The organism is Nonomuraea basaltis, assembly GCF_005893125.1.
GTDB lineage: Bacteria > Actinomycetota > Actinomycetes > Streptosporangiales > Streptosporangiaceae > Nonomuraea > Nonomuraea basaltis.
In genome coordinates, this window is the sequence record NZ_VCJS01000103.1 from 1 (window position 1) to 44,674 (window position 44,674).

The 44,674-nt window shown below is 69.1% G+C and carries 47 protein-coding genes and 2 riboswitches; of the genes, 34 read left to right on the forward strand and 13 right to left on the reverse strand.

Annotation, left to right across the window (positions count from 1 at the left end; translation table 11 throughout):
• Window positions 1-249 precede the first annotated feature (249 nt).
• The gene (locus EJK15_RS37555; RefSeq protein ID WP_138715231.1) at window positions 250-1,359 is read left to right on the forward strand and encodes a C40 family peptidase; all 1,110 of its coding nucleotides are present in this window, start codon (window positions 250-252) and stop codon (window positions 1,357-1,359) included.
• 4 nt (window positions 1,360-1,363) lie between these two features.
• Here EJK15_RS37555 and EJK15_RS37560 read toward each other — a convergent pair whose 3' ends face one another.
• The gene (locus tag EJK15_RS37560; RefSeq protein WP_138715232.1) at window positions 1,364-1,864 is read right to left on the reverse strand and encodes an inorganic diphosphatase; all 501 of its coding nucleotides are present in this window, start codon (window positions 1,862-1,864) and stop codon (window positions 1,364-1,366) included.
• 84 nt (window positions 1,865-1,948) lie between these two features.
• Here EJK15_RS37560 and dacB point away from each other — a divergent pair, with 84 nt between their 5' ends.
• The 11 genes from dacB (at window position 1,949) to EJK15_RS37615 (ending at window position 11,747) form a co-directional block, all read left to right on the forward strand.
• Entirely contained in the window at window positions 1,949-3,370 is a 1,422-nt protein-coding gene (dacB, locus tag EJK15_RS37565; protein ID WP_138715233.1) for a D-alanyl-D-alanine carboxypeptidase/D-alanyl-D-alanine endopeptidase, read from the forward strand.
• Window positions 3,371-3,436: 66 nt separating this feature from the next.
• The gene (locus tag EJK15_RS37570) at window positions 3,437-4,513 is read left to right on the forward strand and encodes a zinc-dependent metalloprotease (RefSeq protein WP_171074745.1); all 1,077 of its coding nucleotides are present in this window, start codon (window positions 3,437-3,439) and stop codon (window positions 4,511-4,513) included.
• A gap of 189 nt (window positions 4,514-4,702) precedes the next feature.
• Window positions 4,703-5,704 carry a tRNA lysidine(34) synthetase TilS gene (gene tilS / locus EJK15_RS37575; RefSeq protein ID WP_138715234.1) on the forward strand — a complete coding sequence of 334 codons (1,002 nt, stop codon included), beginning with the start codon at window positions 4,703-4,705 and terminating at the stop codon, window positions 5,702-5,704.
• Window positions 5,705-5,714: 10 nt separating this feature from the next.
• Window positions 5,715-6,266 (forward strand): hypoxanthine phosphoribosyltransferase, encoded by a 552-nt coding sequence (gene hpt / locus EJK15_RS37580; protein WP_240777463.1) that lies wholly within the window; start codon window positions 5,715-5,717, stop codon window positions 6,264-6,266.
• A gap of 237 nt (window positions 6,267-6,503) precedes the next feature.
• The gene (ftsH, locus tag EJK15_RS37585) at window positions 6,504-8,498 is read left to right on the forward strand and encodes an ATP-dependent zinc metalloprotease FtsH (protein ID WP_138715235.1); all 1,995 of its coding nucleotides are present in this window, start codon (window positions 6,504-6,506) and stop codon (window positions 8,496-8,498) included.
• On the forward strand, window positions 8,495-9,073 hold the full coding sequence (folE, locus tag EJK15_RS37590; RefSeq protein ID WP_138715236.1) for a GTP cyclohydrolase I FolE: 579 nt from the start codon (window positions 8,495-8,497) through the stop codon (window positions 9,071-9,073). The genes ftsH and folE overlap by 4 nt, the downstream gene beginning before the upstream one ends.
• A gap of 66 nt (window positions 9,074-9,139) precedes the next feature.
• The gene (gene folP / locus EJK15_RS37595) at window positions 9,140-9,997 is read left to right on the forward strand and encodes a dihydropteroate synthase (protein ID WP_138715237.1); all 858 of its coding nucleotides are present in this window, start codon (window positions 9,140-9,142) and stop codon (window positions 9,995-9,997) included.
• Window positions 9,994-10,440 carry a nuclear transport factor 2 family protein gene (locus tag EJK15_RS37600; protein ID WP_138715238.1) on the forward strand — a complete coding sequence of 149 codons (447 nt, stop codon included), beginning with the start codon at window positions 9,994-9,996 and terminating at the stop codon, window positions 10,438-10,440. The genes folP and EJK15_RS37600 overlap by 4 nt, the downstream gene beginning before the upstream one ends.
• Complete coding sequence (folB, locus tag EJK15_RS37605) at window positions 10,430-10,795, forward strand: dihydroneopterin aldolase (RefSeq protein ID WP_138715239.1); 366 nt, start codon at window positions 10,430-10,432, stop codon at window positions 10,793-10,795. Before EJK15_RS37600 ends, folB begins: the two co-directional genes overlap by 11 nt.
• On the forward strand, window positions 10,792-11,295 hold the full coding sequence (folK, locus tag EJK15_RS37610) for a 2-amino-4-hydroxy-6-hydroxymethyldihydropteridine diphosphokinase (protein ID WP_138715240.1): 504 nt from the start codon (window positions 10,792-10,794) through the stop codon (window positions 11,293-11,295). Before folB ends, folK begins: the two co-directional genes overlap by 4 nt.
• The gene (locus tag EJK15_RS37615; RefSeq protein WP_138715241.1) at window positions 11,292-11,747 is read left to right on the forward strand and encodes a DUF3180 domain-containing protein; all 456 of its coding nucleotides are present in this window, start codon (window positions 11,292-11,294) and stop codon (window positions 11,745-11,747) included. The genes folK and EJK15_RS37615 overlap by 4 nt, the downstream gene beginning before the upstream one ends.
• Here EJK15_RS37615 and EJK15_RS37620 read toward each other — a convergent pair.
• The 3 genes from EJK15_RS37620 to EJK15_RS37630 are packed head-to-tail and all read right to left on the reverse strand — an operon-like array spanning window position 11,732 to window position 14,203.
• A complete protein-coding gene (locus EJK15_RS37620; RefSeq protein ID WP_138715242.1) occupies window positions 11,732-11,941 on the reverse strand; it encodes a hypothetical protein in 210 nt (69 codons plus the stop codon). The two genes, EJK15_RS37615 and EJK15_RS37620, sit on opposite strands and share 16 nt — an antisense overlap.
• On the reverse strand, window positions 11,934-13,061 hold the full coding sequence (locus tag EJK15_RS37625) for an acyltransferase family protein (protein ID WP_138715243.1): 1,128 nt from the start codon (window positions 13,059-13,061) through the stop codon (window positions 11,934-11,936). Before EJK15_RS37625 ends, EJK15_RS37620 begins: the two co-directional genes overlap by 8 nt.
• Entirely contained in the window at window positions 13,058-14,203 is a 1,146-nt protein-coding gene (locus EJK15_RS37630; RefSeq protein ID WP_138715244.1) for an NADH-quinone oxidoreductase subunit D, read from the reverse strand. The genes EJK15_RS37625 and EJK15_RS37630 overlap by 4 nt, the downstream gene beginning before the upstream one ends.
• Before the next feature lie 121 nt (window positions 14,204-14,324).
• On the opposite strand from EJK15_RS37630, the gene EJK15_RS37635 reads away from it, so the two are divergent.
• Complete coding sequence (locus tag EJK15_RS37635) at window positions 14,325-15,023, forward strand: DoxX family protein (protein WP_138715245.1); 699 nt, start codon at window positions 14,325-14,327, stop codon at window positions 15,021-15,023.
• Between the two features lie 12 nt (window positions 15,024-15,035).
• Here the strand turns inward: EJK15_RS37635 and EJK15_RS37640 are convergent, their stop codons facing one another.
• Window positions 15,036-16,319 carry an aminotransferase class V-fold PLP-dependent enzyme gene (locus EJK15_RS37640; protein ID WP_420847122.1) on the reverse strand — a complete coding sequence of 428 codons (1,284 nt, stop codon included), beginning with the start codon at window positions 16,317-16,319 and terminating at the stop codon, window positions 15,036-15,038.
• A gap of 54 nt (window positions 16,320-16,373) precedes the next feature.
• Window positions 16,374-16,489, reverse strand: a riboswitch (SAM riboswitch).
• A gap of 114 nt (window positions 16,490-16,603) precedes the next feature.
• Between EJK15_RS37640 and EJK15_RS37645 the strand changes: the two genes are divergently transcribed.
• Together EJK15_RS37645 and EJK15_RS37650 are read left to right on the forward strand one after the other, a co-directional pair.
• Window positions 16,604-17,356: a TerC family protein gene (locus tag EJK15_RS37645; protein ID WP_171074746.1), complete on the forward strand. Its 753-nt coding sequence runs from the start codon at window positions 16,604-16,606 to the stop codon at window positions 17,354-17,356.
• Between the two features lie 29 nt (window positions 17,357-17,385).
• Window positions 17,386-18,549 (forward strand): cytochrome P450, encoded by a 1,164-nt coding sequence (locus EJK15_RS37650; protein ID WP_240777464.1) that lies wholly within the window; start codon window positions 17,386-17,388, stop codon window positions 18,547-18,549.
• Between the two features lie 11 nt (window positions 18,550-18,560).
• Here EJK15_RS37650 and EJK15_RS37655 read toward each other — a convergent pair whose 3' ends face one another.
• Window positions 18,561-19,523, reverse strand: a complete 963-nt coding sequence (locus tag EJK15_RS37655) for an SAM-dependent methyltransferase (RefSeq protein ID WP_138715249.1) — start codon at window positions 19,521-19,523, stop codon at window positions 18,561-18,563.
• Window positions 19,524-19,703: 180 nt separating this feature from the next.
• Between EJK15_RS37655 and EJK15_RS37660 the strand changes: the two genes are divergently transcribed.
• The 6 genes from EJK15_RS37660 to EJK15_RS37685 all read left to right on the forward strand — a co-directional run bounded on the left by EJK15_RS37660 (window position 19,704) and on the right by EJK15_RS37685 (window position 25,950).
• Window positions 19,704-19,934: a chaplin family protein gene (locus EJK15_RS37660; RefSeq protein ID WP_138715250.1), complete on the forward strand. Its 231-nt coding sequence runs from the start codon at window positions 19,704-19,706 to the stop codon at window positions 19,932-19,934.
• A gap of 362 nt (window positions 19,935-20,296) precedes the next feature.
• Entirely contained in the window at window positions 20,297-21,187 is an 891-nt protein-coding gene (locus tag EJK15_RS37665; RefSeq protein WP_138715251.1) for a Rossmann-like and DUF2520 domain-containing protein, read from the forward strand.
• Window positions 21,188-21,200: 13 nt separating this feature from the next.
• Complete coding sequence (gene panC, locus EJK15_RS37670; protein WP_138715252.1) at window positions 21,201-22,037, forward strand: pantoate--beta-alanine ligase; 837 nt, start codon at window positions 21,201-21,203, stop codon at window positions 22,035-22,037.
• 20 nt (window positions 22,038-22,057) lie between these two features.
• The gene (locus EJK15_RS37675) at window positions 22,058-22,564 is read left to right on the forward strand and encodes a DUF6624 domain-containing protein (protein WP_138715253.1); all 507 of its coding nucleotides are present in this window, start codon (window positions 22,058-22,060) and stop codon (window positions 22,562-22,564) included.
• 74 nt (window positions 22,565-22,638) lie between these two features.
• Complete coding sequence (locus EJK15_RS37680) at window positions 22,639-25,164, forward strand: L-aspartate oxidase (RefSeq protein ID WP_138715254.1); 2,526 nt, start codon at window positions 22,639-22,641, stop codon at window positions 25,162-25,164.
• Between the two features lie 3 nt (window positions 25,165-25,167).
• Window positions 25,168-25,950 (forward strand): type III pantothenate kinase, encoded by a 783-nt coding sequence (locus EJK15_RS37685; protein WP_138715255.1) that lies wholly within the window; start codon window positions 25,168-25,170, stop codon window positions 25,948-25,950.
• A gap of 78 nt (window positions 25,951-26,028) precedes the next feature.
• Here EJK15_RS37685 and EJK15_RS37690 read toward each other — a convergent pair whose 3' ends face one another.
• On the reverse strand, window positions 26,029-26,508 hold the full coding sequence (locus EJK15_RS37690; RefSeq protein ID WP_138715256.1) for a hypothetical protein: 480 nt from the start codon (window positions 26,506-26,508) through the stop codon (window positions 26,029-26,031).
• Window positions 26,509-26,664: 156 nt separating this feature from the next.
• On the opposite strand from EJK15_RS37690, the gene lysX reads away from it, so the two are divergent.
• A complete protein-coding gene (gene lysX / locus EJK15_RS37695) occupies window positions 26,665-28,146 on the forward strand; it encodes a bifunctional lysylphosphatidylglycerol synthetase/lysine--tRNA ligase LysX (protein ID WP_138715257.1) in 1,482 nt (493 codons plus the stop codon).
• Window positions 28,147-28,198: 52 nt separating this feature from the next.
• Here the strand turns inward: lysX and EJK15_RS37700 are convergent, their stop codons facing one another.
• On the reverse strand, window positions 28,199-29,128 hold the full coding sequence (locus tag EJK15_RS37700) for an NADP-dependent oxidoreductase (protein ID WP_240777465.1): 930 nt from the start codon (window positions 29,126-29,128) through the stop codon (window positions 28,199-28,201).
• A gap of 80 nt (window positions 29,129-29,208) precedes the next feature.
• Between EJK15_RS37700 and EJK15_RS37705 the strand changes: the two genes are divergently transcribed.
• Both EJK15_RS37705 and EJK15_RS37710 read left to right on the forward strand, forming a co-directional pair.
• Complete coding sequence (locus EJK15_RS37705; RefSeq protein WP_138715258.1) at window positions 29,209-29,610, forward strand: winged helix-turn-helix transcriptional regulator; 402 nt, start codon at window positions 29,209-29,211, stop codon at window positions 29,608-29,610.
• A gap of 600 nt (window positions 29,611-30,210) precedes the next feature.
• Window positions 30,211-30,423 carry a LuxR C-terminal-related transcriptional regulator gene (locus EJK15_RS37710; RefSeq protein WP_043615366.1) on the forward strand — a complete coding sequence of 71 codons (213 nt, stop codon included), beginning with the start codon at window positions 30,211-30,213 and terminating at the stop codon, window positions 30,421-30,423.
• Here EJK15_RS37710 and EJK15_RS37715 read toward each other — a convergent pair.
• Window positions 30,420-31,373 (reverse strand): C40 family peptidase, encoded by a 954-nt coding sequence (locus EJK15_RS37715; RefSeq protein ID WP_240777466.1) that lies wholly within the window; start codon window positions 31,371-31,373, stop codon window positions 30,420-30,422. The genes EJK15_RS37710 and EJK15_RS37715 overlap by 4 nt on opposite strands.
• Before the next feature lie 92 nt (window positions 31,374-31,465).
• A riboswitch (cyclic di-AMP (ydaO/yuaA leader) is annotated at window positions 31,466-31,616 on the reverse strand.
• Window positions 31,617-31,893: 277 nt separating this feature from the next.
• Between EJK15_RS37715 and EJK15_RS37720 the strand changes: the two genes are divergently transcribed.
• The 6 genes from EJK15_RS37720 (at window position 31,894) to EJK15_RS37745 (ending at window position 40,360) form a co-directional block, all read left to right on the forward strand.
• Window positions 31,894-32,451: an amino-acid N-acetyltransferase gene (locus EJK15_RS37720; RefSeq protein WP_171074747.1), complete on the forward strand. Its 558-nt coding sequence runs from the start codon at window positions 31,894-31,896 to the stop codon at window positions 32,449-32,451.
• Between the two features lie 98 nt (window positions 32,452-32,549).
• Window positions 32,550-34,016 carry an RDD family protein gene (locus tag EJK15_RS73175; RefSeq protein WP_138715260.1) on the forward strand — a complete coding sequence of 489 codons (1,467 nt, stop codon included), beginning with the start codon at window positions 32,550-32,552 and terminating at the stop codon, window positions 34,014-34,016.
• 106 nt (window positions 34,017-34,122) lie between these two features.
• Window positions 34,123-34,629, forward strand: a complete 507-nt coding sequence (locus EJK15_RS37730; RefSeq protein WP_138715261.1) for an RDD family protein — start codon at window positions 34,123-34,125, stop codon at window positions 34,627-34,629.
• Window positions 34,630-35,142: 513 nt separating this feature from the next.
• Window positions 35,143-35,475 carry a histone-like nucleoid-structuring protein Lsr2 gene (locus EJK15_RS37735; protein WP_138715262.1) on the forward strand — a complete coding sequence of 111 codons (333 nt, stop codon included), beginning with the start codon at window positions 35,143-35,145 and terminating at the stop codon, window positions 35,473-35,475.
• Window positions 35,476-36,478: 1,003 nt separating this feature from the next.
• The gene (locus EJK15_RS37740) at window positions 36,479-38,980 is read left to right on the forward strand and encodes an ATP-dependent Clp protease ATP-binding subunit (protein WP_138715263.1); all 2,502 of its coding nucleotides are present in this window, start codon (window positions 36,479-36,481) and stop codon (window positions 38,978-38,980) included.
• 441 nt (window positions 38,981-39,421) lie between these two features.
• Window positions 39,422-40,360: a TIM barrel protein gene (locus tag EJK15_RS37745; protein ID WP_138715264.1), complete on the forward strand. Its 939-nt coding sequence runs from the start codon at window positions 39,422-39,424 to the stop codon at window positions 40,358-40,360.
• Window positions 40,361-40,374: 14 nt separating this feature from the next.
• On the opposite strand, the gene EJK15_RS37750 is transcribed toward EJK15_RS37745, so the two are convergent.
• Complete coding sequence (locus EJK15_RS37750) at window positions 40,375-41,085, reverse strand: DUF4386 domain-containing protein (protein ID WP_171074748.1); 711 nt, start codon at window positions 41,083-41,085, stop codon at window positions 40,375-40,377.
• A 96-nt stretch (window positions 41,086-41,181) separates the two neighbouring features.
• Here EJK15_RS37750 and EJK15_RS37755 point away from each other — a divergent pair, with 96 nt between their 5' ends.
• A complete protein-coding gene (locus tag EJK15_RS37755; protein WP_338089907.1) occupies window positions 41,182-41,796 on the forward strand; it encodes a TetR/AcrR family transcriptional regulator in 615 nt (204 codons plus the stop codon).
• Window positions 41,744-41,875 (forward strand): hypothetical protein, encoded by a 132-nt coding sequence (locus EJK15_RS77220; protein WP_338089908.1) that lies wholly within the window; start codon window positions 41,744-41,746, stop codon window positions 41,873-41,875. The genes EJK15_RS37755 and EJK15_RS77220 overlap by 53 nt, the downstream gene beginning before the upstream one ends.
• A gap of 24 nt (window positions 41,876-41,899) precedes the next feature.
• On the opposite strand, the gene EJK15_RS37760 is transcribed toward EJK15_RS77220, so the two are convergent.
• A complete protein-coding gene (locus EJK15_RS37760; protein ID WP_171074749.1) occupies window positions 41,900-42,370 on the reverse strand; it encodes a MarR family winged helix-turn-helix transcriptional regulator in 471 nt (156 codons plus the stop codon).
• Between the two features lie 60 nt (window positions 42,371-42,430).
• Here EJK15_RS37760 and EJK15_RS37765 point away from each other — a divergent pair, with 60 nt between their 5' ends.
• Both EJK15_RS37765 and EJK15_RS37770 read left to right on the forward strand, forming a co-directional pair.
• A complete protein-coding gene (locus EJK15_RS37765; RefSeq protein ID WP_138715266.1) occupies window positions 42,431-42,808 on the forward strand; it encodes a cupin domain-containing protein in 378 nt (125 codons plus the stop codon).
• Window positions 42,809-42,833: 25 nt separating this feature from the next.
• A complete protein-coding gene (locus tag EJK15_RS37770; RefSeq protein WP_138715267.1) occupies window positions 42,834-43,250 on the forward strand; it encodes a cupin domain-containing protein in 417 nt (138 codons plus the stop codon).
• A gap of 142 nt (window positions 43,251-43,392) precedes the next feature.
• Here the strand turns inward: EJK15_RS37770 and EJK15_RS37775 are convergent, their stop codons facing one another.
• Entirely contained in the window at window positions 43,393-44,268 is an 876-nt protein-coding gene (locus EJK15_RS37775; RefSeq protein WP_138715268.1) for an HhH-GPD family protein, read from the reverse strand.
• A gap of 116 nt (window positions 44,269-44,384) precedes the next feature.
• Complete coding sequence (locus tag EJK15_RS71170; RefSeq protein WP_171074750.1) at window positions 44,385-44,582, reverse strand: hypothetical protein; 198 nt, start codon at window positions 44,580-44,582, stop codon at window positions 44,385-44,387.
• Between the last annotated feature and the right edge of the window lie 92 nt (window positions 44,583-44,674).

The following is a 44,674-nucleotide window of genomic DNA, read 5'->3' on the forward strand; positions in this document are numbered from 1 at the left end:
CCCCGACCACCACGCCGACCGAGACCACCACCCCCACTCCCACCGAGCAGCCCGTGGCAACTCCCACGGAGGGCGGCTGACCGGCCCCCTCGCTCGTCACGCCGACGGAGACGGCCCCCACTTCCGCCGAGGAGCCCGTGGCAACGCTCATGGGGGGTGACTGACCGATCCCCGCCCGCTCGTCACGTTACGTGAGTGAACTAGCGGGAACTGTGTGCGTAGAGTTACCATTTGCTGCCGGGGGGACCTATGCGCACATTCCGGGCAGGGCTGCTGGCGGGCTACCTGCTCGTCGCTCTGTGCCCACCGGTAGGGGCCGATCCGGGGCCCTCCCCGCGCGAGGTGCGAAAGGCCCGCGAGATCGCACGGGAACGGTCGAAGGAGCTGTCGGTGGCGGGCGCGAGGCTGGCCACGGCGCAGTCGCGGCTGGGGCGGCTGGCGGCCGAGGCGGAACGGCTGGTGGAGGCGTACAACGGCGCGAGGGTGCGGCTGCGGACCGCCGAGCAGGCCCTCGAGCAGGCCCGGACGCGACTGGCGGCGGCCGACGCGGAGGTCGAGCGGACCCGGCAGGGCGTCGCGCTGCTGGCCGCGGAGTCGTACGGCGGGTTGGGCACGATGGAGCCGTTCGTCGGCATGATCGTCGACCGCGGCGGCACCGACGGCCTGCTGCACCGCGCCGGCGTGCTCGAGCAGCTCAGCGGCGAGCGCGCCGCGATCCTCGCCGGATTGCGCGACGCCCAGGAAGTGGCCGCCATTCTCCGCACCGAGGCCGTCAACGCCCACGCCGCCCACCAGGCCGCCGCGGAACGCGCGGAGGAGGCGAAGGCCGCCGCCGAGGCCGCCGTGGCCGGTCAGCGGCGCGAGACGAGGTTGCTGCGGGCCCGCGAGCGGCGCCTGCAGCAGCGGGTGGACGCGGCGCGCACCCGCGCCGAGCGGCTGGCCAGGCGGCGGGCCGCGGCCGTGTCGGCGGCCAAACTGGCCTCCGGCGGCTCGGCCATGGGGCACGTGGCGGCCAACTGGGCGCTCACCCAGCTCGGCAAGCCGTACGTGTGGGCGGCGGCCGGCCCGGACACCTACGACTGCTCGGGGCTGACGATGCGGGCCTGGGAGCGGGTGGGCGTGCGGCTCGACCACTGGACGGGCACCCAGTGGACGTCGGGGCCGCACGTGCCGCTGAACCAGCTACGCCGCGGCGACCTGCTGTTCTTCGCCTACAACCCCGGCGACCCGAGCACGATCCACCACGTCGGGATCTACGTGGGCGACGGCCAGATGGTGCACGCGCCGCAGACCGGCGACGTGGTGCGGGTCGCCCCGATCTGGCGAGGGGACCTGGTGGGCGCCACCAGGCCCCGCTGAAGGGTCAGTGCTTGTGGTAGTAACCCTCGTCCTTGGCCCGCTGGAAGGACCGCTCGATCTCGGCCTCGGCCTCGGTGCGACCCACCCAGTTCGCGCCCTCGACGGACTTGCCCGGCTCCAGGTCCTTGTAGACCTCGAAGAAGTGCTGGATCTCCAACCGGTCGAACTCCGACACATGGTGGATGTCCTGGATGTGGTGCATTCGCGGGTCGGTGGACGGCACGCACAGGACCTTGTCGTCGCCGCCCTTCTCGTCGGTCATCCGGAACATGCCCACCGCCCGGCAGGTGATGTAGCAGCCCGGGAACGTCGGCTCCTGCAGCAGCACCAGCGCGTCGAGCGGGTCGCCGTCCTCGCCGAGAGTGTTCTCGATGAAGCCGTAGTCGGCGGGGTACTGCGTGGAGGTGAACAGGAGCCGGTCCAGCCTGATCTTCCCGGTCTCATGGTCCACTTCGTATTTGTTCCGTTGTCCCTTGGGAATCTCAACGACAACGTCGAACTCCACCGCGGTTCCTCCGCTCAGGCCCCCGGGCACCCCCGGTCGGGCGTTAATGTCTCGTAGGCGAACACAGCAGAGAGGGCAGGCGACGTGGCGCGGCGCGACCGGTGGGTGATGCTGACCACTCTCGCCGTGCTCCAGGCTCTGACGATCGTCACCGGCGTTTACGCGATGACCACCGACTTCAGCCTGGGCGCGTTGACGAGGCAGTCTCCACCGACCAAGCCGGCGGCGTCACCGCCGGAAGGGTCTCCTTCCGTCCCCGTGGTCACCTCCGGACCTGTGCTGGCCCAGCTCTCGGCGAAGTCAGGAGACGGACCTCTCCCGACTAAGGGTACTTTGACGCAGCAGCTCACCAGCGCCCTGGGTGACAAAGCGCTGGGCGACCGGGTCGGCGCCGTCGTCCTCGACGCGACCACCGGCGAGCAGATCTTCGCCGCCAACGCCGACACGCCCATCGTCCCCGCCTCCACCACGAAGATCGTCACCTGCGCCGCCGCGCTCGCCTCCCTCGGCCCCGACACCCGCCTGTCCACCAGGGTCGTCCAGGGCGCCAAACCGGGCACGGTCGTCCTGGTAGGCGGCGGCGACCCGCTCCTCGCGGGCCCTTCGGCGAAGCAGACGTACCCGAAGCAGGCCACCCTCGCCACCCTGGCCGCCCGCACCGCGGCGACCCTCAAATCCCAGAACATCAAGAAAATCACCCTCTCGTACGACACGTCGCTGTTCGCCGGCTCCCCGATCGCGCCTGGCTGGAAGCCCAACTACCTCCCCGACGGCGAAGTGGCCCCCGTCTACGCCCTGACCATGGACGAGGGCCGCCAGAACCCGCGCTACAACAACCCCCGCGTCTCCAACCCTCCCGCCTACGCGGCCGCGGCCTTCGCCAGGCTGCTCACCAAGCAAGGCATCGCCGTGTCGAAGTCCGTACGCCCGGGCAAGGCCCCGGCAGGCGCCCGAGAGCTCGGGAAGGTCGACTCCGCCCCCCTCTACGCCCTGGTCGAGCATGCGCTGACGAAGAGCGACAACGATCTCGCCGAGGCTCTGATCAGGCACGTCGCCATCAAGGAGGGCCGGCCCGCGTCGTTCGACGGGGGCACGAAGGCGGTGGTCGCGGTGCTCCAGCGGCTCGGCGTCGCCCAAGGCGTCGCGCTTTCCGACGGCAGCGGCCTGTCCATCCGCAACCGCATCAGCGCCGGCGCCCTGGCCAAGCTGATCTCCCTGGCCGGCTCCGCGAACCATCCCGGCCTGCACGCCATCGCCTCCGGCATGCCGATCGCCGGTTTCTCGGGCACGCTCGGCAACGGCCGGCGATTCGTCAACCGCGACAGCAAGGGCCAGGTCGGCCTCGTACGCGCGAAGACAGGCACCCTGAACAACATCAACACGCTGGCCGGGATGGCCACGACCAAGGACGGGCGGCTGGTCACGTTCGCGTTCATGGCGGACCGCGTGCCCGCCAACGCCGAACCCGTCCTCGACCGCCTCGCCGCCATCGTCGCGCGTTCCTGACGGCGCTTCGGCCCTTATCACCCCTGTCCTTCGCGGCATGGGCGCGAACCACGTACGGTGGACGTTATGCAGGTGATCGACTGGGATCTGGCCGTCACGACCGGCACGCGCCTTGTGCGCCCCGGTCCTCAAGTGAGCCGGGAGGAGGCCAGACAGGCCGTCACCGAGCTCCGTACCCTGTCACGTGAGGCCGAGGGCCATGTGCGCGAGTTCACGAAGATCCACACAGAGACTCCGCCGCAGCCTGCGACCGTCGTCGACAGGCCAGGCTGGATCAAGGCGAACGTCGAGGGCTTCCGGGTGGTGCTCGAGCCCCTGACGCAGCGCATGGGCAACAGCTCCAGCCCGCCTCCGGCCATCGTCACCGCCGTGGGCTCCCGCATCACGGGCGTCGAGGTCGGGGCCGTCCTGGCCTTCCTCGCCTCGCGGGTGCTGGGCCAGTACGAACTTTTCCTCCCGCCCGACCCCACCGGAGAGGAGCCGACGGGCCGCCTCACGCTCGTCGCCCCCAACATCGTCCATGCCGAACGCGAGATGGGCGTGAACCCGCACGACTTCCGCCTGTGGGTGTGCCTCCACGAGGAGACCCACCGCGTCCAGTTCACGGGCGTGCCGTGGCTGCGCGAATACGTCCGTTCGCAGATGACCGAGTTCCTGCTCGCCTCCGACCTCGACCTGCCCACGCTGCTCGAACGCCTCCGCAACGCCGCCGACACGGTGGCCGACGTGGTGCGCGGCGGCGAGGGCAACCTGATCGACGCCATCCAGTCACCCGGCCAGAAGGAGATCCTCGACCGGCTCACGGCTGTGATGACCCTGGTGGAAGGGCACGGGGACTACGTCATGGACGCCGTGGGCCCGTCCGTGGTGCCGTCCGTCGCCGACATCCGCGCCAAGTTCGCCCATCGCCGCGAGGGCGGCTCCCGCCTGGACCGCACGGTGCGGCGGCTGCTGGGGATCGAGGTCAAGATGAAGCAGTACGCGGAGGGGTCCGCGTTCGTCCGCACGGTGGTGGGCCGCGTGGGGATGGACGGCTTCAACAAGATCTGGACCTCCCCGGAGACCCTGCCGACCACCCCCGAAATCGCCGACCCGAACGCCTGGATCAGCCGCGTCATCGGCACCTCGGCCCTCCCCGCCTGACCCCACACTCCTCGAGGGGACCCACGGCGCGCCCTTTGGGCCCTGAACCGTCGCCATGCGGCGCGCCGCCCATCGCCTAACGGCACACCATCCACACGCCGCACCGGTCACCGCCCCACGAGGCCCGGCCGGCGTGGGCGTCCGGTTGGTGGAGGAGGGTGGGCCAGGCCATGCGCGGGACCGGCGACAATGGCACCCGTGGGCCCACATCCGGCCGTAGCCGACGTTCGCAGGGCGGTGCGTGAAGCGCTGGCCGATCTTCCGCACGGCGCGCTGGTCCTGGTGGCCTGCAGCGGCGGAGCCGACTCCCTGGCCCTGGCCGCGGCCCTGGCGTTCGTGGCCCCCCGGATGGGCCTCGGGGCAGGCCTGCTGACCGTGGATCACCAGCTCCAGTCCGGATCCGCCGAACGAGCCCGGCAGGTCGCCGCCCAGGCAGAGCACCTGGCCCTGCGCCCCGCCGAGATCCTCACCATCACCGTCGGCACCGAGGGCGGCCCGGAAGCGGCGGCCAGGCAGGCTCGCTACGCGGCGCTCGCCGAGGCGGCGGACAGGCTCCAGGCGGCGGCGGTCCTGCTCGGCCACACCAGGGACGACCAGGCGGAGACGGTGCTCCTGGGCCTGGCCAGGGGCAGCGGCGTCCGCTCGCTCTCCGGCATGGCCGCCAGGACAGGCCGCTACCGCCGCCCCCTCTTGGACGTCCCCAGAGCCACCACCGTGGCCGCCTGCCGGGCCATGAACCTCACCCCCTGGGACGATCCGCACAACGACGACCCCCGCTACACAAGGGTCCGCGTGAGAAGAAGGGTCCTGCCCGTCCTGGAGGAGGAGCTCGGCCCAGGAGTGGCCGAGGCGCTCGCCAGGACCGCGAGGATGGCGCGCGAGGACGCCGACGCCCTTGACGAATGGGCCGAATCGGCGTATCAGAATTGCGCTCTTAGCGATATCGACGGAGCCGTGACGCTGTCCGTACCCGAGCTGGAAAAGCTGCCGGACGCCGTCAGGCGGAGGGTGTTGCGGCGGGCGGCCGTCGCCGCCGGAGCGCCGTCCGGCGCCCTGTCGGCCACGCACGTGCTGGCCGTGGACCGGTTGGTCACGCGCTGGCGCGGGCAGAAGGCGGTGGACCTGCCCGGGCGCCTGTCCGCCGTCCGGCGGTATGGCACCCTGATACTCGCCATCAGTCCTATTGCGTAAGGAACCACAGGTGGACGCTGCCGACATGGGCCATGACCTGGAGAAGGTCCTCATTCCCGAGGACGAGCTCCAGGCCAAGATCAAAGAGCTTGCCGGGCGGATCGACGAGGACTACGCGGGCAAGGATGTGCTGCTCGTAGGGGTGTTGAAGGGCGCCGTCATGGTCATGGCCGACCTGGCCAGGGCGTTGCACGTGCCCGTGCAGATGGACTGGATGGCGGTGTCGTCGTACGGCGCGGGCACCAAGTCGTCCGGCGTCGTCCGCGTGCTGAAAGACCTCGACACCGACATCTTGAACCGCCATGTGCTGATCGTCGAGGACATCATCGACTCCGGCCTGACCCTGCACTGGCTGCTGGAAAACCTGAAGTCGCGCAATCCCGCCTCGCTGGAGATCTGCACGGCGCTGCGCAAGCCGGACGCGGTGAAGGTGCCCATTGAGGTGAAATACGTGGGGTTCGACATTCCCCAAGAGTTCGTCATCGGTTATGGCCTCGACTACGCGGAGCGATACCGGAACCTGCCGTTCATCGGCACTCTCGCGCCGCACGTCTATAGGTAGCAACTCTTGTCATGGCCGGGAACATCGCGCAACGTGACGTACGTTGATAGGGCAAGGCCGGTGTAGCGGGCGGTCCCTCCGCGCGCTCTGCCGGTGTACCTTCAGACTCCGGAAGGGTGACCACGTGTCCCCTTCGGGTAGTCAGAAGTCGCGGTGTCGGATGCCGCGGCCCCGGGCCAGCCCGGGGTTCCAGGCCATGGTCAGGAAGGGACGGGCCCGCAAGGGGTTCCGCATCGGATGGATCTCAAGCGATTTACACGTGGGCCACTGCTGTGGATCCTGGGCATCGTCGTGCTGCTCCTGCTCGTCACCCAGCTCTGGAGTGGTGGCGGCAATTTCAAGCAGGCCGACACGTCCTTGGTTCTCCAGCAGATTCGCGCCGGAAACGTCAGCAACGCCAAGATTGTCGACAAGGACAACCGGATCGAGCTGACGCTGCGCAACGCGATCGCCGTCAAGAAGGGCGATCAGCCGACGAAGCTGATCCAGGCCGACTGGGTCACCGGCTACGGCGGCAAGCTGACCGACGAGCTGCAGGCGCAGGTCGACGCCAAGAAGACCGACAGCTTCACCACCGAGGTGCCACAGGAGAACTTCCTGGTCAGCCTCCTGGTGAGCTTCCTGCCGATCGTCATCATCGTGCTGATCTTCCTGTTCATCATGAACCAGATGCAGGGCGGCGGCTCGCGCGTGATGCAGTTCGGCAAGTCGAAGGCCAAGCTCATCACCAAGGACACCCCCAAGACCACGTTCGCCGACGTCGCGGGTGCCGACGAGGCTATCGAGGAGCTCCAGGAGATCAAGGAGTTCCTGCAGGCCCCGGCCAAGTTCCAGGCGATCGGCGCCAAGATCCCCAAGGGCGTGCTGCTGTACGGCCCGCCCGGCACCGGCAAGACCCTGCTGGCCCGCGCCGTAGCGGGTGAGGCCGGCGTGCCGTTCTACTCGATCTCCGGTTCCGACTTCGTCGAGATGTTCGTCGGTGTCGGCGCGTCGCGTGTCCGTGACCTGTTCGAGCAGGCGAAGGCCAACGCCCCGGCGATCATCTTCATCGACGAGATCGACGCCGTCGGCCGCCACCGCGGCGCCGGCCTGGGCGGCGGTCACGACGAGCGCGAGCAGACGCTCAACCAGTTGCTCGTCGAGATGGACGGCTTCGACGTCAAGGGCGGCGTGATCCTCATCGCCGCGACCAACCGGCCGGACATCCTCGACCCGGCGCTGCTGCGCCCGGGCCGTTTCGACCGGCAGGTCACCGTCGACCGCCCCGACCTGGAGGGCCGTAAGGGCATCCTCAGGGTCCACGGCCGCGGCAAGCCGTTCTCGCCCAACGTCGACCTCGACGTCATCGCGCGCCGCACCCCCGGGTTCACCGGCGCCGACCTGGCCAACGTGATCAACGAGGCCGCGCTGCTCACGGCGCGCGCCGACGAGAAGCTGATCACGATGGACATCCTCGAGGAGGCGATCGACCGTGTCATGGCAGGGCCCGAGCGCAAGACGCGGGTCATGTCCGACAAGGAAAAGAAGATGATCGCCTACCACGAGGGCGGTCACGCGCTGGTGGCGCACGCGCTGCCCAATTCCGACCCGGTCCACAAGATCACGATCTTGTCCCGTGGCCGCGCCCTCGGTTACACGATGACGCTGCCGATGGAGGACAAGTTCCTGGCCACCAGGTCGGAGATGATGGACCAGCTCGCGATGTTGCTCGGCGGCCGCGCGGCGGAGGAGCTCGTCTTCCATGAGCCCACCACCGGCGCCTCCAACGACATCGAGAAGGCCACGGCCGTCGCTCGCCGCATGGTGACCGAATACGGCATGAGCGAGCAGCTCGGCGCCCGCAAGTTCGGCACCGGCAACGCCGAGGTCTTCCTGGGCCGCGAGATGGGCCACGAGCGCGACTACTCCGAGAAGATCGCCTCCACGATCGACGAGGAGGTCCGCCGCATGATCGAGACGGCGCACGACCAGGCGTGGGACATCCTGGTCGAATACCGTGACGTGCTCGACAACCTGGTGCTCCAGCTCATGGACAAGGAGACCCTCTCCCGCCAGCAGGTGGTGGAGATCTTCGCCTCGGTGGTCGTCAAGGAGCACCGCCCGTCCTACGCGGGCTACGGCAAGCGGCTCCCTTCCGACCGCCCGCCGATCCTGACCCCGAAGGAGCAGTCGGCCAACGGCTCGCTCACCTCGGGTCACTCGGATGCCCTCCCGTCCGGAGACTCTGCGTGACGCAGCACGATGTAGACCTGGGCCGGATCGAGAAGGCCGTCCGCGAGATCCTCTACGCCATCGGCGAGGATCCCGACCGCGACGGTCTTCTCGACACGCCTGCCCGGGTCGCGCGGGCCATGGCCGAGCAGTATTCAGGGCTCGGCCAGAAGCCCGAGGATGTGCTCAACAAGGTCTTCGACGTCGATCACGACGAGATGATCCTGGTGAAGGACATCGAGGTCTATTCGACCTGCGAGCATCATCTGGTGCCGTTCCACGGGCTGGCCCACGTGGGCTACATCCCGAACGCGAAGGGGCAGGTCACGGGTCTGTCCAAGCTCGCTCGGCTGGTGGACGTCTACGCCCGCCGCCCCCAGGTCCAGGAGCGCATGACGTCCCAGATCGCCGACGCGCTCATGCGGGTGCTGGAGCCGCGCGGGGCGATCGTGGTCGTCGAGGCCGAGCATCTGTGCATGACGATGCGCGGCGTACGCAAGCCGGGTGCCAGGACCGTGACCTCGGCCGTCCGCGGCGACTTCCGTACGAGCGACAAGACCCGCTCCGAGGCGATGGCGCTCATCCTCGGCAGGTGAGGATCGTTATCCACAACCGGGGACCCGCGATGTCAGCAGGTGTGGGGGAACGCCTAGGCTTGGCCCATGACTAGCGTGCCCATCAGCGTGCCGGGAGGTGCGGAGCGGTGCCTCGTCATGGGTGTGGTCAATGTGACGCCCGATTCGTTCTCCGATGGTGGCCTGTGGTTCGACGAGGCGGCCGCCATCCGGCACGGCTTTGAGCTGGTCGAGGAGGGTGCGGACATCGTCGACGTGGGCGGCGAGTCCACCCGGCCCGGCGCGGCCAGGGTGTCGCTGGAGGAGGAGCTGATCAGGGTCGTCCCCGTGATCAGGGCACTCGCCGCCGAAGGGGTGCCGGTCAGCGTGGACACGATGCGCGCGGAGGTCGCCAAGGCCTCCGTGGACGCGGGCGCGCGGCTGGTCAACGACGTGAGCGGCGGCCAGGCCGACCCGGAGATGGCGCGCGTGGTGGCCGCGACCGGCGTTCCCTACGTGGTGATGCACTGGCGCGGCCACAGCCAGTACATGGACAGCCGGGCCGTCTACGCCGACGTGGTCACCGAGGTGCGCGAGGAGCTGAGCAAGCGGGTCGACCTGGTGCTGGCCGAGGGGGTGTCGGAGGAGCAGATCGTGCTCGACCCCGGTCTCGGCTTCGCCAAGAACGCCGAGCACAACTGGGCGCTGCTCGCCGGGATCCCGAAGCTGGCCGAGCTGGGCTATCCCCTGCTCATCGGTGCCTCGCGCAAGCGGTTCCTGGGGCGGCTGCTGGCCGGCCCGGACGGCACGCCCCGGCCCTTCAGCCGCAGTGACGCCGCCACGCTGGCCGTGACCGCGCTGGCCGCGGAGGCGGGCGCCTGGTGCGTACGCGTGCACGACGTAGGCCCCAACGCGGACGCCGTGCGTGTGGCCGCCGCATGGAAGAGAGCGGGAGCGAACACATGAGCGTCGACACGGCCGCGATCGAGACGGTCAACCAGGAGTTCTACACCGCGATCGAGAGCGGCGATCTCGACAAGATGACCGACATCTGGGCGGAGGACACCTCCGACGAGCAGGTGAGCTGCGTACACCCCGGCTGGACGCTGCTGGCGGGCCGGTCGGAGGTGCTGCGGTCGTGGGCGCTGATCATGGCCAACACCACCTACATCCAGTTCGTGCTGACCGACGTCAACACGACCGTGCTCGGCGACGTGGCCGTGCTCACCTGCGTGGAGAACATCCTCACCGCCGGCGAGGAGGGTGAGTCGAGCTTCGCCGCGGGCAAGGTGGTGGCCAGCAACGTCTACATCCGGACCCCGCAGGGGTGGCGGCTGTGGATGCACCACGGCTCACCGGTGCTCCAGGGAGACGAGGACGAGGAGGAGGAAGGCGAGCTTGAGCGCTGATCGCATCGCTCTCAAGGGCCTGCGGGCCAGGGGGAGGCACGGCGTGCTCGCTGCCGAGCGGGAGCTCGGGCAGGAGTTCGTGGTCGACGCGACGCTGTTCCTCGACACCGCGCCGGCCGCGGCCGGAGACGATCTGACCAAGACCGTCCACTACGGGGAGCTGGCGGAGGCCCTGGTCGGGGTCGTGGAGGGCGAGCCGGTCGAGCTGATCGAGACGCTCGCGCAGCGCCTGGCCGATGTGTGCCTGGCCAGTGAGCTGGTGCGTAAGGTCGAGGTGAGCGTGCACAAGCCGGCGGCGCCGATCCCGCTGGCGTTCGACGATGTGATCGTGACGATCGAGCGGAGCCGCGCATGAAGGCCGTCCTCGCCCTGGGCAGCAATCTGGGCAACCGGTTCCAGACCTTGCAAGGGGCCGTGGACGTCCTGTTCGACGCCCCCGACCTGGAGTTCGTCAAGGCCTCGCCGGTCTACGAGACCGACCCGGTCGGCGGTCCCCCTGGGCAGAGGCCCTACCTCAACGCGGTGGTGATCGCCGAGACCACCCTGGGGCCGCGCACGCTCCTGGAGCGGGCGCTGAGCGTAGAGAACGCCTTCGGCCGGGTCCGCGCGGAGCGCTGGGGGCCGCGCACGCTCGACGTCGACCTGATCGTCGTGGGGGACACCGTCTGCGACGACCCCGAGCTGACGCTGCCGCATCCACGTGCCCACGAGCGTGCGTTCGTGCTCGTCCCCTGGTCCGATGCCGATCCGCAGGGCACGGTGCCCGGCCACGGCCGGGTGTCCGACCTGCTGGAGGGGCTCGACAGGCAGGGCGTGCGCCTGCGCCCCGATCTCACGCTGCAGAGGCCGGATTGAGGCCCACGCAGCCCGGCCCCCTGGTCGGCATCCTCGCCATCGTCGCGCTGCTGGCGCTGGCGGCGGTCCGGCAGTTCTACTCCGGCCTGCCCCTCATGCCGTGGACGGCGATCCCGACGGTGCTGCTGCTGGCCGTCGGGGAGGGCTACAGTGCCTTGGTCACGAAGGCCAGGATCGCCAGGAAGCCGGGGACGAAGCCGGTGGAGCCGCTGGCGGTGGCCCGGCTGGCCGCGCTGGCGAAGGCGTCGGCGTACGGCGGAGCGGTGTTCGGGGGACTGTTCGCCGGGTTCGCGCTCTACACGGTGCAGATCCTGGACCGAGAGACGCCGCGGTCGGAGTTCTTCGTCGCGACGGGCTCGTTCCTGTCCTGCGTGGTGCTGATCTGCGCGGCGCTCTATCTGGAGCACGCCTGCCGCATCCCGAAGGACCCAGAGGATCAGAACCCGAAATAGCGCCATCCGTCTTGTTCGCCTGACAGGTCCCCGTCCTGCCTCCGGGCGTCGCGGCGCACGCGCTCCTGCCACATGTCGCGCTGCAGCACTCGTAGCGCGCGACGGATCACGTCGCTGGGCCGCTCGCCGTCCCGCATGGCGGCACGAATGATCCGCTCGTCCTCGGCATTGGCCCGGAAGCCGATGTCAGCCATGCTCCGAGCCTACGGAGCCGCCGACCTCCTCGTCCTGCGTTTGCCTGAACGGCGTTCGGCGGCGGCCGAAGAGATAAATGACCGGGGCGGTGCAGATCAGCGGCCCGACGATGGCGATGGGGCGCTCCAGCCACCAATAGAGGTCCGGCGGGATCGGGCCGCCCAGCGTGCCGAAGAGCCACCACGACAGCCCCAGTGAGATGGCCATCCCGGTCGTGTGGAAAAGGAACAGCGGCAGAGAGTACCGGTTGATGAAGTCGTTGACCCGGCCCCAGCGCGGCCGCTCCAGCACCCGCTCCATGGCCGGGCGCAGCACCTCGACCAGACCGATCTGGAACAGCAGCAGGGCCACGATCACGAAGGTCGGCGGCGCCATGTTGGACCACTTGTCGCCCGGCACGCCCACCATCGAGCCCGGGTAGATGCCCGAGTAGACCAGCCCGAACAGGGCGAACAGCCCCGTCCAGAGCAGCGCGACATCGTAGCGCCTGGGCAGGATCACGATCCGTTCGTAGAAGAAGCCGGCCTGGTGGGCCAGCCCCCACACGAGGACCATGTTGAGCCAGCCCGCCCCGTCGATCCCGTACCGGAAGCGCACCACGTCCACCACCAGCGCCGCGCCGCCGAGCCAGATCAGGGTCAGCACGTCGTAGCGGCGGTGCAGCCAGAGCGCCACCGGCAGCAGGGCGATCAGCACCAGGTAGACGCCGAGGAACCACAACGGGCTGAGCACCAGCAGCACCACCCGCCACATCCAGTCCACCCCGAACGTGACCGTGACGATCGCCCCGACGGCGACCCACACGCCGGACAGGAACAGCGCCGGTAAGGCCAGCGCCCGGAGGCGCCGCAGCACGAACGAGCCGATGCCGACGCCCCGCGTGCGGGCCCGGTTCCAGGACAGCAGGTGCACGTGCCCGCCGACGTAGAAGAAGAGCGGCAGCACCTGCAGCAGCCACGTGAGGATCCACAGGCCCGAGGTGAAGCCCAGCGGGCTGGTCGGCTCGGGGCCGTGCGGCTTCCACTCCAGGATCGTGAACGCCCAATGCCAGACCACCACGACGACCAGGCTCAGCGCGCGGAGCCAGTCGACGTATTTGTCGCGCTCGAGAGCCTTCACTTGTCGATGTCACCCACGACGAAGAACATCGAGCCGAGGATGGCCACCATGTCGGCCACCAGGTGCCCGGGCAGCATCTCGCGGAGCACCTGGATGTTGCTGAAGGAGGCCGAGCGCAGCTTGAGCCGCCACGGGGTCTTGTCGCCCTTGGAGACCAGGTAGTAGCCGTTGATGCCGAGCGGGTTCTCCGTCCACGCGTACGTCTGCCCCTCCGGCACCTTGAGCACCTTCGGCAGCCGCTGGTTGATCGGCCCGGGAGGCAGCTCGCACAGGCGGTCCACGCAGAGTTCGGCCAGGTCGAGCGAGACCTTGAGCTGCTCGAACAGCACCTCGAAGCGGGCGTGGCAGTCGCCGGCGCCCCGGGTGATGACCTTGACGGGCAGCTCCGGGTAGGCCAGGTACGGGTCGTCGCGGCGCAGGTCGAAGTCGACCCCGGAGGCACGGGCGACGGGGCCGCTCACGCCGTACTGCATGATCTGCTCGCGCGTGAGCACCCCGACGCCCTTGGTGCGGGCGAGGAAGATGTCGTTGTGCAGGATGAGGTTCTCGATGTCCGGCACGCGGCGGCGGGTCTCGGCGACGGCCTCGGCCACCCGGTCCAGCCAGCCGAGCGGCAGATCCTCCTTGAGCCCCCCGACCCGGTTGAACATGTAGTGCATGCGCCCGCCGGAGATCTCCTCCATCACGGCCTGGATGCGCTCGCGCTCGTTGAAGGAGTAGAAGATCGGCGTCATCGCACCCAGCTCCAGCGGATAGGAGCCGAGGAACATCAGGTGGTTGAGCACCCGGTTGAGCTCGGCCAGCAGCGTACGGGCCCACACGGCCCGGACCGGCGGCTCCATGCCGAGCAGGCGTTCGGCGGCGAGCACCACGCCCAGCTCGTTCGCGAACCCCGACAGCCAGTCGTGCCGGTTGGCGAGCATGATGATCTGACGGTAGTCGCGGACCTCGAACAGCTTCTCCGCGCCCCGGTGCATGTAGCCGATGATCGGCTCGGCGGTGGCGATGCGCTCGCCGTCCAGCCTCAGCCGGAGCCTGAGCACCCCGTGCGTCGACGGGTGCTGTGGGCCGATGTTGAGGATCATGTCCTCGGTGGCCAGCTCTTTCGCGCCCGCACCGATTCCGACCACGCGTTCCGTCATACGGCAATGCTGCCACCGTCTCCGGTAGTGATCCAGGGTGGGGGACGGTCAAGGAATGGTACGGAAACGCATCGCTACCTCGGACATGGGGAGGAATTGGGGGAACGGGGGGAGAAACACCATGAAGAGAGTTGTGTTCGACGTCGCTGCCCTGATCACGCGGGTGGCCGCCGGCGTGATCTTCCTGGCGCACGGCTTGCAGAAGTGGCAGGGCGGCTTCGGCGCCACGGCGCAGGGGTTCAGGGAGATGGGGATCCCGATGCCCGAGCTCGCCGCCGGATACGCCACCGTCGTCGAGATCGTCGGCGGCATCCTTCTCATCGTCGGCCTGCTGGTCCGGCCGGTGGGCCTCCTGCTACTGATCAACATGCTCGGCGCGATCGCCTTCGTGCACGCCCCGAACGGGATCCTGGCGCAGAACAACGGCTGGGAGCTGCCAGGCGCGCTCGGCTCGCTCGCCCTGCTGTTCCTGGCTCTCGGCGGCGGGCGGATCGGGCTCGACGGGCTGTTCGGCTCGCTCCTCCGGCGACGCAGGGAACGCCACGCCGCGGAGGACGAACTCACCGCCTACCGGCGCGGTACGCCGATGGGCGGCACCGAGCCGACCACGGGTGGGATGGCCACCGGGGCGACCGCCGGCCGGGCCGGTGGGCCCACCACGCCGTCGGAGTCCACGACGCGGCCCGAGCCGCCGAAGGTGCCCAGGCAGCCGGCGCCGCCCAGGTCAGGCGCGAGCAACCTCAACGACGAGGACATGAGGGACATCGACGCCCTGGTCGCCGACGACCAGCCAGAGCACCGCAAGCCGCCGAACCGGTAAGGGGCCGGCGGCTCAGCGGGAAGCCAGGTCCCGCAGCGCCTCGACGAGCCGGTCCACGTGCTCCTGCGTGGTCCCGATGCCGATCGAGGCCCGTACCGCGGAGGCCGTGTCGTCCTCGCACCCACCATCGGGCGTTCCAAGCAGGTGCCGGACGAACGGATGCGCGCAGAACTTACCGTCGCGCACCCCGATGCCGTACTCGCTGGACAGCAGCTCGGCCACCTCGCGAGCCGAGTGCCCGACGACGGTGAACGACACGATGCCCACTCGCGGGTGATCGTTCCCCCACAGCGACAGCTCCCGCACGCCCTCGACCGAGGCCAGCCCGGCGCGCAGCCGCGCGATCAGCCGCTCCTCCTCGCGTACCAGCTCGGTCCAGCCGGTGGCGGTGAGCGCGTCGCAGGCCGCGGCCAGCGCGATGGCGCCCAGCACGTTCGGGGTGCCCGCCTCGTGGCGCGGCTCGGGGTCGTCGTGCCATTCGGCGGTGTCGCCCACCGAGCGCACCGCGCCCCCGCCCTTGAGGTACGGCTCCCCCTCCGCCAGCCAGTCCTGCCGCCCGACCAGCACCCCGGCACCGAACGGCGCGTACAGCTTGTGCCCGGAGAAGGCCACGTAGTCCAGATCGAGCGCGGTGAGGTTGAGCCGCCGATGCGGTACGAGCTGCGCGGCGTCCACCAGGATGCGGGCCCCGTGCCGGTGCGCGATGTGCGCCAGGGCGGCGATGGGCCACAGCTCGCCGGTGACGTTGGAGGCGGCGGTGACCACGAGCAGCTTCGGCCCGTCGATCCCGGCCAGCGCCTCGTCGGCGGCACGGACGGCCTCGCCGGGGAAGGCGGGCGGCGCCAGCCGTACGGACCTCTTCCAGGGCAGGAGCGAGGCGTGGTGCTCGGTGTCGAAGACCACGGCGGTCGTGCCGGCGGGCAGGCAGCCGGCCAGCAGGTTCGTGGCGTCGGTGGTGTTGCGGGTGAAGATCACGGCGTCGTCGGGGCGGGCGCCGACGAACGACCTGACCGTGTGGCGGGCCTGTTCGTACCTGGCAGTGGTGAGCTGGGAGGCGTAGCCGGCGCCGCGGTGGACGCTGGAGTAGGCCGGGAGCGCGGCGGCGACGGCGGCGCTGACCGGCTCCAGACAGGGCGCGCTGGCCGCGTAGTCCAGGTTGGCGTAGCCCACCAGCCGGCCGCCCTTGACCGGCACCTCGAGATCGGCGCCCAGCACGGCCGGAATCGGCCGGCCCGTGGCGGCCTGGGCGGGAGTCTCACCCGAAGCCTGGGCGGGGACGGAGTCGAAGATCGTCAGTGTGGGCACGGCACATCTCCCTCAGGGTCGTTCGGACCCCTGGAGCAGCCACGGAGCCCGCGCTTGACCGTCACACCTCGTGACGGACCAGGTCTTCACCCGGGGCACCCCGCCGCGGACGCGAGGGTTGCCGGCCAGCTAGCCGGGGCTTGTCGCTGGCACTCATGACCTATGTCCCGCACTATAACCGACACCCGCCCCCAAATCGCAAGCCGGCGAACTTATGCGGGCCCTCACTCGTTGCTAACGGAAACCATCAACCCACGTGTCATGGAGGTGCGCAGATGTTGGACTGGGTGACCGACCCACAGATCTGGATCGGCTTCTTCACCCTGGTCGCCCTGGAGATCGTGCTGGGGATCGACAACATCATCTTCATCTCCATCCTGGCCGGCAAGCTACCTCCGGAACAGCGGGACCGGGCACGCGTCCTGGGCCTGGCCGCGGCCCTGATCAGCCGCCTGCTCCTGCTGCTCGGCCTGTCGTGGGTGGTGCGGCTCACCGAGCCGCTGTTCGCCGTCCTCGGCTACGAGATATCGGGACGCGATCTGATCCTGCTGCTCGGCGGCCTGTTCCTGCTGGCCAAGAGCGTGACCGAGATCAGCCACAGCATGGACGCCCCCGCCGGAGGGGACGGCAAGAAGGCCGCGGCGACCTCCTTCGCGTCGGTGATCGTGCAGATCATGGTCCTCGACATCGTGTTCTCGCTCGACTCGGTCATCACCGCGGTCGGCATGGTGGACGAGCTCGGCGTGATGATCGCGGCGGTCGTGGCGGCGGTGCTGGTGATGCTGTTCGCCTCCGGGCCGATCAGCCGGTTCGTGGACAGGCACCCCAGCATCAAGATGCTGGCGCTGGCGTTCCTGGTGCTGATCGGCGTGGTGCTCATCGCCGAGGGCCTCGGCCAGCACATCCCCAAGGGGTACATCTACTTCGCGATGGCGTTCTCGGTCATCGTGGAGCTGCTGAACATCCGGATGCGCGGCAAGCACGCGAAGCAGGCCGAGCCCGAGGAAGCTACTCCTAAGATGAAATAGTGCGCTTTGATCCCTGGAATCCTGCTTTCGTGGCCAACCCGTACCGGGTCTATGACGAGCTGCGCCGCGAGGCGCCGGTCAGTTACTTCGAGCCGACGAACCAGTGGCTGATCTCGCGCCACGCCGACGTGAACGCCCTGCTCAGGGACCGCCGCCTCGGCCGGTCCTACCTGCACGTGGCCACGCACGAGGAGTTCGGCAAGCAGCCCGAGCCGGACTTCCAGGAGCCGTTCTGGCGGGTGATCAGGGCGGGCATGCTCGACGTCGAGCCGCCGGTGCACACCAGGCTGCGCCGGCTGGTCTCCAAGGCGTTCACGCCGCGGATGGTCGAGTCCCTGCGCCCCCGCGTGCGCGCCATGGCCGAGGGCCTGGTGGACACGTTCGTGGAGAAGGGCGGCGGTGACCTGATCGCCGAGGTTGCCGAGCCGCTCCCGGTGACGGTGATCGCGGAGATGCTGGGAATCCCCGAGCGGGACCGCCACCTGCTCCGCCCCTGGTCGGCCGACATCTGCGGCATGTACGAGCTCAACCCCGCCCCCGAGGCCCAGCACACCGCGGTACGCGCGGCGTCGGAGTTCGCGGATTACCTCAAGTCCCTGGCCCGCGAGCGCCGGCAGGCTCCCGGCGAAGACCTGATCAGCGCACTGACCCAGATCACCGAGCTGACCGAGGACGAGCTGGTCGGCACCTGCGTCCTGCTGCTCAACGCCGGCCATGAAGCGACCGTGAACGTGACCGGCAACGGCTGGTGGTCCCTGTTCAGAAACCCCGCCGAGCTGGCACGCCTGCGTGCGGACCGCTCGCTGCTGCCCACGGCCGTCGAGGAGCTGATGCGCTGGGACACGCCGCTGCAGATGTTCGAGCGGTGGGTGCTGGAAGACATCGAGGTCCACGGCGTGACGATCCCGCGCGGCTCGGAGGTGGCGCTGCTGTTCGGCTCGGCCAACCGCGATCCGCAGGCGTTCGAGGACCCGGACCGGCTGGACGTGGGGCGGGCCGACAACCCGCACATCTCCTTCGGGGCTGGCATCCACTTCTGCCTGGGTGCGCCGCTGGCCCGCATCGAGCTCATGGAGTCGTTCGGCGCTCTGCTGGACCGGGCGGCCAGGTTGGAGCTGCGGCGGGAGCCCACTTGGAAGCCCGGCTACATCATCCGCGGCCTGCATGCCCTGGAGCTCGCCGCCGAGGCGTGAGGACCCCGAGCTCAGCGTCCCTGGATGAGCCAGCCGAAGCCGCCGAGCCCCGACGGGTCGATCAGCTCGCTCTCCTCCGTCGCCCTGGCCAGGGCTCGGAGATAGGCCCGCGGATCGGTGCGGGCCAGCTCCAAGGGTGGCCGGGCGCCCGTGATCCCCAAGGCGCGCAACTCGTCGCGCTGTGTGGACAAGGTTGTGGATATCGCACCGGCCCGCCGCCCCGCCTCCGCACATGCGTCGAGCGCGACATGAGCCGTGATGTCGCAGGTCCCGTCGGGGATCGGGGTTACCACCGCCCCGTCGCGGTATCCGGTCAGCGTTCCGCAGAGCGGCCGGTTGTCCACAGGGTGTGCATAATCGATGGCGACCGCCCGGCCCCTGGTGAGACGCGTCACGACCGACGCCCAGGCCCTGTCGCGGGGCCGCCCGATCTCCGCGCGCGAGCCCACGCGGGACAGCGGCCACCACCGATCCAGCCATGCGCGGTCGGGGGGCCGCAACGGGCCGCCGAGACGCTCCTCGCCCGTCCCGATGTCGACCATGACCAGCCGGGGGCCGTCGGGCGTCTGCTCGGCCACGTCGAGCGGCACGTTGTCGAGCCACTCGTTGGCGATGGCCAGCCCCGTGATGGCGTCCGGCAGGCCGCTGCGCCAGACGACCTGCTCGGGAAGGCCCTCCGGCCTGGGGGAGAGGTCGACGGCCGTGACGCGCAGCCGGTCGCGCAGCGCGGGCTCGGCCGCGGCCAGCACCTGGGTGACCAGCACGCCCTCGCCGGCGCCGATGTCGACCAGGTCGAGCGCCGCAGGCTCGCCGAGCTCGGCGTCCACCTGCCGCAGCAGCGCCAGGACGGCGTCGGCGAACGCCGGCGATGCGATGACGGAGGTGCGGAAGTGGCCCGACGGTCGCTCGCGGAGGTAGAAACCCTCCTCGCCATACAGCGCTCTCTCCGTCGCGGCACGCCACGTGAGCCACATGCCTTGGACTATCTCACGACTCCCTGATGGCACGCACGGTTATCTTCTGACTACTGATTGTCACTCGCTTGCGCTACCGTTTGCCGGGTTGTCATCGAGCGACTGCGTAGCGTCAACAGCGGAGCCGCTCGATCGAGCAGGCACTCGCACGGCTTGTGCCGCGAACTGAGAGGAGCTCTCATGCCGAAGAAGACCTTGGTCGTGGCCGGAGCCGCCGCCATGCTGGCGATGGCCGCGCCGATCGCGCACGCCGACGTCACCAGCGGCAATGGTGGCGTGATCGCGGGCAACCAGCTGCGCCTTCCGATCGGCATCCCGGTCCACGCCTGCGGCAACGCCGTGGCAGGCATAGGCATCTCCGTCGCCGGCTGCAAGGGCGGCGCCCTCCAAAACGTGCCGGGCCATCACTGAGACGGCGCGGAAGAGCCCGGACCGGCGCGGTCCGGCCCGGGCTCGGATCCCGGCCGGTCAGTCGGCGGATGAACCGGCCAGGCGCACCTCCAAGAGGTCGCATCCTTGCGGGCGTCGGGTCCGGCGGGGACTCGGCGCCCGCGGCTGCGATGAACCCCTCTCCTCATCTCTTCCGACAGGGGGTGCACGATTTGTATGCCCTTGTCGCTTTTGTCGCTAACTCAACAGGTGGCAAAGCACCGGTCACGCAGAAGCACAACCCGCCGCCTGCGGCGGATCGCTGGACGCGGCCCGCCATCCATCACCCGGAGAGGCCGTTACGCTGGTCGGCAGTGCCATCAGGTCGACAGGGGTGTGACGTCATGGACGCAGGGGATCGCCCGGCCCGGCTGACTGTCGGCGTGCTCGGGGCGGGCAAGGTCGGCTCGGCTCTCGGCGCCGCGTTGGCGCAGGCAGGCCACCACATCGTGGCGGCGAGCGGGGTGTCCGACAATTCTCAGCGATGGGCGGCCGACCGGCTCGGCGTCACGCCGTCGCGGCCCGACGAGGTGGTGGCGGCGGCGGAGCTGATCCTGCTCACCGTGCCGGACGACGCGCTGCCCGACCTCGTCAACGGGCTCGCCACCACCGGGGCCGACCTCCACGGCAAGCTGCTGGCGCACACCAGCGGGTCGTACGGGCTGTCCGTGCTCGACCCGGCGGCGAAGGCCGGTGCACTGCCGCTCGCGCTGCACCCGGTGATGACGTTCACGGGCCGCGACGAGGACCTCAACAAGCTCACCGGCATCTCATACGGCGTGACCGCACCCGACGCGCTGCGCCCCATCGCCGAGGCTCTGGTGATCGAGATGGGCGGCGAGCCGGTCTGGATCGCCGAGGCCGACCGCCCGCTTTACCACGCGGCGCTGGCCGGGGCCGCCAACCACATGGTCACGCTCATCGCGGAGTCGTCCGACCTGCTCCACCGCATCGGCGTCGAGCACCCTGGGCGGATGCTTGGCCCCCTGCTCGGCGCCGCGCTCGACAACGTGCTGAGGCTGGGCATCTCCGGCCTCACCGGCCCGGTCGTCCGCGGCGACGCCGGCACCGTGCGCAAGCACGTGGACGCGCTGATCCTCGCCGCTCCGGAGGCCGCCGACGCCTACATCGCGCTGGCCAGGCTCACCGCCGACCGGGCGCTGGCCGCGGGGTTGCTCAAACCGGAGGAGGCGGAGCGGCTGCTCGACGCGCTGGGCGGCAACATATGGACATGAGGAGGACTGCGTTATGGAGCTGATCGTCGCCAGGAACCGGGAAGACCTGGTCAAGGCGCGTGTCGCTGGAGAGGTGGCCCTGGTGCCGACCATGGGAGCGCTGCACGAGGGGCACAGGTCGCTGATCAGGCTCGCCCGGGCCCGGGCCGATCAGGTCGTGGTCAGCATCTTCGTCAATCCCCTGCAGTTCGCCCCGAACGAGGATTTTTCACGCTATCCCCGTACGTTCGACGCCGACCTCGACGTGTGCCGGGCCGAGGGCGCCGACGTGGTGTTCCACCCGTCCCCCGCGGACATGTACCACCCCGACCGCCAGGTGAGCCTCTGCTCCGGCGAGATGGGGAAGATCGTCGAAGGCGCCTCCAGGCCGGGGCACTTCGATGGCGTGCTCACGGTCGTGCTCAAGCTCTTCAACCTGGTCCAGCCGCACGTGGCGATCTTCGGGCAGAAGGACGCTCAGCAGCTCGCCCTGATCCGGCGCATGGTCGCCGACCTCGACGTGCCGATCGAGATCGTCGGTGCGCCCACCGTACGCGAGCCCGACGGCCTGGCCCTGTCCAGCCGCAACCGCTATCTGTCCGCCGGCGACCGGCAGGTGGCGCTGGCGCTCTCTCGCGCACTTCGCCAGGGCAAGGCCGAGGCCACCCCGTCCAGGATCCGCGCGGCGGCCATGGCCGTGCTCGACGCGGCGGGCCCCGAACTCGACCTCGATTACCTGGCCCTGGTGGATCCGGCGACGTTCGCCGAGATGGGCGAGTCCTACGCGGGCCCGGCGGTGCTCGCGGTGGCCGCGAGGGTCGGCGGCACCCGGCTGATCGACAACGTCACCCTGACCTTGAATCCCGCCTGAGGCGGATTACCGTCGGAAACATGACCGACGAGGAGTTACGGGACGAGCTGCTCCGGCGGATGAAGATCGACCAGGCCATGCGCGACCCGGCCAAGGGCATTCCCGGCAACCGGCGGCTGGCCCGGATCCAAAGGCTCGACGAGGGCAACACCGCCTGGCTCTACTCTGTGGTCGCCACTCGCGGCTGGCCGCTGATCTCGCAGGTCGGGCAGCGGGCTGCGGGGGCGGCCTGGCTGCTGGCGCAGCACGCCAGCTCGCTGGAGGCGCAGCGGCTCTTCCGCGAGGTGGTGGCCGACGCCGTGGAGCGGGACGAGGCCTCGCCGCGCCATCTGGCGTACCTGGAGGACCGGATACGCGTGCGCTCTGGTCGCCTTCAGCTGTACGGCACCCAGCTCCACGACGGCGTCGACGGCCTGGAGCCCATGCCGATCGAGGAGCCCGATCTCCTCGAGGAGCGTCGCGCCGCGGTGGGACTGGAGCCGTTCGCCGAGTACGAGGCGTCCATGAGGAAGATCTACCGTCTTTGAGCCCCCGGGGCATGCTCACGCCACGCCAGGCGTTATCGTCATATTGACGAAATCGCCTCAGTGAGGAGACCCCAATGAGCGCACCGGCGATCCCCCTGCGGCTGACCGCTCCCGCCCCCGGCTGGACCGCCGAGGCGGACGTGGTCGTCGTGGGCTCCGGCATCGCGGGCCTGACCGTGGCCCTGCGCTATGCCGAGCTGGACCCGGCCGCCAAGGTTCTGGTCGTCACCAAGGACGTGCTGTCGTCGGGCTCCACCCGCTGGGCCCAGGGCGGCATCGCCGCCGTGCTCGACCCTCGTGACACGCCCGAGGAACACCTGAACGACACGCTGCTCGCCGGGGTCGGGCTTTGTGACGTGGGGGCCGTGCGGACGCTGGTGACCGAGGGCCCCGGCGCGCTGCGGCGGCTGATGGCGCGCGGCGCCCGCTTCGACCGGACCCCCGACGGCGAGCTCCAGCTCACCAGGGAGGGCGGGCACCGGCGGCGCAGGATCGTGCACGCGGGCGGCGACGCCACGGGTGCCGAGGTGCAGCGGGCGCTCGTCGAGGCGGTGCGCGCCGGATCGATCGAGGTGATCGAGCACGCGCTGGTCCTGGACCTGCTGAAGGACGCCAGGGGCCGGGCCAGGGGCGTGACGCTGCACGTCATGGGCGAGGGCGCGCGCGACGGCGTGGGCGCGGTGCTCGCCAGGGCGGTCGTGCTGGCCACCGGCGGCATGGGCCAGGTGTACGCCGCCACCACCAACCCCGTGGTCTCCACAGGCGACGGGGTCGCGCTCGCGCTGCGCGCCGGGGCCGTGGTGCGCGACATCGAGTTCGTCCAGTTCCACCCGACCGTGCTCTGGCTCGGCGAGGGCTCGACCGGCCAGCAGCCGCTGATCTCGGAGGCGGTCCGGGGCGAGGGCGCCTTCCTGATCGACCACGCGGGCAACCGGTTCATGACGGACGTGCACGAGCTGGCCGATCTGGCGCCGCGCGACGTCGTGGCCAAGGCGATCATGCGGACGATGCGCGCGACCGGCCGCGCCCACGTCTTCCTCGACGGCCGCCACTTCGGCCGGGAGAGGTGGGAGACCCGATTCCCCACGATCTACGCCGTCTGCCGCGAGCACGGCATCGATCCGGCGACCGAGCCCATTCCCGTGTCACCCGCCGCCCACTACGCGAGCGGCGGCGTCCGTACCGACCTGCGCGGGCGCACCTCGATCGACGGCCTGTACGCCTGTGGCGAGGTCGCCTGCACCGGCGTGCACGGCGCGAACCGGCTGGCCTCCAACTCCCTGCTCGAAGGGCTCGTCTTCGCCGAGCGCATCGCCGAGGACATCCACCGCGTACGCCCCGAGCCGGGCGAGCCGGTCGAGAGCCAGGCCGCGCCCGGGCTGGCCGACCCGCGGATCAGGCCCAGGATCCAGGCTCACATGAGCACCGGGGCGAGCGTGCTGCGCAGCCGCGAGTCGCTGCTGACCACGGCAAGGGCGCTGCGCGAGGCCCGCTGGACGCCCGTCGAGGTGCCGGCCTGCACCGAGTCCTGGGAGGTCACGAACCTGCTCACGGTCGCCACCCTGCTCACCGGCGCGGCGGCGGCCAGGCTCGAGACGCGTGGCTCACACTGGCGCGAGGACTACGACACGCGCGACGACAACGAATGGCTGGGCCACCTGGATGTGACCCTGACGGAGGAGGGCCCCCGCATGACGTACACGCCTCACGGCGACGCGATGCCGCCGCGCCTGGCCCAGGAGCTGACGGCCGCCGGGCTCGACCCGGCCGAGGTGGACGCGCTGATCGACCGGGCGCTCGCCGAGGACCTGCAGGAGGCGGGCGACGTGACCAGCCTGGCCACCATCCCGGCCGGCCAGAGCTCCAGCGCCGACGTGGTGGCGCGCAAGGACGGCGTCGTGGCGGGGCTGGCCGTGGCGGAGGCGGTGTTCGTACGGCTGGGCGCGGGGCGTAGCGAGAGGCGGGCCAAGGACGGCGAGCGGGTCAGGGCGGGCGACGTGCTGATGACCGTGGAGGGTCCGACACGGGCCCTGCTGACGGCCGAGCGCACCGCGCTCAACCTGCTCACGCACCTGTCCGGGGTGGCCACGCTGACCGGCAGATGGGTCGAGGCGATCAGCGGCACGACGGCGCGCGTGCGCGACAGCCGCAAGACGCTGCCGGGGCTGCGGTCCCTGGAGAAGTACGCGGTGCGCTGCGGCGGCGGTGTGAACCACCGGATGTCGCTGTCGGACGCGGCCCTGATCAAGGACAACCACGTGGTGGCGGCGGGCGGGGTGGCCGAGGCGTTCAGGGCGGTCAGGGAGCGGTACCCGGAGCTGCCCATCGAGGTGGAGGTCGACCGGCTGGACCAACTGGAGGCCGTGCTCGACGAGGGCGCCGCGGAGATCCTGCTGGACAACTTCACGATCGAGGACACGGCGCGAGCCGTACAAGTCGTGAAAAATCGGGCGAAAAACAGGGTTGCGCTCGAAGCGAGCGGGGGATTGACCTTGGAATCGGCCCGGGACGTGGCCGAAACTGGCGTTGAGTACCTTGCGGTGGGAGCGCTAACGCACTCGGCGCCGGCCCTGGACATCGCACTGGATCTGCGGGGGTAATTGATGCTGCTCACGATCGACGTCGGCAACACGCACACGGTGCTGGGGCTGTTCGAGGGCGAGGACGTCATCGAGCACTGGCGGCTGGCCACCGACGCCCGCCGCACCGCCGACGAGATCGCTGTCGTACTCCAAGGCCTTTTGACGCAGTCGCCGCTGCTCAAGGGGACCGACATCAACGGCATCGCCATCTGCTCCACGGTCCCGAGCGTGCTCAACGAGATGCGCGAGATGACCCGCCGCTACTACGGCGACGTGACCACGGTGATCGTGGAGCCGGGCATCCGCACCGGGATGCCCGTACGCATGGACAACCCCAAGGAGGTCGGCAGCGACCGCATCGTCAACGCGATCGCGGCCATCGACCAGTACGGCGGCCCCTGCGTCATCGTCGACTTCGGCACCGCGACCTCGTTCGACGCGGTGTCCGCCAAGGGCGAGTACGTCGGCGCGGTCACCGCTCCCGGCATCGAGATCTCGGTCGACGCGCTGGCCGCGGCCGGAGCGCAGCTGCACAAGGTGGAGCTGGTCAGGCCCCGCTCGGTGATCGCCAAGAACACGGTGGAGGCTCTGCAGGCCGGCATCATCTACGGCTTCGCCGGCCAGGTGGACGGCATCGTCGAGCGCATGACGGCGGAGCTGGCCGACGACCCCGAGGAGGTGACCGTGGTGGCCACCGGCGGGCACGCGGCGCTGGTGGTGGGCGAGTCGCGCTCGATCGACGTACATGAGCCGTGGCTGACCCTCATCGGCCTGCGCCTGATCTACCACAGGAACACGACCTGACCCCGGACGCAGGACAAGCGGCCCCCCGCTCGGGTAAGGGGACCGCTTGCGTATATGAGCGCGCCGGCGCTGTTCGTCCTACTCGCTCTCGGCGGTGTAGAGGTACTGCCAGGGACCGCACTTCGTGGGGTAGTTGCTGTGCACGCCGATCTGGCAGACCTTCACCCGCAGGCTGGAGACGTCGTGCTCGGCGAACTGGAAGGGCTTGTAGCCCGGGTAGCCGCAGTACTTCTTGGAGTAGACCGGGGACCAGTCGTCGTCGAAGTCGCTGGCCTGGAACTTGACGTAGGCGCACTTCCCACCCTGGTTGTAGGTGCGGTTGTCCAGGTCGTAGAGCTTGCCCTTGACGTGGACCTCGTTCGACTCGCCGTCGTGGTCCCAGTTGACGCCGACCCAGCCCTGAGCCTTGGCCTGGTGGTGCTTGGCGTAGACGGGGCCCCAGTACTCGGAGTAGTCGTCGTAGTCGGGCGAGGTGGCGGACGCGGCGGTGGGAAGCGACAGAGCCAGAGCGGTGGTAGCGGCAGCGGCGAGGACGCCCGTCGCGATCTTCTTCAACATCTTCTCTCCTTGAGCTCCCCTGGACCGGCTCCGTGCCGGTTCCCCCCTGAGCTCGTGAGATATTGATAAAGGAGGGCTCTTGCAGCGTCCCTGCAGCGTTCCTGCAGGGCGCCGACGAGCCCTTGCAGTTCGCCGTATCCCCTACCCTTTGTTGTTGTGAGCGACGAACTTCCCGAGCAGATGCGCATCCGGAGGGAGAAGCTCGACCGCCTTCGCAGCGAGGGCGTCGATCCTTACCCGGTGAATTTCCCACGCACGGCGACCAACGCCGAGGTCAGGGAGAAATACCAGGGCCTGGAGCCCGACACCGCCACCGGTGACACGGTGGGCGTCGCGGGCCGCGTCATGCTCAGCCGCGTCGGCGGCAAGCTCTGCTTCGCCACGCTCAGGGACGGCGACGCCGACCTGCAGGTCATGATCTCGCTCGACAAGGTGGGTGAGGAGTCGCTTGCGCGCTGGAAGCGCGACGTCGACCTGGGTGACCACGTCGGCGTGACCGGCGAGGTCATCACCTCGCGCCGGGGCGAGCTGTCCATCCTGGCCGAGAGCTGGCAGATCACCGCCAAGTGCCTGCGCCCGCTGCCGGAGAAGCACGTCGGGCTCACCGACCCCGAGGCCCGCGTACGCCAGCGCTACGTCGACCTGATCGTCAACGACGAGGCCAGGAAGATGGCCCGCGTCCGCAGCGCCACGGTGCGTGCGGTGCGCGACTTCTGGCACGAGGAGGGCTACCTCGAGGTCGAGACGCCGATGCTGCAGCCCGTCCACGGCGGCGCGACGGCCCGGCCCTTCAAGACCCACATCAACGCCTACGACATGGAGCTCTACCTCCGCATCGCGATCGAGCTCTACCTGAAGCGGCTCGTGGTCGGCGGCATCGACAAGGTCTTCGAGGTCAACCGCAACTTCCGCAACGAGGGCGCGGACTCCACGCACAACCCCGAGTTCACCATGGTCGAGGCGTACGGCACCTACCTCGACTACAACGACATGGCGGACCTGACGCAGCGGATGTACCAGAAGGCCGTCGTGGCCGCCCTGGGCACTTCCGTGGTCGTGCACGACGGCGTCGAGATCGACCTCGGCATCGCCGAATGGCCCAGGATCACGCTCTACGGAGCGGTGTCGGAGGCCGTCGGCGAGGAGATCACCACCTCGACCACCCTTGAGGAGCTGCGCAAGCTCGCCGACCGGCGCGAGATCCACTGGGACCCGAAGTGGGGCTCGGGCAAGATCGTGCAGGAGCTCTTCGAGGCCCTCGTCGAGCACACGCTGGTCCAGCCCACGTTCGTCATGGACTACCCGCTGGAGACCTCGCCGCTGACCCGCCAGCACCGCGACAACCCGCTGCTGACGGAGAAGTGGGACCTGATCGGGTTCGGCACCGAGCTGGGCACCGCCTACTCCGAGCTGATCGACCCGATCGAGCAGCGGCGGCGCCTGGTCGAGCAGTCCCTTATGGCGGCCGGCGGCGACCTGGAGGCCATGCAGCTCGACGAGGACTTCCTGCAGGCCCTGGAATACGCGATGCCGCCAACCGGCGGCATGGGGGCCGGCATCGACCGGATGATCATGGCGTTCACCGGCAAGAACATCCGCGAGACCATCCTGTTCCCGCTGGTCAAGCCCACCCACTGAGATTCTGGCGGGCCCCGGCGCCCCGTGTGCGGCACCGGGGCCCGCGACCCTCTCAGGGCACGAGCACGAGACGGCCGCGGACGCCGCCCGCCGCCAGCCTGGCGTGGGCATCGGCCGCCTTCTCCAGCGGATACGTGTCCGCCACCCGCAACGTCAGCCGCCCCGCCTCCACCAGCCGCACCACCTCATCGAGCTGAGCGGCGTCGGCGCGGAAGAACACGGTCGCGACGTCGATGCCCCTCAAGCCGGCCGGCGCCACTCCGGCCGTGAGCACCACGAACGCCCCGGCGTCCCGCACCGCGTCGAGCGCGGCCAGGCCCAGCACGGCCGCGTCCACGGCGGCGTCCACACCCCCGGGCACGCGGGCCCGTACCGCGTTGGCGAGGTCCTCGCCACGCGCCACGAACCACTCGGCCCCCAACCCTCGTACGAACTCCTCGTCCCCGGATCCCGCGGCGGCCACCACCCGGGCGCCGCGCAGTACGGCCAGCTCCACCAGGTAGCCCCCGACGGCCCCGGCCGCCCCCGTCACCAGCAGTGTCCGGCCGGGCCCTGCTCCCGCCCGGTCCAGCGCCTGCCAGGCGGTCAGCGCATTGAGCGGGATCGTCGCCGCGGCCACTGCGGTGACCTCGCGCGGCGCCCGCGCAACCGCCCCCGCGTCGAGCACCACGTACTCGGCCTGCGCCTTCACCGGCAGCTCCAGGCGCGCGGCGAGCCCGATCACCTCCTCGCCCACCCGGAAGCCTGCCCCGGCGCCCACCTGGTCCACGGTCCCCGCGACGTCGAAGCCGAGACCGTACGAGTCCAGCCGCCGCGCCACGCCGTAGTCGGCGAGCGCCCCGGCCGCCACGGCGAGGTCGAACGGATTCACCCCGGCCGCGGCCACCTTGATCCGCACCTGCCCCGGTCCTGCTTGCGGTACCGGCACCTCCACCAGCCGTGGGGCACCGGAACCGCCGATGAGTGCACGCATGTTCGTCATGCCTGAGACCCTAGGAAGAGTTACTCTCTTCTGGTAAGTAGGCACCCAGAAGTGCGTAACTCACCCGGAGGAGAGAACGGATGGCCACGAAGACGGCTGCGGAGCGGCGCGACGAGGCCAGGCAGGCCTTCGACGCGTACTTCTCACAGTGCCCCTCCAGGAAGCTGCTCGACCGCCTCAGCGACAAGTGGGTCACGCTGGTGCTCACCGCGCTGCAGGCAGGGCCGCGCCGCTACAGTGACCTGGCCAGGCGCATCGCCGGCGTGAGCCAGAAGATGCTCACCCAGACCCTGCGTGGCATGGAACGCGACGGCCTCGTCTCGCGCACGCTCACACCCTCGGTGCCGGTACGGGTGGACTACGAGCTCACCCCGCTGGGCGAGAGCCTGATGCCCCTGGTGGCCGCGATCAAGAGCTGGGCCGAGGCGCACATCGAGGATGTCGAGGCGGCCAGGGAGCGCTACGACGCCGTCAGCCCCTGAGCCGTGCCGGAGGCGGCCCGCCCGGGTTTCCGATGTCAGCGCGTCTGTAAGCATCGGGTCAAGGCCGCGCGCGAGCGTCTCACGCCAACCCCGCAAGCCTTCGTGGTCCTCAGGCGACACCCCGAGCGGCTCGGTGATGACCATCACCGGCGGCGGGCAGGCGCCGCAGGGAACCAGATCCGCCTCCTCCGGCGGCCCGCCGATCAGCTCGGCGATGATCGCCCCGACGCCTCGTGGGCGGTGGCGACGAGCAGCCCGGCGCGGGTGTGGAAGATCGCGCCCTGCGCGCTCATCTCGCGGTGGCGGGCGTATGGTTCCCGCAGAAAATCCGGATGGTCTGGATCAGACCCGAGAACGTCGGCCAGGCCCATGATCGCGCGACGGGTGCGCCGGACGGATCAAATGCGATCGCTCATCACGCGCCACGGAGTCCGGACATATGGCGAGTACGTCACCTTAAAAGGATCATGTCAATAGTGCCGGTCAAGAGCCACGATTGTCGCGCTTGACGACCTTTCCAGGATGCGTTTACCGTCTGCGAGACGAGCGGCTTTGGCCCGTTGCAAGGTCCGAGTTCTGCTGTTGGGGGGAGGGCTCCCGATGGATGTGCTCACTGAAGGTGTTGAGCTGAGCCATGCGGATTTGGCGTTGCTGGCGGAGCTGGCCAAGGGAGTCACGGTTGATCGGGTGGGGAGACGTCTGGATATCAGCGGACGCACGGTACGCCGGAGGTTGCGCGGCATCTGCGACCGCATCGGCGTGGCCACGGCCATCGAGGCCGTGGCCTGGGCGGCCCGCCGCCAGCTGATCTAGTCGGCGATGCGCACCGCGCCGGCGAAAGGCCGTCTCTCGATCGATGCGACGTGTACGACATCACCCGTCTGCGGGGCGTGCACCATCATGCCACCGCCCAGATAGATGCCGACGTGGTGCAGGTCGCTGTAGAAGAACACCAGGTCGCCGGGGCGTAGCTCCGATTTGGAGACGTGCCGGCCCGCGGTCCACTGGGAGCCGGTGTAGTGCGGCAGCGAGATGCCCACCCGCTGGTAAGCCGCCATCACCAGGCCCGAGCAGTCGTAGGAACCCGGGCCCTCGGCGCCCCAGACGTACGGCTTGAGCTGCTGCGTGAGCGCCCACCTCGTGGCCTGGGCCGCCTTGCCGTTGCCGGGAATCGGCAGGTTTATGCGCACGCGGGCGCCGGATCGGCCGGCCTCGCCCATGGCCCGCCTGAACAGGTTGCTCTCGGTCTTGCTCACCAGCTTGGTGATCTTGTCGCGCTTCGAGTCGAGCTCCGAGACGACCTTCTGGAGCTCCTCCATGCGTGTCTTGGCGCCGGCCCTGGCGCGGGCGGCGGCGTCCATGGCCGTGGCGACCTGGTTGACCAGCTCGCCCTGCTGCTGCTCGATCACGTATGTGGTCGCGGCGCGGTCGAGGAACTTCTCCGGGTCCTCGGAGGAGGTGAACGCCAGCATCCTGCTCAGGCCGCCCGTGATGTAGGCGTTCTGGGCGAGCAGGGCGGCCTTGGCCCGTTTGGCGGCGAGATCGGCCTCGCTGTTCGCCAGCGTCTTCTGGGCGGCGTCGGCGGCCTTCTGAGCGGTCTTGTACTTCTCCCGCTGGCCGTTGTACTGCTCCGTCAGCGTCTCGATCTCGATGTGCAGCTTCTCGACCTGTTCCGAGAGCTCCTTGAGCGAGGGATTCGGGTCCGCGGACGCCGGGCCGACGGGGATGGCGAACAGGAGCGCGGCGACTGTGATTACTGCCACACCGAGACGGCGTGGGCGCCGGGCCCGTTCCGGAGGGCGGGCATGCGTGCCCGCCGACTTTCCCCCACGGTTGAGCGTGCGCTTCACCAACCAGCTCCTCTCATCGACGCCTACCGGGTTAGCTGACGGGTTCGGGCCGGAGCAGCCCTACCGAAAGACTCGGATTCACCCCAGTGATGGCGTGCGGAGGTCGCCACCGGCGGGTCCCCGGCTCCCCTTGCGGGAATTTGGCGTGTTCCCCGGCGCGTGACACGCGGGGAACGTTGTCGCTGGACACTAATGCACTACGGGTTCGTGCTCAACCAGAACTGCTCGATCTGTAGAGGTTTCACAACCGAAGGGTCACAAGGTGATCTCGTGATCACATGCACAGAACGGGCCTTATGTCCTTTTTGTCCTTGGTTCTGCCGAGCGAAGGAAGGCGACCGTCCTGTGCTCACATGACCGCGAGATGTCACAGGATGGGGCCAGACGTGGGAGTTAAGGCTGAGCCGTAATGACATCTGTACTCTGGAGAGCCATGGAGCAGGTGGCCGAACTGACAGTGCCCGAGACCGCGGTGGTGGTCCGGCGTGCCCGCACGCCCGACGTGCGGACGGTCAGGCGCCTGGTGGACACCTACGCGGGCGCGGGTCCCCGGCTCCTGGAGAAGACCACGGTGACGCTGTACGAGGACGTACAGGAGTTCTGGGTGGCCGAGCTGGGCGGGCGGATCGTCGGCTGCGGCGCCCTCCACGTCTTGTGGGAGGACCTCGCCGAGGTCCGCACGGTGGCGGTCGATCCGGAGTGCCGGGGCATGGGCATCGGCCATCGGATCGTCTCGGCTCTCATACAGCAGGCGAAGGATCTGGGTCTGCGGCGTGTATTCTGTCTGACTTTTGAGGTCGACTTCTTCGCGAGGCACGGCTTCCGCCCGATCCAGGGCACGCCGGTCTCGCCTGAGGTCTACGCCGAACTGCTGGCCTCGTACGACGAGGGTGTCGCGGAGTTTCTCGATCTGGAGCACGTGAAGCCGAACACCCTGGGCAACACCCGCATGCTGCTCCATCTGACATCGGGTGACGCGGACCTTGACTAGCTGGAAAGGTGATTGTTGATACCTATGTCGATACGTTGGGCAGCACAGGGCATGTGTCCTGACACGTGCCACATGCGCACTCGAAGCGAGGTGACACGGTGAGCACCGGACAGCCGCCGTACCCACAGGACGATTCCGGCGAGAATTCCGCGCCCGGAAACCCCCAGTACGGGCAGCAGAACGCGGGCCGCCACCCCGGCGAGCCCGACCCCGACGTGACTGTGGTCGGCTACCGGGCGGACGACGCCTATGGGCAGCAGCCCCAGTACGGGCAGCAGGGCTATGGCCAGCAGCCGCAGTACGGGCAGCAGCCCCAGCATGGCCAGCAACCCCAGCAACCCCAATACGGCCAGCAACCCCAATACGGGCAGCAGCAGCCGCAGCAGGGCTACGGCCAGCAGCCGCAGTATGGTCAGCAGCCGCAGTCCCAGCCGGACTACGGTCAGCAGCCCGGCTACGGTCAGCAGCCGCAGTCCCAGCCGGACTACGGCCAGCAGTACGGCGCGCAGCAGCAGGGCTACGGCCAGCAGGCCCAGCCCCAGCCCGGCTACGGCCAGCAGCCCTCCTCCGGGCAGTACGGTCAGCAGCAGGACTATGGGCAGCAGCCGCAGTCCCAGCCGGGCTACGGTCAGCAGCCCAGCTACGGTCAGCAGCCGCAGTCCCAGGGCGACTATGGCCAGCAGGGCTATGGCCAGCAGCCGCAATCTCAGCCGGGCTACAGCCAGCAACCGCAGTACGGCCAGCAGCCGCAGTCCCAGGCGGACTACGGTCAGCAACCGCAGTACGGCCAGCAGCCGCAGTCCCAGCCGGACTACGGTCAGCAGCCGGGTTACGGCCAGCAGCCGCAGTCCCAGCCGGACTACGGCCAGCAGTTCGGCGCGCAGCAGCAGGGCTACGGCCAGCAGGCCCAGTCCCAGCCCGGCTACGCCCAGCCCCAGTACGGCCAGCAGCAGTACGGCGACCAGCAGTACGGCCAGGGCCAGGCGTACGGGCAGCCACAGCAGCCCGCCTACGGCCAGCCCGGCTACGGGCAGCCGGTCGGCATGCAGCCGCCGGGCGCACCGGCGCCGCTGGCGGAGTGGTGGCAGCGGCTGGTGGCGAGGCTCATCGATGGGGTCATCCTCTTCATCGTGAACGTGGTGATCGGCCTGATCCTTGGCATCTTCCTGGTCGCCAGCTACTCCTCGACCAGCGGTGCGACCAGCGGAGCCTTCTCGTCCACGATCGTGGGCATCCTGACGACCATCATCGTGGTGGCGCTCTGGGTGGCCTATGAGTTCTTCCTCACCAAGGCGAAGGGCCAGACGGTCGGCAAGATGGTGATGGGGATCAAGGTCGTCCCCGTGGGGCAGGCCATGTCCCCGGACGGTCTCCCCACTGACATGGCACTCAAGCGCGCGGGCGTGACGTGGGGCGGCTGGGTGTTCAACGTGATCCCGCTCTTGGGCTGGCTGCTCGCCTACGCTGCGGTCGCGGTGAACGGCGCCTCCCAGCTGTGGGACAAGCCGCTGCAGCAGACCTTCGCGGACAAGTTCGCGAAGACCGTGGTCGTGAAGATCAAGTAGTCTTCGCGTAGCGTAAACAGGGGTCGGCTTCCCGCCGGCCCCTGTGTTTTTGTCTGCGGGGCCGTACGAAAATAGGAGAGACCCGCACTCCCGATCGGGCCCGCCGATGAGCGAGGTGGAGGTTATGGCCGGGACGTCGCCGTGGGCGGACGCACTGCCGGCGGAATGGTGGGAACGCCTCGCCGCCCGGCTGATTGAGGCGCTGGTCTTCGGGGTCTTCTATTACATTCTGTTCATCGCGCTGTGGGGCATCTTCCGAACTGTCGGGATGTCAGAGGTGTTCGGCGGGCGGCTGCCCGGCGTGTGCGCCTGGTTCGCGGCCGGACTCGGTTATGCCTGCTACGACTGGTGGGCTCATTCCAGGCGCGGCCGTACCTTCGGCAAGGCGATCATGCGGATTCGCCTGGCACCGAAGCCGGTTCCGCCGCGGGCCGCACTGAAACGGGCCCTCATCTTTCCGGGACCGCTCATGCTCATGGGCATTCCGGTCGTCAATCTGGTGGCCGGAATGCTGCTGTTCGGCGTCGGCATGCTCATCCTGATCGACAAGCCGCTGGAGCGCGGCCCGCACGACAGGCTGGCCGGAACGCGCGTCGTTAAAGATCTTCGCTGAGCCATCCGCGCCTGCGTCGATGCCTTTTCGCAAAATTTCCGCTTGATCCGGTAAGGAGCCTGGAGAGACTGGCATTAGGCTATGGGGCGTCCGGGTTGCCGGATGTTGGTGCCCCTGCGACACGCAGGGCATCTGTGTGCCGCTATGGTCGGGTGCGGGCGGTTGCCGCCCTGCGCGTCATGAGGGCCGCCGCGCTCCTCAAGGTCGCGTTCGCGCGCATATAGCGCCCCCGAAACCCCGCTACGCCGTGGAGGCGAGGACGAATGGAAGCCCTAACAGACGTATTGTCAGCGCTCATCCCCCCGGTGGTGGTCGGTGGAGCCTTCATCTTTGGCGTAGTGAAGTTGGTCCGAGCCGAGGGCCCAGGACGCCGTCCTAAGCGCCAGGAGCCCGCCGAGTAGCCAGAACTGATCGGCCAGTCAGCGAATCCTTGCTGGCTGAATTGTCTCAGCGCCTTACCGGGTATATGTTTGGGCAGGCGAATGAAACAATGCCCGCGAAAGGATTGCGTACATGGCCAAGCAGATCCAGGAGATTCTCATCGATGACCTCGATGGGGGCGAGGCCAATGAGACGGTCAGCTTCGCTATTGACGGCTCGTCCTATGAGATTGACCTCAGCGACCTTAACGCCAAGAAGCTGAGGGACGCGCTCACGCCTTTCGTGCAGAACGCGCGCCGGGCGGGTGCCGTGTCCACGCGTCGTCGTGGTCGCGGCGGTAACCGCGCGATGAGCCGCGAGAAGAGCTCGGAGATCCGCCAGTGGGCCAAGGCCCACGGGCTCCCGGTCAGCGAGCGCGGCCGCATCGCCTCCACCGTCGTCGAGAAGTACGAGGCGGCTCACTGAGAGAGCCATCAATAGACCATGCGCTTATGCCGTTCGCCTTGGACCCCGGCGACCGCCATAAGCGCATGATCGTCTCTAGGGTCGTCCCGAATGGTGGAACACCTAGAGGATGATCTCCAGCTCGCCCATATGTCGGGCGTTTTGGCCACGTGTCGTGGTCCACGCCTGGCATCGTTTCCCCGGCGGGTGCCCGCATATGTGATGGTGTCGCGCTCCGCGTCCCCGAAAGGCGATTCCCGGCGATGGCCCGTTCCAAGGGAGCGGTGCTTGTGGGCGGCGGTAGCCGCGATGCCGGCGGCGTACGCGGCAATGCCCGGATCTGAGGCCGGAACGTACGTTGAATGAGGTATGCGGTCCTTACGTGGCGCCGCGTAAAACCAGTGATCCCCGCCGAGAGTGGCTCTAATCCGCGATCTCGAGTCGTGTACGTGTGACGGCGGGCAAAACCCGCTCCCCAGGGCATGAGCCGCACAATGCCGGACCTCCGCTTGTGCATGCCGCCGCGATTACCGTGACCACTTGGGCAGTCGTGCCTGATGAGGTCGGTAACCTGGCTGACCGGATGCGGATTTGGCGGGAAGCGCGGTGGGCGCCATGACGTGCTCAGGGCGTAGGGCGCTCACTTGGCCAAGCATTGCAGGGGGACATAGGATGATTCCGTAACAGATACGGACGCGGCATCGGAGATGCGCGGGCGAACGGCCAGTCCAACGGCGGCTCCCCTGAAGCGTCCGGGGGCCGATCGTGTTGATCTGTGCGCCGCGGGCGGGAATTAACTGTCGCCTACGCGATGCCACCTAAACATCGTTCGCTTGCGGCGTATCGGGAACACGTCACCCCCGAACAGTAGTTGGATGGAGGGTGAACGCCCTGCTCTCGGGGAACGTCTCTGCTATAGAGCGTGTCAGCGGCAGTGGGCACGGTTCGCCGAGCCAGGGCTAGCATGCGGGATGACGGGACCGGATTTACCGGCCTGACTGACCGCTCTGTGAGGAGCGACGAGATGTTCGAGAGGTTCACCGACCGAGCAAGGCGTGTTGTCGTCTTGGCCCAAGAAGAGGCCAGGATGCTCAACCACAACTACATCGGCACTGAGCACATTCTTCTTGGTTTGATCCACGAAGGTGAGGGCGTAGCCGCCAAGGCTCTGGAGAGCCTCGGCATCAGCCTTGAGGGTGTGCGCCAGCAGGTCGAGGAGATCATCGGCCAGGGCCAGTCGGCTCCGTCGGGGCACATTCCGTTCACCCCGCGGGCCAAGAAGGTCCTCGAGCTGTCGCTCCGTGAGGCTTTGCAACTGGGTCACAACTACATCGGCACCGAGCACATCCTGCTCGGGCTCATCCGTGAGGGTGAGGGTGTGGCAGCTCAGGTGCTGGTCAAGCTTGGAGCTGATCTCAACCGTGTCCGGCAGCAGGTCATCCAGTTGCTCCACGGTTACCAGGGCAAGGAGCCGGCCGCGGCCGGCGGTCCGCAGGAAGCGGCGCCGTCGACCTCCCTGGTGCTCGACCAGTTCGGCCGTAACCTGACCCAGGCGGCCCGGGAGGGCAAGCTGGATCCGGTGATCGGCCGTGAGAAGGAGATCGAGCGGGTCATGCAGGTCCTCTCCCGGAGGACCAAGAACAACCCGGTTCTCATCGGCGAGCCCGGCGTCGGCAAGACCGCCGTCGTGGAGGGCCTGTCGCAGAAGATCGTCAGGGGCGAGGTGCCCGAGACGCTGAAGGACAAGCAGCTCTACACGCTTGACCTCGGCGCCTTGGTGGCCGGCTCGCGCTACCGCGGTGACTTCGAAGAGCGCCTGAAGAAGGTGCTCAAGGAGATCCGCACCCGCGGCGACATCATCCTGTTCATCGACGAGCTGCACACGCTCGTGGGTGCGGGCGCCGCCGAGGGCGCGATCGACGCCGCCAGCATCCTCAAGCCGATGCTGGCCCGCGGCGAGCTGCAGACGATCGGTGCGACCACGCTCGACGAATACCGCAAGTACCTCGAGAAGGACGCCGCGCTGGAGCGGCGCTTCCAGCCGATCCAGGTGGCCGAGCCGTCGCTCAGCCACACGATCGAGATCCTCAAGGGGCTGCGCGACCGCTACGAGGCGCACCACCGCGTGTCCATCACCGATGACGCGCTGGTGGCCGCGGCGCAGCTGGCCGATCGCTACATCAGCGACCGCTACCTGCCGGACAAGGCGATCGACCTGATCGACGAGGCCGGTTCCCGGATGCGGATCCGCCGGATGACCGCGCCGCCGGACCTGCGCGAATACGACGAGAAGATCGCCAACGTGCGCCGGGACAAGGAGTCCGCGATCGACGCGCAGGACTTCGAGAAGGCCGCCGCGCTGCGCGATCAGGAAAAGCAGCTCCAGCTCAAGCGCGAGCGCCGGGAGAAGGAGTGGAAGGCCGGCGACATGGACGTCGTGGCCGAGGTCACCCAGGAGCTCATCGCCGAGGTCCTGGCCACCGCCACCGGCATCCCGGTCTTCAAGCTGACCGAGGAGGAGTCGCAGCGGCTGCTGCGCATGGAAGATGAGCTGCACAAGCGGATCATCGGCCAGGACGACGCGATCAAGGGGCTGTCGCGGTCCATCCGGCGCACCCGCGCCGGGCTGAAGGACCCGCGCCGTCCCGGTGGCTCGTTCATCTTCGCCGGTCCCTCCGGTGTCGGTAAGACCGAGCTGTCCAAGGCGCTGGCGGAGTTCCTCTTCGGTGACGAGGACGCGCTGATCAGCCTGGACATGTCGGAGTTCATGGAGAAGCACACCGTCTCGCGGCTGTTCGGCTCGCCTCCCGGCTACGTCGGCTACGAGGAGGGCGGTCAGCTGACCGAGAAGGTGCGGCGCAAGCCGTTCTCGGTGGTGCTGTTCGACGAGATCGAAAAGGCCCACCCGGACATCTTCAACTCGCTGCTGCAGATCCTGGAGGACGGTCGCCTGACCGACGCCCAGGGCCGGGTGGTGGACTTCAAGAACACGGTCATCATCATGACGACCAACCTCGGCACCCGTGACATCTCCAAGGGCATCGGGGTCGGGTTCGCCAAGTCCAACGACGCCGACTCCAACTACGACCGGATGAAGTCCAAGGTCCAGGAGGAGCTCAAGCAGCACTTCCGGCCCGAGTTCCTCAACCGTGTCGACGACATCGTGGTCTTCCATCAGCTGACGCCGGCCGAGATCATCAAGATCGTCGATCTGATGCTCCACCAGGTGGACCTCAGGCTGAAGGACCGCGACATGGCGCTGGATGTCTCGCCGGAGGCCAAGCAGCTGCTGGCCGAGCGGGGCTACGACCCGGTCATGGGCGCCCGTCCGCTGCGGCGGACGATCCAGCGCGAGCTGGAGGACTCCCTGTCGGAGAAGATCCTTTACGGTGAGCTCCGGCCGGGGCAGGTCGTGAAGGTGACGATCGAGGGCGAGGGCGACAACGCCAAGTTCCTCTTCCGCGGCGAATCGATCTCGAAGGTCCCGGACTCGGCGGCTGCCATCGCGGCCCCGATCCAGCACTGACGACGGTCCGTTCTCAGCGAAGCCCCCGTGTGGTTCTCACACACGGGGGCTTTCGCGTGCGTGCCCCACGTCTCCGGCCCCGTGGCCTCGCTGTCCGAGCTCCGCGCCGCCATCCCGTGCGGCGATCCCGTGCGGCGGCTCTCCGGCCGGCGCCGCCGTCCTGATGCTCTGCGCCGTGTGGTGGGAAATGCGGTCGTTGCCGAATTGTTGGTTGGGCGGGTATACCACCACCGCGAGTAGTACTACACTGCGTAGAGCTTCGCCAAGTCTCATCCAAGTGAGCCACAAGATCGTGTTCCTAGGCTGGGGACTGCTCCCTCGGGAGTAGTGAGGAATCAACTCAGGGCGGACGCGTGAGCCACCCGCGAGCAGGCATGCTCATGAGGTTCGCGCGTCCGAGGCGGGCGACGGGAACACACAAGCAAGCCGTGGAGGAAACCGATGCGCCTGCGTCACGATGACGGAACGCTCGTTCACCTCGCCTACAACGCAGGCGTTCATCCTGCTGAGGACCTGGAGAACTTGATCGCCCACCTGACCCGCTATGCGGTTCCGGTGCGCAAGCGGCTGGGCGTGGAGCGGATGGGCATCGGGCTGTGGCTCTCGCCCAGCGTGGCCGACCACCTCACGGCCGATCGAATCGAGCTCGTACGGCTGCGCCGCTCCCTGGAGGAGCGCGGCCTGGAGGTCGTGAGCCTCAACGGCACCGGCGGCCGCAACCAGGAGGTTCCTGGCCCCGACTGGGCCAAGCCCGAGCGATACCGCTACACCATGGGGCTGGCCAAGATCCTGGCCTTCCTGCTGCCCGACGACGTAAGGTTCGGCAGCATCTCGACGATCCCGATCGGCTGGCGCCGCGACTGGCCCGCCGACCTGCATGCGATCGCCACCCGTCGCCTCGAACGGCTCGCCCGCGAGCTGCGCGGCATCTACAGCGTCACCGGCAAGACGATCAGGGTCGGGTTTGAGCCGTGGCCGGGGTGCGTGCTGGAGACGACGGAGCAGGCGCTCGAGCGGGTGTGCGGGATCGACTCCGAGCACCTGGGCGTGTGCCTGGACGCCTGCCACCTGGCCTGCGGGGCCGAGGAGGCAGGCGCGGCGCTGAAGGGCCTGGCGGAGGCCGGGGCGCCGGTGGTCAAGCTGGGGCACGTGCACAACCACACGGGGGAGACGCCGAACACCGGCGCGGTGCTCCACGACACCATGCGGGCGCTGCTGTCGGGCGCGGTGAACGGCAGCGCGCACATCGAGGTGGAGACGCACAACCTGATCGTTCCCGGGCGGGCGAAGGGGCCTGGGGCGCTGGTGTCGCTGCTGGCTGAGGAGCTGGCCTGGGCCCGTACCAGCCTCACGGGGATGGGCCTCCAGCTGGCCGCCTGAGCGGCGCGGGGTTCTCAGGCGCTGGGCGCTCCAAGCGGTGCCGTGGCGGTGGGCGACGAGCCGGTGGCCGGTTCGTCGCGGTCACGGCTCTGGCCGGTGGGGAACCCTCTCAGAATGAGCAGCACTCCCAAGCCGACCTCGAAGAGGCCACCCGGGACTGACAGGGCCACGCCGACGCCGTAGCCGAGGACTTCGAGAATCGCCCCCGCCAGAAAGACGGCATAGCCGGCCAGCCCCCATGCCGCCATGAAGCGGGGCACCAGCCGTGCGCGCCACAGTACCCGGCAGAACAGCAGTCCGACGACTCCCACCGAGATCATCGCGAGCTGGTAGGAGTAGTGGTTCCCCTCCTGCGCGACTCGCCCCAACGCCGCCAGGACCGAGGCGTTGCCGGCGGCGGCATGCTCCTGCGCGAGCGGCCCCAGGAGAAGCAGGAAGACGACCCCGACGGCGAGCATCACTGCCTCGACCGTCCTGCCGGCCAAGTACGCGTAGGCCGAGATCTCGCTGTGCGGCTTCAGCACGGGGAGCGCCAGCACGCCGATGCCGACGACGACGGCGGAGTTGACCAGCATCAGCAGCGCTCCGGCCGATACCAGCGTCTGGTCGTTCAGCACGTCCGTGGCGCTCGATCCGGCGCCGACCATGGCTCCGCCCCCCATGTACACGACGAACGCCAGCAGGAACAGCGCCCCCACGATCCTTCCGATGGTTCTCGTCGACATGGCTTCCTCCGTCATGGATGGGGCAACGCGGTCTTCGTACTTAGTACGAAGACGCTACAGTACTAAGTACGAACACGCCATCGCCCTGGAGCTCAGATGTCGAAGCAAGCCGGCGACAGCACTCGGGACCGTGCTCCGCTCAGCCGGACACGGGTGTTGCGCGCCGCTGTCGCGGTCGCCGACGCAGGCGGACTGGGGTCGCTGACGATCCGGTCGCTCGCTCACGAACTCGGCGTCAAGCCCATGTCGGTCTACTACCACGTCGCGAACAAGGAAGAGATCTTCGACGGCATCGTCGATCTCGTCTTCAGTGAGATCGAACTACCGTCGCCCGATGGCGAGTGGCGTTCGGAGATGCGGCGGCGGGCGACCTCGGCCCGTCGTGTGCTGAGGCGGCACCCTTGGGCGATCGGCCTCCTGGAGACGCGAGCCACTCCCGGCCCCGCCACACTGCGACACCACGACGCGACCGTCGGCACCCTGCGCAGGGCCGGCTTCTCGGTGGAGATGACCACCCACGCCTATGCCCTGCTCGACAGCTACGTGTACGGATTCGCGCTCCAGGAGGCCGCGCTGCCTTTCCACGGCCCCGAGGCCGCCGCCGAAGTCACCGAGCCGATCATGCAGCAGTTCTCCCCCGACGGAATATCCCCACCTCATGGAGATGGCGACCGAGCACATCCTCAAGCCCGGCTACGACTTCGGCGATGAGTTCGACTTCGGGTTCAACGTGATCCTCGACGCCCTCGCGACGTGGCTTCCCGGCAACGGCGGCCGACTTCCGTCCTGACCGCCGGCTCTACCGGAGGCGTTCTCACAGGGTGCCGAACCAGCCCGGAGTGTCGAGGCGCCAAAGGTTGGCCGGGGTCATCCTCCGCAGGTCCGATTCGAGGGCCCGCAGGCGCTCCTCGCCCAGTTCGGCGGCCCAGCGGGCGCGCAGGGCGTCGAAGATGCGGGCCGAGCGGTTCAGGGCGTCCAGTCCGTACGGGGTGAGGCGGACGATCTTGCGGCGCGTGTCATGGGGGTCGGCGGCGCGTTCGACGTAGCCGACGCGCTGCAGCGTGTCGATGGTCTTGCCGGCCGCCTGTTTCGAGACGCCGAGCGTACGGCCCAGCTCGACGGCCGTCGTGCCCTGCGGGCCGATCGCCTGCATGACGAATCCGTGCATGGGCCGTATGTCGGGGTGGCCCTGCCGGGCCAGCTCGGTGTGGAGCTCGTCGATGAGCACCCTGAACGCGAGCAGCAGGCGTAGCGGCAGTTCGAAGCCGGGAGGGTCGCTTGACACGATAGACAACCTGGTTCACTATATAGACAACGTAGTTGCCTATATTAGGGGGTTCCAGGCATGGCTGTCATTCGCGCCGCCGACGCGCGGCGGTCCGAGACGCCCACGGGCGTCATGACGACGTTCGCCTCGCCGACACAGGGCGGGGCCATCCGGTCCCTCTGGCGGGTCGAGGCCCGTCCCGGCGCCGCCGGGCCGGTGCACGACTTCGATGTCGAGCAGGTGTGGAGCTGGATCGCCGGGGCGGCGACCGTCGAGCTGGGTGGCGACACGTTCGCCGTGGCCGCCGGCGACACCGTCGTCATGCCCGCGCGGACCGTGCGGCGGGTGCTGGCCGACCCGGACGCCGGATACACCGCAGTCGTCGCGGCTCCGGCCGGCGCCAGGGCCCTGACCGCCGACGGGGCCGACCTCGGCGTTCCGCCGTGGATCGAGTGAATATCGAGTGAATGAGGAGACGCGGATGTCTGTTGTCGTGGCCGGTGACGCCTGCAGGACCGTGACGCCCAACGGCGTCATGACCAAGCTCGCCTCACCGACGCAGGGCCGGGCCGGGCAGGCCATGTGGCGCGTGGAGGCCAAGCCCGGCATGGAGGGGCCGGTGCACGCGTTCGACGCCGAGGTGGTGTGGACGTGGCTCGACGGTGCCGGGGTCGTGGAGCTGGGAGGGGGGCGGTACGAGGTCGCCGCGGGGGACACCATGGTGCTGCCCGCGGACGTGAGCCGCCAGATGTTCGCCGATCCGGTACTCGGGTTCGTGTCGATCGTCGTCGGCCCGCCCGGAATCCAGGTCTACAACCCGGACGGGGTGTCGGACCCGGACGCCTGCGACCTCGCCCCCAAGGGCACGGAACGCACCGTACCGCCCTGGGTCAGGTAGCCCGGACGTCAGGGGCCGCCGGTACGCGCGGGGCCGGCTCAGGTCGCGGGGCCGGCCTGGGCGCGGGATCAGCTCAGGCGTGGAGCCGGTTCGGGCGTGGGATCGGCTCAGGTCGCGGGGCCGGCTTGGGTGCGAGATCGGCTCAGGCGTGGGGGAGGCGGTAGGTGCCGTCGTCGAGGGCCTCGGCCAGGCCGTCGGCGACCAGGCCGTCCAGGGCTCGCTCGCGCTGCGTCGCGTCGTCCCACACGACGTCGAGCGCCGCCTTGGGGACCGGGTCATGGGCCGAGCGCAGCACTTCCAGCAGGCGGCCGCGGCACTGGCGGTCCGTGCCCGCGTACGTCTGGCCCTTGCGCGCGGGGCCGGCGTGCGGCGGCTTGCCTGCCAGGCGCCAGGCGCACAGGTGCGCGATCGGGCAGTCGGCGCAGCGCGGGGCGCGGGCCGTACAGACGAGGGCGCCCAGTTCCATCACCGCCACACCCCAGCGGGCGGCGCCCAGCTCGGGCAGCAGGCTCTCCGCCAGCCGCCGCTCGGCCGCCGAGGTGGCCGTGGGAGGGTATTCCTCCGCGCGTACCGCCCTGGCGAAGACCCGGCGGACGTTCGTGTCCAGCACGGCGTGCCGGCCGCCGTAGGCGAAGCTGGCGACCGCGGCGGCGGTGTACTCGCCGATGCCGGGCAGAGCCAGCAGGGTCGCGTGGTCGGACGGCACCTCGCCGCCGTGCTCGTCGGCGATGGCCCGGGCACACGCGTGCAGGCGCAGCGCCCGGCGCGGGTAGCCGAGCCGGCCCCAGTGGCGTACGGCCTCGCCCGGCTGCTCGGCGGCCAGCGCCTTGGGGGTGGGCCAGCGGGCCATCCAGTCGTGCCAGACGGGCAGGACGCGTACGACCGGGGTCTGCTGGAGCATGATCTCGCTGACCAGCACGCCCCACGGCGTCGCGTCGTCCGCCCGCCACGGCAGGTCCCTGGCGTTGTCTTCGTACCAATCCAGCACAGGGGCGTGTAAGAGGTTCGGCTCAACCACGTCGCTAAGGGTATGCGTACGTGAATGGTTTCGGCGTGTCGGCACTCTAAGCAGCCATCTAATTACGATGCTGAGCGTATGGATCCGGATACGATTCGTGGCGACGGCGGTGACGTCTACTGGCGGCGGCGGATGAGCGTGCTGGTGGCGGTGCTCGTCGTGGTGGCCGTTGTGGCGTGGGCGTGCTCCAGCGGGGGCAGCGGACCGGAACGTTCGTCGAGTGCCCAGACCTCACCGAGCGCTACGCCCGCCGTCGATCCGCTGCTGGCGGGCCTGCGTACCCTCGCCATGGGCACGGCCAGCCCGTCGCCCACCCCCAGCCCTGTCTCTTATACACAGCTAAAAAAAAAAACAATCATTACACTATAGTAATGGGGACAGGCAAACTAAAGTGCTGTATGCGATG

Bases quoted from the DNA above. Each gene is read 5' to 3' on its own strand.
- EJK15_RS37555 (WP_138715231.1), top strand. From the start codon at position 250: ATGCGCACATTCCGGGCAGGGCTGCTGGCGGGCTACCTGCTCGTCGCT.
- EJK15_RS37570 (WP_171074745.1), top strand. From the start codon at position 3,437: ATGCAGGTGATCGACTGGGATCTGGCCGTCACGACCGGCACGCGCCTT.
- tilS (WP_138715234.1), top strand. From the start codon at position 4,703: ATGGCACCCGTGGGCCCACATCCGGCCGTAGCCGACGTTCGCAGGGCG.
- ftsH (WP_138715235.1), top strand. From the start codon at position 6,504: ATGGATCTCAAGCGATTTACACGTGGGCCACTGCTGTGGATCCTGGGC.
- folP (WP_138715237.1), top strand. From the start codon at position 9,140: ATGACTAGCGTGCCCATCAGCGTGCCGGGAGGTGCGGAGCGGTGCCTC.
- EJK15_RS37600 (WP_138715238.1), top strand. From the start codon at position 9,994: ATGAGCGTCGACACGGCCGCGATCGAGACGGTCAACCAGGAGTTCTAC.
- folK (WP_138715240.1), top strand. From the start codon at position 10,792: ATGAAGGCCGTCCTCGCCCTGGGCAGCAATCTGGGCAACCGGTTCCAG.
- EJK15_RS37620 (WP_138715242.1), bottom strand. From the start codon at position 11,941: ATGGCTGACATCGGCTTCCGGGCCAATGCCGAGGACGAGCGGATCATT.
- EJK15_RS37630 (WP_138715244.1), bottom strand. From the start codon at position 14,203: ATGACGGAACGCGTGGTCGGAATCGGTGCGGGCGCGAAAGAGCTGGCC.
- EJK15_RS37635 (WP_138715245.1), top strand. From the start codon at position 14,325: ATGAAGAGAGTTGTGTTCGACGTCGCTGCCCTGATCACGCGGGTGGCC.
- EJK15_RS37645 (WP_171074746.1), top strand. From the start codon at position 16,604: ATGTTGGACTGGGTGACCGACCCACAGATCTGGATCGGCTTCTTCACC.
- EJK15_RS37655 (WP_138715249.1), bottom strand. From the start codon at position 19,523: ATGTGGCTCACGTGGCGTGCCGCGACGGAGAGAGCGCTGTATGGCGAG.
- EJK15_RS37660 (WP_138715250.1), top strand. From the start codon at position 19,704: ATGCCGAAGAAGACCTTGGTCGTGGCCGGAGCCGCCGCCATGCTGGCG.
- EJK15_RS37665 (WP_138715251.1), top strand. From the start codon at position 20,297: ATGGACGCAGGGGATCGCCCGGCCCGGCTGACTGTCGGCGTGCTCGGG.
- panC (WP_138715252.1), top strand. From the start codon at position 21,201: ATGGAGCTGATCGTCGCCAGGAACCGGGAAGACCTGGTCAAGGCGCGT.
- EJK15_RS37675 (WP_138715253.1), top strand. From the start codon at position 22,058: ATGACCGACGAGGAGTTACGGGACGAGCTGCTCCGGCGGATGAAGATC.
- EJK15_RS37680 (WP_138715254.1), top strand. From the start codon at position 22,639: ATGAGCGCACCGGCGATCCCCCTGCGGCTGACCGCTCCCGCCCCCGGC.
- EJK15_RS37685 (WP_138715255.1), top strand. From the start codon at position 25,168: ATGCTGCTCACGATCGACGTCGGCAACACGCACACGGTGCTGGGGCTG.
- EJK15_RS37690 (WP_138715256.1), bottom strand. From the start codon at position 26,508: ATGTTGAAGAAGATCGCGACGGGCGTCCTCGCCGCTGCCGCTACCACC.
- EJK15_RS37700 (WP_240777465.1), bottom strand. From the start codon at position 29,128: ATGACGAACATGCGTGCACTCATCGGCGGTTCCGGTGCCCCACGGCTG.
- EJK15_RS37705 (WP_138715258.1), top strand. From the start codon at position 29,209: ATGGCCACGAAGACGGCTGCGGAGCGGCGCGACGAGGCCAGGCAGGCC.
- EJK15_RS37710 (WP_043615366.1), top strand. From the start codon at position 30,211: ATGGATGTGCTCACTGAAGGTGTTGAGCTGAGCCATGCGGATTTGGCG.
- EJK15_RS37720 (WP_171074747.1), top strand. From the start codon at position 31,894: ATGGAGCAGGTGGCCGAACTGACAGTGCCCGAGACCGCGGTGGTGGTC.
- EJK15_RS37730 (WP_138715261.1), top strand. From the start codon at position 34,123: ATGAGCGAGGTGGAGGTTATGGCCGGGACGTCGCCGTGGGCGGACGCA.
- EJK15_RS37735 (WP_138715262.1), top strand. From the start codon at position 35,143: ATGGCCAAGCAGATCCAGGAGATTCTCATCGATGACCTCGATGGGGGC.
- EJK15_RS37740 (WP_138715263.1), top strand. From the start codon at position 36,479: ATGTTCGAGAGGTTCACCGACCGAGCAAGGCGTGTTGTCGTCTTGGCC.
- EJK15_RS37745 (WP_138715264.1), top strand. From the start codon at position 39,422: ATGCGCCTGCGTCACGATGACGGAACGCTCGTTCACCTCGCCTACAAC.
- EJK15_RS37750 (WP_171074748.1), bottom strand. From the start codon at position 41,085: ATGTCGACGAGAACCATCGGAAGGATCGTGGGGGCGCTGTTCCTGCTG.
- EJK15_RS37755 (WP_338089907.1), top strand. From the start codon at position 41,182: ATGTCGAAGCAAGCCGGCGACAGCACTCGGGACCGTGCTCCGCTCAGC.
- EJK15_RS77220 (WP_338089908.1), top strand. From the start codon at position 41,744: ATGGAGATGGCGACCGAGCACATCCTCAAGCCCGGCTACGACTTCGGC.
- EJK15_RS37765 (WP_138715266.1), top strand. From the start codon at position 42,431: ATGGCTGTCATTCGCGCCGCCGACGCGCGGCGGTCCGAGACGCCCACG.
- EJK15_RS37770 (WP_138715267.1), top strand. From the start codon at position 42,834: ATGTCTGTTGTCGTGGCCGGTGACGCCTGCAGGACCGTGACGCCCAAC.